General features: G+C 63.8%; 50 protein-coding genes (1 of these 50 running past the window's edge). 27 read left to right on the top strand and 23 right to left on the bottom strand.

Annotated features, from left to right (window positions below):
* Positions 1–184, bottom strand: the start of a protein-coding gene (locus tag GGQ64_RS23380; protein ID WP_183807747.1) for a hypothetical protein. The gene continues 395 nt to the left of window position 1, outside the view; 184 of the gene's 579 nt are visible here — the first part of the coding sequence; its start codon is at positions 182–184; the stop codon falls past the left edge of the window.
* Between GGQ64_RS23380 and GGQ64_RS23375 the strand changes: the two genes are divergently transcribed.
* Both GGQ64_RS23375 and GGQ64_RS23370 read left to right on the top strand, forming a co-directional pair.
* The gene (locus GGQ64_RS23375) at positions 170–499 is read left to right on the top strand and encodes a hypothetical protein (protein ID WP_183807746.1); all 330 of its coding nucleotides are present in this window, start codon (positions 170–172) and stop codon (positions 497–499) included. The two genes, GGQ64_RS23380 and GGQ64_RS23375, sit on opposite strands and share 15 nt — an antisense overlap.
* A gap of 236 nt (positions 500–735) precedes the next feature.
* The gene (locus tag GGQ64_RS23370) at positions 736–924 is read left to right on the top strand and encodes a hypothetical protein (RefSeq protein ID WP_183807745.1); all 189 of its coding nucleotides are present in this window, start codon (positions 736–738) and stop codon (positions 922–924) included.
* Positions 925–1,167: 243 nt separating this feature from the next.
* Here GGQ64_RS23370 and GGQ64_RS23365 read toward each other — a convergent pair whose 3' ends face one another.
* The 6 genes from GGQ64_RS23365 to GGQ64_RS23340 all read right to left on the bottom strand — a co-directional run bounded on the left by GGQ64_RS23365 (position 1,168) and on the right by GGQ64_RS23340 (position 5,627).
* The gene (locus GGQ64_RS23365; RefSeq protein WP_183807744.1) at positions 1,168–1,356 is read right to left on the bottom strand and encodes a hypothetical protein; all 189 of its coding nucleotides are present in this window, start codon (positions 1,354–1,356) and stop codon (positions 1,168–1,170) included.
* A gap of 99 nt (positions 1,357–1,455) precedes the next feature.
* Positions 1,456–2,901, bottom strand: a complete 1,446-nt coding sequence (locus tag GGQ64_RS23360) for a mechanosensitive ion channel domain-containing protein (RefSeq protein ID WP_183807743.1) — start codon at positions 2,899–2,901, stop codon at positions 1,456–1,458.
* A gap of 148 nt (positions 2,902–3,049) precedes the next feature.
* Entirely contained in the window at positions 3,050–3,487 is a 438-nt protein-coding gene (locus GGQ64_RS23355; RefSeq protein WP_183807742.1) for a CBS domain-containing protein, read from the bottom strand.
* A 73-nt stretch (positions 3,488–3,560) separates the two neighbouring features.
* A complete protein-coding gene (locus GGQ64_RS23350) occupies positions 3,561–3,977 on the bottom strand; it encodes a cupin domain-containing protein (RefSeq protein WP_183807741.1) in 417 nt (138 codons plus the stop codon).
* A 74-nt stretch (positions 3,978–4,051) separates the two neighbouring features.
* Complete coding sequence (locus GGQ64_RS23345) at positions 4,052–4,813, bottom strand: SDR family oxidoreductase (protein WP_183807740.1); 762 nt, start codon at positions 4,811–4,813, stop codon at positions 4,052–4,054.
* A gap of 277 nt (positions 4,814–5,090) precedes the next feature.
* Complete coding sequence (locus GGQ64_RS23340) at positions 5,091–5,627, bottom strand: RrF2 family transcriptional regulator (protein WP_183807761.1); 537 nt, start codon at positions 5,625–5,627, stop codon at positions 5,091–5,093.
* A 576-nt stretch (positions 5,628–6,203) separates the two neighbouring features.
* On the opposite strand from GGQ64_RS23340, the gene GGQ64_RS23335 reads away from it, so the two are divergent.
* The 4 genes from GGQ64_RS23335 (at position 6,204) to GGQ64_RS23320 (ending at position 12,245) form a co-directional block, all read left to right on the top strand.
* On the top strand, positions 6,204–6,683 hold the full coding sequence (locus GGQ64_RS23335) for a carboxymuconolactone decarboxylase family protein (protein WP_183807739.1): 480 nt from the start codon (positions 6,204–6,206) through the stop codon (positions 6,681–6,683).
* A 103-nt stretch (positions 6,684–6,786) separates the two neighbouring features.
* Entirely contained in the window at positions 6,787–8,061 is a 1,275-nt protein-coding gene (locus tag GGQ64_RS23330) for a cytochrome b (protein WP_183807738.1), read from the top strand.
* Positions 8,062–8,207: 146 nt separating this feature from the next.
* Positions 8,208–11,807 carry a PAS domain-containing protein gene (locus tag GGQ64_RS23325; RefSeq protein ID WP_183807737.1) on the top strand — a complete coding sequence of 1,200 codons (3,600 nt, stop codon included), beginning with the start codon at positions 8,208–8,210 and terminating at the stop codon, positions 11,805–11,807.
* Between the two features lie 78 nt (positions 11,808–11,885).
* On the top strand, positions 11,886–12,245 hold the full coding sequence (locus GGQ64_RS23320; RefSeq protein WP_183807736.1) for a response regulator: 360 nt from the start codon (positions 11,886–11,888) through the stop codon (positions 12,243–12,245).
* 32 nt (positions 12,246–12,277) lie between these two features.
* Here the strand turns inward: GGQ64_RS23320 and GGQ64_RS23315 are convergent, their stop codons facing one another.
* Positions 12,278–13,186 carry a LysR family transcriptional regulator gene (locus tag GGQ64_RS23315; RefSeq protein WP_183807735.1) on the bottom strand — a complete coding sequence of 303 codons (909 nt, stop codon included), beginning with the start codon at positions 13,184–13,186 and terminating at the stop codon, positions 12,278–12,280.
* 95 nt (positions 13,187–13,281) lie between these two features.
* On the opposite strand from GGQ64_RS23315, the gene GGQ64_RS23310 reads away from it, so the two are divergent.
* Positions 13,282–14,031 carry an SDR family NAD(P)-dependent oxidoreductase gene (locus GGQ64_RS23310; protein WP_183807734.1) on the top strand — a complete coding sequence of 250 codons (750 nt, stop codon included), beginning with the start codon at positions 13,282–13,284 and terminating at the stop codon, positions 14,029–14,031.
* 127 nt (positions 14,032–14,158) lie between these two features.
* Here the strand turns inward: GGQ64_RS23310 and GGQ64_RS23305 are convergent, their stop codons facing one another.
* Complete coding sequence (locus GGQ64_RS23305; RefSeq protein WP_183807733.1) at positions 14,159–14,812, bottom strand: response regulator transcription factor; 654 nt, start codon at positions 14,810–14,812, stop codon at positions 14,159–14,161.
* A 548-nt stretch (positions 14,813–15,360) separates the two neighbouring features.
* Between GGQ64_RS23305 and GGQ64_RS23300 the strand changes: the two genes are divergently transcribed.
* The 4 genes from GGQ64_RS23300 (at position 15,361) to GGQ64_RS23285 (ending at position 19,522) form a co-directional block, all read left to right on the top strand.
* Positions 15,361–15,945: a glutathione S-transferase C-terminal domain-containing protein gene (locus tag GGQ64_RS23300; RefSeq protein ID WP_183807732.1), complete on the top strand. Its 585-nt coding sequence runs from the start codon at positions 15,361–15,363 to the stop codon at positions 15,943–15,945.
* A 369-nt stretch (positions 15,946–16,314) separates the two neighbouring features.
* Positions 16,315–17,340 (top strand): alpha/beta fold hydrolase, encoded by a 1,026-nt coding sequence (locus GGQ64_RS23295; RefSeq protein ID WP_210300395.1) that lies wholly within the window; start codon positions 16,315–16,317, stop codon positions 17,338–17,340.
* 40 nt (positions 17,341–17,380) lie between these two features.
* The gene (locus tag GGQ64_RS23290; protein ID WP_183807731.1) at positions 17,381–17,794 is read left to right on the top strand and encodes a cupin domain-containing protein; all 414 of its coding nucleotides are present in this window, start codon (positions 17,381–17,383) and stop codon (positions 17,792–17,794) included.
* A gap of 285 nt (positions 17,795–18,079) precedes the next feature.
* Positions 18,080–19,522, top strand: coding sequence for a DUF1254 domain-containing protein (locus GGQ64_RS23285; protein ID WP_183807730.1), 1,443 nt, complete (start codon positions 18,080–18,082; stop codon positions 19,520–19,522).
* 34 nt (positions 19,523–19,556) lie between these two features.
* On the opposite strand, the gene GGQ64_RS23280 is transcribed toward GGQ64_RS23285, so the two are convergent.
* The 3 genes from GGQ64_RS23280 to GGQ64_RS23270 all read right to left on the bottom strand — a co-directional run bounded on the left by GGQ64_RS23280 (position 19,557) and on the right by GGQ64_RS23270 (position 21,927).
* On the bottom strand, positions 19,557–19,985 hold the full coding sequence (locus tag GGQ64_RS23280) for a DUF1810 domain-containing protein (protein WP_183807729.1): 429 nt from the start codon (positions 19,983–19,985) through the stop codon (positions 19,557–19,559).
* A gap of 130 nt (positions 19,986–20,115) precedes the next feature.
* Complete coding sequence (locus tag GGQ64_RS23275) at positions 20,116–20,397, bottom strand: GNAT family N-acetyltransferase (protein ID WP_183807728.1); 282 nt, start codon at positions 20,395–20,397, stop codon at positions 20,116–20,118.
* A gap of 690 nt (positions 20,398–21,087) precedes the next feature.
* Complete coding sequence (locus GGQ64_RS23270; protein WP_183807727.1) at positions 21,088–21,927, bottom strand: fumarylacetoacetate hydrolase family protein; 840 nt, start codon at positions 21,925–21,927, stop codon at positions 21,088–21,090.
* A 143-nt stretch (positions 21,928–22,070) separates the two neighbouring features.
* Between GGQ64_RS23270 and GGQ64_RS23265 the strand changes: the two genes are divergently transcribed.
* Positions 22,071–22,754: a GntR family transcriptional regulator gene (locus GGQ64_RS23265; protein ID WP_183807726.1), complete on the top strand. Its 684-nt coding sequence runs from the start codon at positions 22,071–22,073 to the stop codon at positions 22,752–22,754.
* 105 nt (positions 22,755–22,859) lie between these two features.
* Here GGQ64_RS23265 and GGQ64_RS23260 read toward each other — a convergent pair whose 3' ends face one another.
* Positions 22,860–24,305: an efflux transporter outer membrane subunit gene (locus GGQ64_RS23260; protein WP_183807725.1), complete on the bottom strand. Its 1,446-nt coding sequence runs from the start codon at positions 24,303–24,305 to the stop codon at positions 22,860–22,862.
* A gap of 747 nt (positions 24,306–25,052) precedes the next feature.
* Between GGQ64_RS23260 and GGQ64_RS23255 the strand changes: the two genes are divergently transcribed.
* The 3 genes from GGQ64_RS23255 (at position 25,053) to GGQ64_RS23245 (ending at position 27,914) form a co-directional block, all read left to right on the top strand.
* Entirely contained in the window at positions 25,053–25,268 is a 216-nt protein-coding gene (locus GGQ64_RS23255) for a hypothetical protein (RefSeq protein WP_183807724.1), read from the top strand.
* A 132-nt stretch (positions 25,269–25,400) separates the two neighbouring features.
* A complete protein-coding gene (locus GGQ64_RS23250; protein WP_183807723.1) occupies positions 25,401–26,252 on the top strand; it encodes an SDR family NAD(P)-dependent oxidoreductase in 852 nt (283 codons plus the stop codon).
* A gap of 105 nt (positions 26,253–26,357) precedes the next feature.
* Positions 26,358–27,914: a VOC family protein gene (locus GGQ64_RS23245; RefSeq protein WP_183807722.1), complete on the top strand. Its 1,557-nt coding sequence runs from the start codon at positions 26,358–26,360 to the stop codon at positions 27,912–27,914.
* Between the two features lie 130 nt (positions 27,915–28,044).
* Here the strand turns inward: GGQ64_RS23245 and GGQ64_RS23240 are convergent, their stop codons facing one another.
* From GGQ64_RS23240 to GGQ64_RS23230, 3 genes are all read right to left on the bottom strand, one after another.
* Entirely contained in the window at positions 28,045–28,605 is a 561-nt protein-coding gene (locus GGQ64_RS23240) for an NADPH-dependent FMN reductase (RefSeq protein ID WP_183807721.1), read from the bottom strand.
* Positions 28,606–28,722: 117 nt separating this feature from the next.
* Positions 28,723–29,682 carry a ring-cleaving dioxygenase gene (locus GGQ64_RS23235; RefSeq protein WP_183807720.1) on the bottom strand — a complete coding sequence of 320 codons (960 nt, stop codon included), beginning with the start codon at positions 29,680–29,682 and terminating at the stop codon, positions 28,723–28,725.
* A 470-nt stretch (positions 29,683–30,152) separates the two neighbouring features.
* On the bottom strand, positions 30,153–30,953 hold the full coding sequence (locus GGQ64_RS23230; RefSeq protein WP_183807719.1) for a DeoR/GlpR family DNA-binding transcription regulator: 801 nt from the start codon (positions 30,951–30,953) through the stop codon (positions 30,153–30,155).
* A gap of 266 nt (positions 30,954–31,219) precedes the next feature.
* On the opposite strand from GGQ64_RS23230, the gene GGQ64_RS23225 reads away from it, so the two are divergent.
* The 5 genes from GGQ64_RS23225 to GGQ64_RS23205 all read left to right on the top strand — a co-directional run bounded on the left by GGQ64_RS23225 (position 31,220) and on the right by GGQ64_RS23205 (position 39,874).
* On the top strand, positions 31,220–32,104 hold the full coding sequence (locus GGQ64_RS23225; protein ID WP_183807718.1) for a choline/ethanolamine kinase family protein: 885 nt from the start codon (positions 31,220–31,222) through the stop codon (positions 32,102–32,104).
* Between the two features lie 13 nt (positions 32,105–32,117).
* Positions 32,118–34,565: a GcvT family protein gene (locus GGQ64_RS23220; protein ID WP_183807717.1), complete on the top strand. Its 2,448-nt coding sequence runs from the start codon at positions 32,118–32,120 to the stop codon at positions 34,563–34,565.
* Positions 34,566–34,909: 344 nt separating this feature from the next.
* Positions 34,910–36,124 carry a polysaccharide biosynthesis/export family protein gene (locus GGQ64_RS23215; protein WP_183807716.1) on the top strand — a complete coding sequence of 405 codons (1,215 nt, stop codon included), beginning with the start codon at positions 34,910–34,912 and terminating at the stop codon, positions 36,122–36,124.
* Between the two features lie 98 nt (positions 36,125–36,222).
* Positions 36,223–38,250, top strand: a complete 2,028-nt coding sequence (locus tag GGQ64_RS23210; RefSeq protein WP_183807715.1) for a capsular polysaccharide biosynthesis protein — start codon at positions 36,223–36,225, stop codon at positions 38,248–38,250.
* 181 nt (positions 38,251–38,431) lie between these two features.
* Complete coding sequence (locus GGQ64_RS23205; RefSeq protein WP_183807714.1) at positions 38,432–39,874, top strand: capsular polysaccharide export protein, LipB/KpsS family; 1,443 nt, start codon at positions 38,432–38,434, stop codon at positions 39,872–39,874.
* 35 nt (positions 39,875–39,909) lie between these two features.
* On the opposite strand, the gene GGQ64_RS23200 is transcribed toward GGQ64_RS23205, so the two are convergent.
* The 7 genes from GGQ64_RS23200 to cysD form a co-directional block, all read right to left on the bottom strand.
* Positions 39,910–40,947 carry a DUF2793 domain-containing protein gene (locus GGQ64_RS23200; RefSeq protein WP_183807713.1) on the bottom strand — a complete coding sequence of 346 codons (1,038 nt, stop codon included), beginning with the start codon at positions 40,945–40,947 and terminating at the stop codon, positions 39,910–39,912.
* 291 nt (positions 40,948–41,238) lie between these two features.
* On the bottom strand, positions 41,239–41,907 hold the full coding sequence (locus tag GGQ64_RS23195) for an ABC transporter ATP-binding protein (RefSeq protein ID WP_183807712.1): 669 nt from the start codon (positions 41,905–41,907) through the stop codon (positions 41,239–41,241).
* Positions 41,904–42,698, bottom strand: a complete 795-nt coding sequence (locus tag GGQ64_RS23190; protein ID WP_183807711.1) for an ABC transporter permease — start codon at positions 42,696–42,698, stop codon at positions 41,904–41,906. Before GGQ64_RS23190 ends, GGQ64_RS23195 begins: the two co-directional genes overlap by 4 nt.
* A gap of 35 nt (positions 42,699–42,733) precedes the next feature.
* On the bottom strand, positions 42,734–44,140 hold the full coding sequence (locus tag GGQ64_RS23185) for a KpsE/RkpR family capsule polysaccharide export protein (RefSeq protein ID WP_183807710.1): 1,407 nt from the start codon (positions 44,138–44,140) through the stop codon (positions 42,734–42,736).
* A gap of 233 nt (positions 44,141–44,373) precedes the next feature.
* Positions 44,374–45,171, bottom strand: a complete 798-nt coding sequence (gene cysQ / locus GGQ64_RS23180; RefSeq protein ID WP_183807709.1) for a 3'(2'),5'-bisphosphate nucleotidase CysQ — start codon at positions 45,169–45,171, stop codon at positions 44,374–44,376.
* Between the two features lie 214 nt (positions 45,172–45,385).
* Positions 45,386–47,278: a sulfate adenylyltransferase subunit CysN gene (cysN, locus tag GGQ64_RS23175; protein WP_183807708.1), complete on the bottom strand. Its 1,893-nt coding sequence runs from the start codon at positions 47,276–47,278 to the stop codon at positions 45,386–45,388.
* Complete coding sequence (gene cysD / locus GGQ64_RS23170; protein ID WP_246422871.1) at positions 47,278–48,177, bottom strand: sulfate adenylyltransferase subunit CysD; 900 nt, start codon at positions 48,175–48,177, stop codon at positions 47,278–47,280. The genes cysN and cysD overlap by 1 nt, the downstream gene beginning before the upstream one ends.
* A gap of 413 nt (positions 48,178–48,590) precedes the next feature.
* Between cysD and GGQ64_RS23165 the strand changes: the two genes are divergently transcribed.
* From GGQ64_RS23165 to GGQ64_RS23135, 7 genes are all read left to right on the top strand, one after another.
* A complete protein-coding gene (locus GGQ64_RS23165; protein ID WP_183807707.1) occupies positions 48,591–51,017 on the top strand; it encodes a GcvT family protein in 2,427 nt (808 codons plus the stop codon).
* A gap of 292 nt (positions 51,018–51,309) precedes the next feature.
* Entirely contained in the window at positions 51,310–52,212 is a 903-nt protein-coding gene (locus GGQ64_RS23160; protein WP_183807706.1) for a branched-chain amino acid ABC transporter permease, read from the top strand.
* A 4-nt stretch (positions 52,213–52,216) separates the two neighbouring features.
* Complete coding sequence (gene livM, locus GGQ64_RS23155) at positions 52,217–53,608, top strand: high-affinity branched-chain amino acid ABC transporter permease LivM (RefSeq protein ID WP_183807705.1); 1,392 nt, start codon at positions 52,217–52,219, stop codon at positions 53,606–53,608.
* Positions 53,608–54,504 (top strand): ABC transporter ATP-binding protein, encoded by an 897-nt coding sequence (locus GGQ64_RS23150; RefSeq protein WP_281380584.1) that lies wholly within the window; start codon positions 53,608–53,610, stop codon positions 54,502–54,504. Before livM ends, GGQ64_RS23150 begins: the two co-directional genes overlap by 1 nt.
* Entirely contained in the window at positions 54,504–55,229 is a 726-nt protein-coding gene (locus GGQ64_RS23145; protein WP_183807703.1) for an ABC transporter ATP-binding protein, read from the top strand. Before GGQ64_RS23150 ends, GGQ64_RS23145 begins: the two co-directional genes overlap by 1 nt.
* A gap of 105 nt (positions 55,230–55,334) precedes the next feature.
* Positions 55,335–55,679 carry a DUF6867 family protein gene (locus tag GGQ64_RS23140; RefSeq protein ID WP_183807702.1) on the top strand — a complete coding sequence of 115 codons (345 nt, stop codon included), beginning with the start codon at positions 55,335–55,337 and terminating at the stop codon, positions 55,677–55,679.
* A gap of 119 nt (positions 55,680–55,798) precedes the next feature.
* Positions 55,799–56,917, top strand: a complete 1,119-nt coding sequence (locus tag GGQ64_RS23135; RefSeq protein WP_183807701.1) for a branched-chain amino acid ABC transporter substrate-binding protein — start codon at positions 55,799–55,801, stop codon at positions 56,915–56,917.
* Positions 56,918–57,025 lie beyond the last annotated feature (108 nt).

The raw sequence follows: 57,025 nt of genomic DNA, 5'->3' as shown, positions 1-57,025 counted from the left end.
ACCAGCCGGCGCCCGTGAACGACCAGTTGGAAGCGTCGGCAAAATCGCCATTGGCGATGCCGGTCTCGCGGGTCACGTCTCCCAGCGGGATCGAATAGGACCGTGACGGCCGCACCGGGGTCGGGTCGCCGACCGCGTCCGTCGCACGGTTCAGCGTCGGTGAAACGGAATGGTAGACCTGCACCTGTTTGGTCGCGGCATCGTCGGAGGTGACGAACTGGACGACGGCGCCGCCCAGGAGCGCGCCGATCTCGACGTCGCTCGAAACGAGCGCACCCGGGATCGGCGCGTCTTCGCCGCCGACCGTGATCGTGACGGTGACAGTCGGGGCGCTCGGTGTCCCGATGCTCGACAGCGCGATCGCCTGGAGCTCGACGCTGTTGCCGGTCGCATATCGGAAAGCGCGGGACGGTTCATAAAGGTTGACGGTGCCTTCGAAATGAAGATGCGAGATTGTCAGACGTTGAGAAAAATTTTTCCAACAGTGCGTGCCTTCTGAGGATTGGTAGATTTTTTTTCCAATCCCATGCGCTTTTCCGTTGAGCGCGCCCCGGAAAAATAGTACATAAATATTATGGATTATCGAGTCGCAACCGAAGGAGGCAGGCGGATGGAGAGTTCCGGTTTGATGCCCGGTGCGGGCCGATCGTGTTGTTGCGCGTTGCTTTGTATCGAGTTTCCTTTTTAGCCGTCCTTCGAGGGCGGGTTCAGCAAAGCGTTTTGAAGAGCAACGTCATGAACAAGCAAGTCATCGAATATGCGGGCGTGCCCGTCGGCATCGCGATCCCCGAAGAGGGCGCGGTGCGTTTCGTCGCCGTCAAGTTCCATGTCTTCGATCTGGACCAGCGTCGGTTCTCGACCCTCGGCCAGCTCCAGGGTGCGGTTCATTCCCATATGTCCTCCACTGAACGGCTCGCCGCCTGAGGCAAGGGTGGCGTGGACGCAATAGCCGCATATATTCCGGTCCCTGCACGGAGATGCGCTGCTGCTCTCCCTGTTCGTCCCGCGGGGCAGCTGGGACCGACCCGATGCTTGCGACTTGGAGCGGGAGGCGGGGCATGCGCCGGCGCTTGCGGCCGCGTGCAATCTCGTCGTCTACCTCAGGCGTGCCGGAGCGCAGACACGCTGATGACGGTATCTCGGCGATGACTTCCGGTCCTGTTACCCCTATCGGGTCGGGCGCTTCGGTCGGATGATGTTGATCTGCAGTTCGTGGCTCGAGGCGTAGCGGCCGAGCACCTTCAGCAGACGTCTTTCCTCGGCTTCATCGATGCCCGTCTGCCTGCAATAGGCCACGATGTCCCAAACGGGCTCCTCCTGCCGCCGGTCGAAATCACTGTCGTCGCTCTCGGTCACCTTGGTGTCTCTTTCCGGCTGTTTGCGCAGATTGCCGTATTCCCGCGCCCCGCGCTCGAATGCCGCGGCGGGACTTGTCCGTGCAATTTTCTGCCTCTCCTATCGTCGGCGAAACCGGTGTTGTATTGTCCGAAGGAATGCGGACGGGCTCTTGGCGCCGTGCTCCGGACGGCTTTCCATCTTCATCGGATGCGGCACGCCTGTGAGATGGTGCGAGAGTTCGGTGCGAAGGGCGGGAAGATCGCGAAAAGCGGTTTCCAGAGCCTGCCCATCGATCTCGAAAACCTCCAGGCCGGTCAGTGCCTTGAAGGTGAGCGCTTCGTCCGCATCGCCGAGGTTTCCCACGAGATCACCCGAACCCAGCCGCAACTCCTCGGTCTCCCCCTGCAGCCCGACGGCCGCGCCCGACCGGATGATCATCAGCGTGGGCGACCCGTCAGGCGGAAGAAGGTCGTCTGCCTCGAAGCATCGAAGGTTCGCTCCGCGTGCGATCTTCTCGATCCCGGTCTTTTCGAGGTGCTCGAACACCGGACTGGATTGCAGCAGGTCCTCGACCGTCTGGGGCGCAGGCGGACCGGCCGCGGCGCCATCCAGGAGAACGGTCGCCGTATCCGGCAGGGCTAGGGCGATCCCGATCGCCTTGCACTGACGATACACCAGATCGGCGATCTCGTTCCTTGCGGCGGTGCGCTCGGAGTGGCTTGCAACATGAAAGAGAAGCTCGATATCCAGCGCCAGTGCGTCCATGCGCTTCAAGGCCACGACCGGGGGGTGACCGTGATGGGCCCGGTTGGATGCGATCATCGCCTTGCGAACGGCTTCGAGGACGAAACGGGGGCTGTGCGTCGGCCGTATGCGCAGCGGCAGCATCACCTGATGCGCCTCGTCGGGACGGCTCACATTGGTCAGCCCGATCTTCGCCAGATAGCTGTTCGGCAAGACCACGATGTTGTTGGTCGACGTCAGTATGTGCGTGGAACGCCAGGTGTTTTCCATGACCCGGCCTTCGGTGCCATCGGACAGCAAGATCCAGTCGCCAATTCCGTAAGGTCGCCCCAGCGTCAGGGCCAGGCCGGAGAAGAGGTCGTTCAACGTGCTCTGGAGGGCCAGCCCCAGAATGATGGCAATGATGCCCGAGGTTGCCACCAGCGTGCCGATGGCGATGCCGAAGACATAGGCGAGAGCCGAAAGCGCGACGCCGAGATAGACGGCGGCCACGATCAGGTCCTGCAGCATCCGCGCCTCGCGCGGCCGGCCGTCGAGGACGACGTAGATGCGCACGAAGCCGATCGTCGCCCAGGCGAGATGGACCCACCAGAGCAGCTTGGCCGTGACGAGCAGGTAACCCTCGACGCTCCTGATCGGCTCGTACTGCGTCGGCGCGATGTCGTTCACGACCAGGATCGCCGTCATGGCGGAGAAGAATGCGATCTGTGTCACCAGCCGCGCGGTCGCGCGATTGCGCCCTTGCAGGTGCCAGGCGATGATGCCGGCAATCCCCAGAAGCACGACCTGCACGAGAGGGGAGAGAAAAAGATCGCGCATGGCCAGCGGTACTTTCCAAGCCTGATGAAGACGACAGGCACGAGGCCCCGCACCAAGCGGGCAATTCGTGCGCAGGGTATGTCGATCGAACAGTTGCCTTGCCGGCTTCGGCCGCAAATCTACCCGGACATCGCGTGATGCAGGACGGTCACCGGTAGCCGATCCCGGCGATGTAGCCGATGAGTATCTGTTCCTCCAACGCCTCCTGCTCGTAGAGAGCCTTCGTCGCATCGTCGAAGGCCAGCACGCCGAGCGGCTCGGATAGCGTGCCGAGAACCGGCATGTTCTGGAGGCTGTTTTTCGCCATCGTGTGCCAGACGGCCTGGACGTCGTCGTTCGGCTGGCAGGCGATCATCTCCCGGCACATGAGATCCGCGGCGGAAACGCTCGCGGGACGCTCCATGCCGATGTGGCGAATGATATCCGATTTGCTCAGCACGCCGACGGCACTTCCATGCGCATCGGAAACGATCGCCAGGCCCATTCTCGGCGCAGAAAGCGCGCGGGCGGCGGCCTGCAGCGTCGAATGCAAATCGATGACCATCAGGCGGTCCGCCGTCATTGAATTCAGGTCTTCGATACGCATCTCTTGCCTCCAGCCAACCCGCGAAAACTCATAGTCGGTGCCCGAACGGATCGGGCACCGATGTCGTGCGGGATCAATCTTCGTATGTCGCCAGTTCGGTTTCGCTCGTGTCGAGGACGAATACCGCCAGCAAGCGCGCCGGTTCGGTGGCGCTTGCGTTTTCACTGACGCTGTGCTGGTCGCCCGGAAACTCGGACCAGCTCTCGCCGGGCTTGTAGGTCTTCACCGGTCCGCCGTTGACGCCGCTTCGAATGGACCCTTCCAGGACCGTTGCATAGATGAACGCCGATTGCGGATGGGTGTGCGCCGGCGACGATCCGCCGGGGGCATATTCGACGATCACGCTGCGCATGCTTTTCCCCGATACGTTCGGAAGCGCCTGATCGTAAACGAGGGTCACCTTCGCCTTGTCGCCCGCGGCGTCGTGGGCCACGGCCCCGGTAGCGAGCGTGAGTGTAAACGCTATCGTCCAGCTTGCTTTCCTGAGCATCTTAAATTCTCCAGAGAGGTAATAAAATCGTGTCTCGCCCGGGAGGCCCGAACGGCCTCCGCGGGCGGGATGGTTCAGGCATTCGCCAGTTGCAGGCTCAGCCAGTCCTCGAAGCGGACCCGCCCGATCCTTGCGGGCTTGCCGTCGCTCGGTACCAGCGAAGCATCGTTCAGTTCCACGCCGAAATAGGTGGCGTGGGGGTCGGCCACCACCGGGTGGGTGTCCTTGGTCGCCTTCAGGTAGCGCGCGACGATCTCGTTGAGGCGCACCTTGTCCGGACCGGCGATTTCGATCGTTCCATTGACCGGTTGGCCAAGCGCCACGTCGGCCATGACGTCGGCAACGTCGTCGGAGGCGATCGGCTGCACGAAGGCGGGAGACAGGTGAACGCTGTCGCCGACCATGCCCGATTTCGCGATCGCGCCCATGAATTCCATGAACTGGGTGGAGTGCACGATCGTGTAGGGAATGCCCGACTTCCTGATGAGGTCTTCCTGGGCCAACTTGGCGCGGAAATAGCCGCTGCCCTGGAGCCGTTCCGTGCCCACAACCGACAATGCGATGTGATGCTGCACACCCGCCTCGGCCCCGGCCTTGAGCAGGTTGCGCCCGGCCGTCTGGAAGAAATCCATCACGGCCTGGTCTTCGAACGACGGGGAATTTGCGAGATCGACAACAACCCGGGCGCCTGCCAGCGCCTCGGCCACCCCCTTGCCGGTGAGGGTGTCGACCCCCGAATTGGGCGAGGCCGCGATGACCTCGTGGCCCTTGTCCCTAAGCCTGCTCACGGTCTTCGATCCGATCAGGCCCGTGCCTCCGATAACGACGATTTTCATCCCGGTTTCCTTTCCTCTGCTTGGATTTGGCGTTGTGCTTTCATCGGGGCTGTCCATCGTGCCGCATCGGCTTTTCCGGTGGGCCCCGCTGTGATCCATGGACCAGAGAATGCGCCTGATGACGGCTGCGAACTATTCTACCGGGGTGTCTGTCGTCCTATGCGAACGCATGGGGTCGGGTGTGCCGAGCGATCGGTATGGCTGGCCGATTTACGAGGATTGGGGTGTCTCGATGCGTCGGGAGCGCCGAGAATGCGTCCCGGCCGCGCCGGGTCGTTCAGGCGTCCCGGGCGGGCGGGTCTGTCCTGCGGGCACGCGCTGCGTCCCGGACATCCAGCCAATCACCGATCTGCTCCGAAAAGTCGGGCGGGGCCTTGCGCTCGACCGTGCCCGCGATATCGCCAAGCGACTGGCTCGCCAGCGCGTCCCGCATCGCCTTTTCCGCGCGCAACATGACGGCATGCACTGCGCATGCGCCTGCCGTCGCCCAGGATGGCGGCGGATTGCCGAACAGGGCGCAGCGGCCGCGGATCTCCCGGCAATCGAACAGCGGTTTCCTGCCTTCGATGGCGTCGACGATTTCCAGGACGCTGATATCGCCCGGCGATTTCGCCAGGACGTATCCGCCGCGCACGCCTTCCGAAGCGCGCACGATTCCGGCCTTCTCGAGCTTCGGGAATATCTTGGCGACGAAACTGGCGGAAATTCCCTGCAGGTCCGCCAGGTCGCGGCTGCTGACGGGCGCCCGGTCCGGGCCGGTCAACCATAGAAGGCAGTGGATCCCGTATTCCACACTCACAGTCAGATGCGCCATGGCGCGACTATAACAGCCCGCATGGACGCGGACAACGGTAACGCCGACAGCTCTTGTCTGTGTTTGGCCATCCTTCCCTCCGTCGATTGCCGGTGGAATGGAGCGGAGCCGGACAGGTGGGACGCTCGACTGCCATTTCGTTGGCCACAGGGTGAAACCGAAAAAACCCCTGTGTTCATCATCCCTGTCGCGTTCGGTTGACACGGCTCACGGTCGTATCCGTTCCCACGAAAATCGCCCCTTCGCACAGCCGAGCCATGGAACAGGTCGCGTTGGCCAAAGGGTGGGAATTTGGCCGGCCCGGTGTCGGGCCCCGAAAAGTACTCTGCCTGCCGCCGGGGCGATCCATACGAAAGGATCGGCGAACTGCACCTTGTGGTCAGCCGGGCCACCATCGCGACAGCGCGACCTGTTGCCCGGAGGAGCTCTCCACGGAAATTCCTGGGCCTTGGCGCTCCAGACCGAGCCGGCGGATTAGAGCGTTCCATCCCAGGCCCGATGGAAGGGCTTTGCCCGGGCCGCCATTGTCGCACCCGATCCCGGAGGATCAATTCTTTCAACTGTGAAGGTGAGACCATGACCCAGCGCGTCAACTATGCACAGCAGTCGCCCGAGCTTCTCAAGAAGTTCACGGAATTCCTTGCCGCTACCCGCGAAAGCGCGATCGAAGAACCGATCCGTGACCTCGTCGCGGTGCGCGCAGCGCAATTGAACGGCTGCACCTTCTGCCTGGACATGCACGTCAAGCAGGCGAAGATCCATGGCGAGCGCGAGCTGCGGCTCTACCATCTCGCGTCCTGGCGCGATTCGACCCTCTTCGTTCCCCGCGAGCGCGCCGCACTCGCCTGGACGGAAATTCTCACCAAGCTGCCCGAACAGGGCGTTCCGGACGATATCTATGAACGCGTCCGCACCCAGCTTTCCGAAAAGGAAATCTCCGACCTCAGCTTCATCGTCATGGTCGTCAACGCCTGGAACCGCCTGAATATCGGCTTCAAGACCGAGCCGGGTTCCGTCGACAGCAAGTTCGGCCTCGAGAAGGCCGGGTTGAACTGATCGCGGCGGCAGCGCCTGCGGAACCGGCGGTGATCGCCGGTTCCAGCCCAGCGCGGGTTACGGCCTTGTCTTCGGCGACAGGGCAGGACAAGGATTTACGACCATGAAGATCGAGAGCAAGTACCAACCGAAGTCCCGTATCGAGCGTTGGCTGGAAGCACGGCTGCCGATCGTTCGCTTCGCGCATGACACCGCGGTATCCTATCCCGTTCCCCGAAATCTCAATTACTTCTGGACGTTTGGCGGCGTTCTGACCTTCATGCTGGCCTCCCAGATCGTCACCGGCATCACGCTGGCCATGCATTATGTGCCGAGCGGTTCGCTCGCCTTTGTCTCCGTCGAGAAAATCATGCGGGATGTGAACTCCGGCTGGCTGATCCGGTACCTGCACGCCAACGGTGCGTCGATGTTCTTCATCGCCGTCTACATCCATATCTTTCGCGGGCTCTACTACGGATCCTACAAGGCGCCGAGGGAGCTGCTGTGGATCCTTGGCATGATCAACTTTCTGCTGCTGATGGCGATCGCCTTCATGGGCTATGTCCTGCCCTGGGGGCAGATGTCCTTCTGGGGCACGACGGTGATCACGAACCTCTTTTCGGTCGTGCCCTACGTCGGCGACTGGCTCGTCGAGCTTCTGTGGGGCGGCTATGCCGTCGGGGACCCGACGCTCAACCGCTTCTTTTCCCTGCACTATCTGCTGCCGTTTATGCTGGTCGGTGTTGTGGTGCTTCACATATGGGCGCTTCATCACGTCGGGCAGAACAATCCCACCGGCGTCGAGGTCCAGGACATCGAGACGGAGACCGTGCCGTTTACGCCGGATGCGACCGTCAAGGATCTGTTCGGCCTGAGCTGCTTCCTGATTTTCTTCGCCTGTTTCGTGTTCTACATCCCGAATTTCCTGGGCCATACGGACAACTATATTCCGGCCGATCCGGGCTCTACCCCGCATCATATCGTGCCGGAATGGTACTTCCTGCCGTTCTACGCCATCCTGCGGGCGATCCCGCACAAGCTGGGAGGAGCGCTGGCCATGGGCTCCGCCGTGCTGGCGCTTGCCTTCCTGCCCTGGATAGACACGTCCCGCGTCCGTTCGATGCGGTACCGGCCGGTGGGCAGGCTGATCTTCTGGATGTTTGCGGTTTCCTGCGTCTCGCTCGGCTATCTGGGCGCCCAGCCCGCAGAAGGGGGCTACATCATAGCAGCGCGGATTTTTACCGCGCTCTACTTCCTCTATTTTCCCGGCCTGTTCCTCGCCGGCCTCTTTGAGACCCCATTGCCGCGGCCGGCGTCGATTGCCCAATCGGTCCTGGAGGCGAAATCGAAAATGCAAGCGACGGCCGGGCGCCACAACCACCCGCCGCAGACCGGATGAAGGCTCTACCTATCCCTTGGAACAGATGTTTTTTGGCTAAGCTCCAGATACCCTGGAAAAAAATGCGGCCAGAGGGGTAGGCCAGGGGGTAGGAATATCGAATGCCGGGCAAGTCTCAGACTTTCCTCAGCCGGTTGGAGCAGCTGATGACAACTCACTTGCAAAACCGCCCTTACGCCTTGCATCTGGGGCTTTTCATCGTGGCCTACGTGTTGGCCAGCGGTTTTGCGCACCTGCTCGCGATCGTCCCCGGAACAGGCATTTCCATCTGGCCCGCAAGCGGGCTTTTCATGGCTGTGCTGATCCTTGCCCCGACATACAGCTGGCCGTGGTGGGTGCTGGCGGGCCTTCTGGCAGAACTGCTCGGCAACGCGTTCTGGTTTGGCAATCCCCTGCCTGTCGCCGTCCTGATCAACATCGGCAACGCGCTCGAGGCCATGGTCGGCGCATGGCTGGTGAAGCGGGCCTGCGGCCGGTCGGTCCGGCTGGAAACGGTGCGGGAGGTGCTGGCGCTGACCGTGCTCGGCGCCGGACTTGCGCCGATCATCAGCGCCACGGTGGGCAGCGCCACGCTTGCGTGGTTCGGCATACAGCCCTTTGCGACAGCCTGGCCCATCTGGTGGATCGGCGATGCCACCGGGGTCCTGATCGTGGCGCCACTGGCGTTGGTCGTGTTCCAGAACTGGCGCGGCAGTGCACAGTTCTCGACCGCCCGCTGGGTGGAAGCCGGCATCCTGTCGCTGATCTTCCTGGGCGTCGCCGCCCTTTGCATGAGCGGCTACCTCCCCTTTGCCTACATCATCATGCCGCCGCTTCTGTGGGCGGCGGTGCGCTTCGAGTTCAAGGGCGCGGTCGTCACGCTCGCTTTCCTCGCGCTCATTGCAGGGATCTTCACGGTTTCCGGTACGAGCCAGTTTGCGGGAGATGCCGAGTCCCAGAAGCACAATCAAATCATGCTGCAGCTTTTTCTGGCGATCTCGGCCTTCTCCGCGCTGATCGTGGCCGCCTTGTCCCGGCAGCAGCATCTGGCGGCGCTCACATTGCGCAAGAGCGAGCACTCGCTGCGGGAACTCATCGAGACGGTTCCAGCGCTTCTCTGGAGACTGGCTCCGGACGGCAAGCCGACCTTCTTCAACAAGCGTATGGTCGAGTTCCTGGGCTTCGATGTGACGGAAATCGACAAGACCGGCGTGAGCCGGCTGGAAGCGATCGGACAGATTGCCCATCCGGACGATGCGGCGCAACTGACTGAGGGGCTGCGAGAGAGCCTCGCGACCGGCCACGGCTTTTCCATGCGGCACCGTTTGCGCCGCGCCGACGGAACCTACCGCTGGATGTCGAGCCGCGCGGAGCCGATGCGGGACGAGGAGGGCAAGATCGTCCAGTGGTACGGTCTGTGCCACGATATCGAGGATCAGGTGTCAGCCGAAGAGGCGCTGCGGCGCAGCGAGCGCCAGCTCCAGCAGATGATCGACGCCGTGCCTGCGCTGATATGGTGCACGACGCCGGAAGGAACGCCATCCTACATCAACAAGCGGCTGGCAGGTTCGGTCGGGATCACGCTGGAGGAATTGACGGCGTCCGACGCTTCGCGATCCCTGGTCGACGTCCATGTGGACGACCAGCCGGCCGTGGAACAGGCGCTCGCGCATTCGTTCAAGACCGGCACGCCCTTCGCAAAGGTCTATCGCCAGCGCCGGGCCGACGGATCCTATCGATGGATCGAGGGCCGCGCCGAGCCGTTGCGGGACCCGGACGGGCGGATCGTGCAATGGTACGGAGTCTGCCTTGACATCGACGAACTCGTGACCGCGCAGGAGGCCTTGCGGCAGAGGGAGCGGGAGTTCTCGCAGATCGTCAACATGGTTCCGGTCCATATCCGGCGCCTGACGCCGGAAGGCGAGCCGACCTTCTTCAACAAGCGGCTGATGGACTTCTTCGGGCTCGAGGCCGTATCGGAGCTGGACAAGCCGGGCATGAGCCGGCTGGCGACCATCATCAGGACACTCGTCCACCCCGACGAGGCTGCGACCCTGCTGGAAAAGGTCCGCCAGTCGATGACCACCGGCGTGCCGTACTCCATGAAGTATCGCATGCGTCGCGCCGACGGTGCCTATCGCTGGGTCGATGGTCGTGCGGAGCCGTTGCGGGACCAGAGCGGGGCAATCCTGCACTGGTACGCCATCTCCGTCGACATCGACGACGAGATGCGCGCGCAGGAAGCATTGCGCGACCGGGAGCGGGAGCTTTCGCAACTCGTGGACATGGTTCCAAGCCTGCTCTGGCGGTTGAGCCCGACGGGCGATCCGCTGTTCTTCAGCAAGCGCATGGTCGATTTCCTCGGGCTGGATATCGGCGATTACGAGACGCCGGAAATGACCGGACTTCCGGCGGCGATTGCGGCCGTCGCCCATCCCGATGATGCCGACCGGCTGGCGGCGGCGCTGAACCACTCCATCGCCACGGGCGAGAGCTTTTCGCTGACCTATCGCCTGCGCCGGAACGACGGTGTCTACCGGTGGATGTCGGGCCGCGGAGAGCCGCTGCGGGACGAGACCGGGCGCATCGTCCAGTGGTACGGCCTGTGCCACGACATCGACGATCAGCTGCGCGTGGAGGAGGCGGTGCGCGAGCGGGAGCGCGCGCTTTGGCAGCTGGTCGAAACGCTGCCGGCGATGATCGATTGCGCGGCACCGGATGGCGAGCCCATCTATCGAAGCCAGCAACTGCGCGAATTTCTCGGATACAATCTGGAAGAGTTGGACAAGTCCGGAAGGCCGCGGCTGGAGGGCACGCTCGATGCCGGCGTGCATCCGGACGACCTGCCGGGCGTCAAGGAGAAGTATGCCCACTCGCTGGCCACCGGCGAGCCCTATGCGCGCCGGCATCGCCTGCGGCGTCATGATGGCGAGTATCGCTGGGTCGAGACGCGCGCTGCCGCCATGCGCAATGCCGAAGGCGCGATCGTGCAGTGGAACGTCATCTGCCTGGACATTGACGGCGAGGTCCGCACGCAGGAGACGCTCCGCCTGGCACAGGACAGCCTCGCACGCGCCAGCCAGGCCGCCAGCCTCGCCGAACTCTCGGCGTCGATCGCCCACGAGGTCAACCAGCCGCTCACGGCGGTGGTGACCTATTCGAGCGCCCTCCAGCGCTGGCTCTCGGCCGAACCGCCGAACATCGAGCGGTCCCAGAGTACCGTGGAGCGGATCATTCGCAGTGCAAACTCCGCTGCCGATGTCGTAAGCCGCATCCGCGCCCTGTTCAGGCCGTCCGTGGCCGCGAAGGATTGCACGCCGCTCGGCAGCATCATCATGGAGGCGCGCGACCTGATGATCGAGGAGGCGGCACGGCGTCGCGTTCGCATTGACGTGGCGATCGAGAGCGACCTCCCGCCCGTCTCGCTGGATCGCGTGCAGATCCAGCAGGTTCTCGTCAATCTCATCCGCAACGCCGCGGAAGCCATGAGTTCCACGACCGGCGAAAGGGTCCTTGGAATCCGCGTGATCCGACTGATGGGCATCGTCCAGATCGAGATCAGCGATCGCGGACCGGGCGTCGACATTCCCGAGAGGATATTCGAGCCGTTCTTCACCACCAAGGAGCAGGGGATGGGCATGGGGCTGGCGATCTGCCGGTCGATCGTCGAGTCGCACGGCGGCCGCCTATGGGTGGAGGCGAACAAACCGCACGGTTCGACGTTCATCTTTACGTTGCCGATCGGAGAAGCAGCGGCAGCACAATGACGAGCGGCGATTTCGTACAGAATACGGTGCGATCGGGGCACATGGCCTTGATCCGTACCGAGCAGGAGGAAGCATAACGTGACCAATCAAAGGCCTGTCGTGGCTGTTGTCGATGACGATCCAAGGGTGCTTGAATCGCTGGAGGAGCTCCTGGAGGCGGCCGACTATTCGGTTCGCAGCTTCCTGTCCGCGGATCTGCTGCTGCGCGCCGGTCTTTCAGGCATCGACGTGCTCATCACGGACATCGGCATGCCGGGCATGGATGGGTTCGAACTTCGCGACGCCGTCAAGGCGGCGCGTCCGGACCTGCCGGTGTTCCTGATCACCGGCCGCCACGAAATCACCGACCAGGATCGCGCAAAGGGCATCGGCGGTCTGTTCCGAAAGCCCTTCGACGCGCAGATCCTGCTCGCCGCCATCGGTGACGTCCTGCGATAGCTTCCCTGGCAATACAGTCGTTCTCCTGTTCGTCACATCGCGGCGAGCACCTTTGCCTCGTTCGCCACGAAATCGCAGAACAGTCTCACCCGGAGCGGTGCCGTGCGCCCGAAGGCATGCAGGGCATTGAAGGGGAGCCTGGGAAGGGAAAGATGGGGTGCGAGATCGACAAGGGCACCGGTCTTCAGTTCCACGGCAACCAGGCACCGCAAGAGATAGGCCGCGCCCAGTCCGGCCATCGCCGCCTGGATCATGGCAAATCCCGAATCGCAATCGACGCGGCCGGAGGGGACAAAGCTTGTGCCGTCGGCCAGTCGCACCGGCGCTATCAAACCGTTCGACACGTACCGGGCAAAGGGCAGGCGGGCGAGGTCCTGCGCCGACACTTGTGCGGCCCTCTGGCTGCCCCAGGTCGTCACGAAAGGCTCCGATGCGACGACCACCATCGGCAGATCGGCCAACGGGCGCACCATGAGATCGCCTTGCGTCGGCTCGCCGGCGCGCAGCACGACATCGTAGTCCTCCCGCACCAGGTTCACGAACCTGTCCGTCAAGCCGACGTCGAGGTGCAGGTCCGGATAGGTCGCGGCAAAGCGCGTGAACAAGCCCGGCAGCAGCATGGGGGCGAACTCGACGGGCATGCTGACCCGCAGCCGGCCGGAGGGTGCGCTCCTGGAGGCGATCGCCTCGTCGCTCGAGTCGAGTTCGCGCAGCAGCGGCCCGACGCGTTCGAAGAACGCCTGGCCGTCCTGGGTGAGGGTCAAGGCCCGGGTCGTTCGCAGGAAGAGCCGGGTGCCGATCTTCTTTTCCAGCCGGGACACGCTCTTGGAGACTGCCGAGGGCGTCGTGTCGAGATCGCGGGCGGCGGCACTGAACGAGCCGGCTTCCACGGTGCGAACGAATGCCATCAGGCCCGATGTCTCACCCAGCAGATTTGGCATTTGCACCTCCGGGGCACAATTCATGTGCCCGACGTCCCTCTAACGGCAGGCAGGGCCTGCATTTATCTCTGTCCCGAACGAACTGGAGACAAGCAATGCAACAGTTGAAACACAAGGTCGCCGTCATCACCGGCGGCAACAGCGGCATCGGCAAGGCGGCGGCAGTCCTGTTCGCCAAGGAAGGCGCACAGGTGGTCATCACCGGCAGGCGGCAGGACGTCGTCGACCAGGCAGTAAGCGAGATCGGCCACGGCGCCGTCGGTATCGTCGGTGACGTCGCCGACCTTGCGCACCACCGGGCGCTGGCCGAGGCGGTCAGCGATCGCTTCGGCGGGCTGGACGTCTACATGGCCAATGCCGGGATCATCAACCTGACGCCTTCGAACAACGTTACGCCTGAAGAGTACGACCGGCACTTCGCCACCAACACGCGGGGCGTGTTCTTTGGCGTCCAGACGATCGCCCCGCTCATTCGCACTGGCGGCAACATCATCGTCACCAGTTCGCTCGCGGCGACCAAGGTCTTGCCGGACCATGCCGTCTATGCCGGATCGAAGGCCGCCGTCGCCGCATTCGCCAGGAACTGGGCGATCGAATTCAAGCCGAGACGCATCCGCGTCAACATCCTCAGCCCGGGACCGGTCGATACTGCCATCCTCGGCAAGCTCGGCGTTTCGGACGCCGATCGTCCGGCGTTCGAGGAGCAGATGGCCTCCCTCATCCCGGCAGGCCGGATGGGGCAGCCGGAGGAGCTGGCGCGCGCGGCGCTCTTTCTCGCCTCCGATGCCGGCAGTTTCGTCAATGGCATCGAGCTGCATGTCGACGGCGGCATGACCCTGGCATGAAAGTTCGGGATTTCCTGCCGTCGGGACATTCCTGACGGAGCAATCCCCCTGCAAGACCTGGAGGCGGCCTGCTCGAAAGAGGGGGCCGCTTCGGCGTTTGCCGCAAGCAGGAGGGCAATCGCTCAACCTAGTCGCCTGACGGATCGCGGATATTTGCGGGCAGCGCCTCCCACGCGCGGATCAGCTGGCCGATCGAACTCACCTGCATCTTCTTCATCACATTGCTGCGGTGGAGCTTGACGGTGATCTCGCTGATGCCGAGGTCGAAGGCGATCTGCTTGTTGAGCCGGCCCTGGGCAACTTCGCGCAGCACCTCCCGTTCGCGGGGGCTGAGCGTCTTCAGTCGCTCGAGATATTGCCTGACCGTGCGCGCTTCCAGCCGCTGGCTCTTGTCGCGCTCGATGCCGGCCATCACCGCGTCGAGCAGGGTCTGGTCCCTGAACGGCTTGGTGAGGAAGTCGACCGCGCCCGCCTTCATCGCCTGGACCGTCATGAGGATGTCGCCATGGCCGCTGAGGAAGACGATCGGCTTCGGATTGCCCTTTGAGAGAAGCTGCTGCTGCAGGTCCAGGCCGCTCGAGCCGGGCATGCGCACATCCAGCACCAGGCATCCGGGGCGGTCGGGAATGTCGGATTCCAGGAGTTCCCGCGGCGAAGCGAAACTGTTGACCTCGATGCCGACGGACAACATCAGCTCGCGCAGCGACGAGCGGACATCGTCGTCGTCATCGACGATGAGGACGATCGGTGCTTCTGCGGGGTCCTGCGTGGTCGCGCTCATAGACGTGGCTCCCCATTCGCGAGCCCGGTGGAAATTTCGGTTGCTCCATGCGTCATTGCCAAATCTCCTCATCCGGGGACGTGACCAAATTCCAGGTTGCCCGAAAGGGCCGGAACGCCACTTGCCGACTGCGCCTTGCTGAATATTACGGGGCCTCGCGGGACTGTGCCTCCAGCCGATCGCTGATGTCCGGCACAAACCCGGGAGCTGAAATTTGACGATCCCGGTTACCGATCCCTATCTGGCCTGCCAGTCAGAATAGGCCTCGGATGCGGTATCTGCCAATCAATGTATCTTAACGCGGACTATATCTATCCGAGTTATCAAGGGCAAGCGCAATGGCAGCGTCGCCCCGGCTGCCGTGTGGCGGGCTCCGCTAGTCCCCAGGGACTAGAGACCCCAGCAGTCGGCATAGTTTTCGCCGCCGCCGGTGGCGCCCATGGTGCGATCCGCGCCGGTGGCCAATGCGGCGCAATCCTCATTCATCGAGCCGACCCGGCGGGCTGCCGCCTGCCGCGTGCTCCCGGGCCGTCCAAAGGAAGCTGATCATGAAACTCTATTACAGTCCCCTGGCGTGCAGTCTCGCCGACCATATCGCCCTTCTCGAGGCCGGGGCACCCTTCGAGCGGGAGCGCGTCGACCTCAGGACCAAGCACATGGCCTCAGGCGGCGACCTGCGCGACATCACCACGAAGGGTTACGTGCCGGTGCTCGTGCTCGACAACGGTGAGGTGCTGACCGAGAACATCGCCATTCTCGACTGGTTGTCTTCGAAATATCCCGACCTAGGCGCCGGCGGTCCGCTCGGCCGGACGCGCGTGCTGGAGGCGCTCGCCTATATCTCGACCGAGCTGCACAGAAGCTTCAAGCCGATGTGGCATGCCGGCAGCAAGGCTGACAAGGAAAGGGCAGAGGCCGTCATTGCCGGGCATTTCGATTTCCTCACCGACGGTCTGGAGACGGACTATCTGTTCGGCGACGAGCCGACGGTGGCGGATTTCTATCTCTTCGTCATGCTGCTCTGGGCGGAGAGGTTCGATATCGGCGTGCCGACCGCGCTTGCGGGATTGCGAGCGCGCATGAAGGCTCGTCCCGCCGTCCGCACCGCCATGGTCAACGAAGGGCTGATCTAGCCGCCGGGCGGCCGGGCAGATCCAATCGGGACGACCTTCTTGTGGGTGGTTGCCTTTCCGGGCGACTGCCCACAATTGCTTCCACGCGGCCTGAGAGGCAGTGGCGGGCGCCGCCACGCGGCGGACGCCGTGGTGCAATGCCCGTCACACCTTCGACTACCTTTCCGGCCTCGCCGTCCACCGGCAGGCTGCTCGCCCGAGCGGTCGGAGCCTATATCCTTGCGATCGATGTGTCTCACCCAGCCCACGGGATGAAAGGACATATGCCTGTGGCGAATAGGCTGCGGCGCCCCCTCGCGGCATCCTTCCTTGCCTGCCAACCCCGCAGCCTGAAGGAGAAAATCAATGCCGCTTCCACCGGATCCCTCGATGCCCCGCACCCCGCAGCAGGCGACTGCCGACAATCGCCCTGCGCCCGATGCGGTCGGCAGCAAGGCCGGCCCCACGTCCTTCTTCGCACTGCGCCGCAACTTCCTCCTCGGAACCCTTTCCGCCTCGGTTGCCGCCGGCGTGCCGGGCGCGGCATCTGCCAGGCAACTTGCCACTCCTCCCACCGCTGAAGGAAACCGAACCATGAGCAACATCGTCACCAAGGACGGCACCACGATCTACTACAAGGACTGGGGAAAGGGGCCCGTCGTGACCTTCTCGCACGGCTGGCCGCTGAATTCCGACGCCTGGGACGGCCAGTTGCTGTTTCTCGCGCAGAACGGCTACCGGGTCATCGCCCATGACCGCCGCGGCCACGGCAGGTCCAGCCAGCCTGCGACCGGCAACGACATGGACGGCTATGCCGACGACCTCGCAGCGCTGATCGAAGCCCTCGACCTGAACGACATCACGATGGTCGGCCACTCCACCGGCGGCGGCGAAGTCGCCCGCTACATCGGCCGTCACGGCACCGGCCGCGTTGCAAAGGCCGTGCTGATCGGCGCCGTGCCGCCGATCATGCTGAAGACGGACAACAATCCCGAGGGGCTGCCGATCGATGTCTTCGACGGCCTGCGCACCAGCCTGGTGGCCGATCGCCCGGCGTTCTACCAGGACTTCGCCAAGGCCTTCTACGGCGCCAACCGGCCGGGCAACACGGTCTCGCAGGCCACGCTCGACCAGTTCTGGCTGTGGAGCATGCAGGCGGGCCTGCTCAACGCCTTCGAATGCATCAAGGCCTTTTCGGAGACCGATTTCACCGAAGATCTCAGGAAGTTCGACGTGCCGACGCTGCTGATGCACGGCGAAGACGACCAGATCGTGCCGATCGACGATTCGGCCCGGAAGGCCGTCAAGCTGATCCCCAACGCCAGGGAACTCTACTACCCGGCCGCGCCGCACGGCCTCACCACCACCCATCGCGACCAGGTCAATGCCGACCTTCTTTCTTTCATCAAGGGATGAGAGAGCCGGCACCGAACAACCAACCCAGAAGGTGAAACAGATGATCAAAGTGCTTTTCTTCGCGCTCGCGCTCGCCGGCGTTTCGACAATCGAAGCCTCCGCCGGGGAGGTCCACGGCGACAAGGTCACCGTCGTCTACGACCACCCGCTCCCCAATGTGCCCGGCAAGAGCATGAAGGGCGTGCTCGTCGAATACGCGCCGGGCGGCACGTCATCCGGCCATACCCATGCCAACTCGGCCTTCATCTATGCCACCGTGCTCGAGGGTGCCATCCGCAGCCAGGTCAATGGCGGACCTATCATCACCTATCGCGCCGGCGAGAACTTCTCGGAATATCCCGGCGACCGGCACGGCGTCAGCGAGAATGCCAGCAAGACGGAGCGTGCGCGCCTGCTTGCCGTCTTCGTCGTCGATACCACCGAGACCGAGCTGACCACGCCGTTCGAGGACTGAACCCTGTCGTGGCGCGCTGCCGCCGGCGCGCCGCGTAACCTTCCGAACGCCCCTTTCGACGAATGGGCGCCGCAGTCGATGATATCGCGCTGCGTGGGCGCCCGGCTCTGGTAAAGACTGTCCAGTCACCACAGCGGTGCAGCGAAACCGCGCGATAGGCTGCTCAGCGCACATATGTTAGTCGAATAGAATTTAGCGGAGTATCACATTGTCAACCATCGCAGCGACGCGTAACCTGCTACCTATGCGAGCTTGACCGCAAGCCGCGAAGCGGGGGGACGTTGCATGCTTACGAAACGCGAACTTCTTCACTCGGCTGCGATAGCCGTACTCGCCGCTACGACGGCGAAATCCACCCCGGTGGTGGCACAAAGCAAGGCCGAATGGCCTAGCCTGTTAGAAGCCAAGGACATCGCCGAAGAAGGCTTCATTTATGGCCTGCCGCTGGTGATGAACTATGCGGTGATGCAGGAGTATGCCGTCGACAAAAACTCCGGGCAGTTCAAGGCACCGTTCAACGAAATTTACAACATGCACCATGTCGCCACCCCGGCGGACACGGCAATCATCACGCCGAACAGTGACACTCCATACTCGATTCTCTGGCTGGATTTGCGCGCCGAACCGATGGTCATCTCGGTGCCGACGGTCGAAAAGGACCGCTACTACTCGGTCCAGCTGATTGACGGCAACACCTACAATTTCGGCTACATCGGCACGCGCGCCACGGGGACTGAGCCGGGCGACTATCTGGTGGTCGGTCCCGACTGGAAAGGGGAAACGCCTCCCGGAATCAAGCAGGTCTTCCGATCGACGACGCCGTTCACGTTCGCGGCTTTCCGTACCCAGCTCTTCCACCCCGACGACATGCCGAACGTCGAGAAAATTCAGGCCGGCTACAAGGCACAGCCGCTATCTGGTTTTCTTGGACAACCCGCCCGGCGCGCCGCGCCCAAGATCGACTTCCTTCCTGCCACCACGGCCGGGATCAAGGATAACTTCTTCCAGTATCTCGACGCGGCCCTGCAATTCGTCCCCGAGACGGCAAGGGACAAGGCGGTTCGCGCGAAACTTGCGAAGATCGGCATCGGCCCCGGCAAGACCTTCGAATTCAAGGATCTGTCGCTCGAACACAAGGCCGAAATCCTGCTGGCGATGAAGCAGGGTGACGACAAGGTCGACAAATGGCTGGCCGGAGGAAACAAGGATATCAACGGCTGGAACATCGGCTCGTTCTTTGGAGACGAGGCCTTCTACAACGGCGATTGGTTGATGCGGGCCGGAGCTGCCAAGGGCGGTCTCTATGGCAACGATGCCGTGGAAGCCATGTACCCGTATACCCGAACGGACGCGACCGGTGAGCCGCTCGACGGCAGCAAGCACAAGTACACGATCACCTTCGCACCCGGCCAGTTGCCGCCAGTGAATGCGTTCTGGTCCGTTACGATGTATGACGGCAAGAGCCAGTTCCTGGTCAAGAACCCGATCAATCGCTACCTCATCAACTCGCCGATGTTGTCGGGTATGAAAAAGGACGAGGACGGCTCGCTGACGCTGTACATTCAAAAAGACAGCCCCGGCGCGGACAAGGAAGCCAATTGGCTGCCTGCGCCCAATGACACGATCTATCTGGTCATGCGCTTGTATTGGCCCAAGAGCGAAGCGCCTTCAATCCTGCCGGCCGGCGAAGGCAGCTGGCAGCCACCCGGTGTGAAACGGGTCTCATAGTGCCGGTACGAAGCGCTTCCGGCAGGTGCCGTCTTTAATAGGTCCTGCCGAGACCTTTCATCGTATCCGGCTCGAGCAGGCTGTCGAACCAGGCTTCAAGCACTGTTTCCAGCAGGAACTCGTCGCCGGCTTCGCAGAAGAGGGTCATCGAGGCGTGCAACTTCCTGGCGTCGATATCGCCGAACACCGTATTTGCGCTGAGCCCCGGCAGGTGTTGGAGCGCCCTCAGGCATTCCCGGTAGCGCCCGCCCAGAACCGGCAGTGCCAGATAGGCGCTGGCCTCGTCGATCGAACCGACGGCGAAACGTTCCGTTGCCGGATCCGCCGTCGACGTCCGCAGCCTCGGGAAGATGAAATCCATGTAAGGACTGCACATCATGCCGCGCCGGAGAATGGCGATCGCATCGTCGTAGACCGCGTTCTGCGCCTCGACGAAGCGTTGAAGATTGTATTCGTTGTTCATGGGGGCCTCGCTTTTCAAGCCGGTTGTCCACCTCGATGCTCGATGATACCCGACGCCCTCCCGGACCTTTGCCCGGAAGACCCGGTATGACCAGGCGGTGTACATGCCGACCGCCGTCCCGGCGCCGTGGTCAGTCGGCCAGCACGTCGCGCTGCTCGGGATGCCTGGCGACGAAGTTCGCCATGAACGCGCATCGCACGCTGGCCCTGCGGCCGCTCTGCCGGATCGCCTCGAACACGCCGAGCGCCAGCCTCGTCCCGATGCCGTTGCCGGATAGTTCGAACGGAACCTCCGTATGGATGAGGACGACCACGCCGTCGTCGAGCCGGTAGTAGGCAGCCGCAATAGCGCCGTCGGCGATCGGCATTTCGTAGCGATGCTCGGCGGGGTTATCCCGGACCTGCTGGCTCATGGCCTGTCTCCCGCGGCTTGTCTCTTACGCGACTGGCGAACCATTGCGCACATCCCGCCGCCGAGGCTCCCCGGATGGCTGCGATCGCTGGTGGCTGCTTGTGCCGACGATTATGGCAGAGACCGGGAAAATGCGTATTGGACGCTGGGATAGCCGGCCGGTACCGGTTTGCTGGGACACCCCAACCTCGGTATGGGGTGCTTGAACCGAAAGGGGAGGAGTGCTCGCCGTGCGCAAAGCGACGGCGGACCGCCGAAAGCATGGTCGAGATGTCAACGGCTCAGGGTAGCTTCCGCCGCGAGGTCGCTCACCGGAACGCTTCGGAGGCGGTGTCCTGTGCACAATCCGTCGCGGCCGGACGGACGGGCGGGCGGCAGGGTCATGCGACCGTTGCTTCCTATACCGGCAGAAGCAGCAGGCATGTCAGGATGACGCTGGCGAGGGCGGATAGTTCCACGAAGCCGTCATGCATCGTTGTGGCCTCCAGCGGGAGTTACCGCGTCAATGCGCGCCCCCCGGTGTCGGTTCCATGGCGTGCGACCTGAAGATGCGTTTTCCGGCGATGCGCGCCTGCGAGCCGAGAGATTCGCGCTCGCCGGATGAAAGAAGCCGCGGCCGGGATGAACCGGGCGCGGCTTTCGATCTTGCTGATTCCGGGCGATGCGACGCGCGGGGCGCCAGCGCTGCGTATCAGCCCTGGGCGACCGTCTGGCGCTGGAGGCCGAGGCCCGCGATGGTGACTTCCATGCGGTCGCCGGCCTTCAGGTAGCGTGGCGGCTTCATACCCATGCCGACGCCCGGGGGCGTGCCGGTCGTGATCACGTCGCCCGGTTCGAGGATCATGAACTGGGAGATGTAGTGGACGAGGAAGGGCACCTTGTAGACCATCGTGGCCGTGGAGCCGTCCTGCACCGTCTCGCCGTTGACGCTGAGCTTCATGGAGAGGTCGGCGGTGTCGACCTCGTCGGTGGTGACGAGCCAGGGGCCGATCGGGCCGAAGGTCGGGCAGCCCTTGCCCTTCATCCACTGGCCGCTGCGCTCGATCTGGTAGGCGCGTTCGGAGATGTCGTTGCAGATGCAGTAGCCGGCAACGTAGTCGAGGGCTTCGGCCTCCGAGACGTAGGACGCGCGCTCGCCGATGACGATGGCGAGCTCGACCTCCCAGTCCGTCTTCTCCGAGCCGCGGGGAATGAGGATCGTGTCGTCGGGACCGACGACGCAGGAGGGGGCCTTGTTGAACAGCACGGGCTCGGGCGGGACCGCCATGCCGCTTTCGGCGGCGTGGTCGGCATAGTTCAGGCCGACGGCGATGAAGTTGCCGACGCGGCCGACGCAGGCGCCGAAGCGCTCGCCTGTGGGGGCGAGCGGGAGGCTCGCCGGATCCAGCGACCGCAACCGCTTCAGGCTTTCGCGGCCCAGCACCTCGCCGGCGATATCGGGGACGACGGCCGAGAGATCGCGAACCTTGCCCTCGGCGTCGAGAAGACCCGGCTTCTCCGCCCCCGGCTTTCCGTAGCGAACAAGTTTCATGCGATAACCTCCCTGGGATGCGGCGCACCTACGAAGGGCGCGCGGTTCGAATTTCTGTTGCGCTCCAACTTCCATGAGTTTTACAAGGTGTCAACGATTTTCGAAAATCCATGCCATTTGGCAAAATATAGAGGATGACGGCGATGGCCGCAGACAGGCCGACGGGAAAGACCCTTGCCGGCGGTGCCTACGAGCGCATCCGCGGGGCGATCCAGGACGGTCGTCTGCGCCCAGGCGACAGGCTGCGCTTTGCCGACCTGCAAGCGCTTTGCGCCATGAGCGTGACGCCGGTGCGCGAGGCGCTGGCGCGGCTGACGGCTGAGGGGTTCACGGTGCTGGACGATCACCGCGGCTTCAGCGTCGCGCCGCTGTCTCTGTCCGAACTGCGGGACATTACCGCCAACCGCAAGCTCTGCGAGGGCGAGGCGCTGCGGCTTTCGATCGAGAAGGGGGACGGACAATGGGAGGCGCGCCTCGTTGCCGCGCATCACCTGCTGGCACGGGTGCCGCAGGGCCGTGACGACATGCCGTCGGTCATCCGCGACGACTGGGACGAGCGACATGCCGCGTTCCACCAGGCGCTGATCTCCGCCTGCGGCTCGCCGATCCTGCTCGACACCTGCCTGCGCCTCTTCGGCCATGCCGGCCGATATCGCCGGGTGTCGGTCAGCCTGTCGGGCATGCGGCGCGACGCGGAAGCCGAGCACAGGCAATTGGTGGAGCTTGCGCTGGCGCGCGACGGGGCAGGGGCGGTTGCCGCCCTGCATGCGCACTACCAGGGCACGGCCGACGCACTGGAGGCCTTCTTCGACGGCAGGGATGCCTGAGGCCGGGCCGCCGGGGGCATTGCGACCGTGCCTGTGCGCCAGAACGAAAATGCCCCGGTAACCGCGTGGGTTCCGGGGCATTCGGGTTTGGTGGCCTGGCGCTCTTTACTGCGTGGCTGCGACCTTGCGGCCGGGGGCCGGCGTCGGCACGGGCGTTTCGATCGCCGAACCGCCCCCGACCGCGACGTTGAGCGCGACGTAGTCGTTGGCGAGCGAACGAATGGTCGCAGCCAGGGTCAGGCGGCTGTTTGCGACGTTGCGCTCGGCGTCGAGGACGTCGAGGATCGTGCTGGCGCCGCCGCGATAGCTTTCGCGCGCAAGAGACAGGGCTTCCTCGTTCGAGGCCACGAGCCTGCGGACTGCGGCAACGGTCTGATAGTCGCGGATGAGTCCGGTCTGCGCGTTCTCCACCTCTTCGATCGCGTTGAGCACGGTCTGCTTCCAGGCGAAATACTGCTGCTTGGCGACCGAGTCGGCGATATCGACCTGGGCGCGCAGGGCGCCGCCGTTGAAGATCGGCACGGTCAGCGTCGGGCCGAACGACCACGAGGTGAGGTTGCCCGTCATCGCACTGATCGTGCGCGCGGCGCCGATGGTGCCGTCGAGCGTCAGGCTCGGATAGAGCTGGGATTCGGCCACGCCGATCTGGGCGGTCGCCGCGGCCAGGTTCCGTTCGGCCGAGCGGATGTCCGGGCGGTTGCGGATGAGGTCGGCGGGGATGCCGACGCGGGTCGAGTGGCGCGGCGTCGGCTGCGGGCCGGCCTTGATGAGCAGTGGCGTGATGGTCGCCGCCGGCACGCCGAGCAGCGTCGCTGCGCGGTTGGCGGACTGGTAGAAGCCTGTCTCCAGCGGCGGGAGTTCCGCCAGCGTTTGGTTGACGAGGCCCTCGGCCTGCACGACGTCGAGGCTGGAGGCGGCGCCCGCGGCGCGGATGTCCTGCGTCAGCTTCAGCGTTTCCCTGCGCGACTGCAGGTTCAGCCGGTTCAGGGCCAGCGCCTCCTGGAAGAAGCGGGCGCTGATATAGGTGGTCGTCAGCTCGTTGAGGTAGGCGAGCCGGGCGACGTTGACGTTGTCGTAAGCCGCATCGAGCGAAGCGTTGGCGGATTCGCGTGCGCGCCGGTATTGCCCGAAGAAGTCGAGCAGCCACGAGGAGCCGACGCTGCCGGCCAGGTTCTTCGTCGACTGCACCGAGCCGCCCTGCCTTTGGACCAGCGAACCGTCCTCTCCCGAAATTGTGGCGTTGCCGCCGCCGTTGATCTGCGGCAGGCCGCCTGCGCCGGCGAGGATCACGTTCGCCTGGGATTCCGAGATGCGCTCGAGCGATTGCAGAACGTCGAGGTTTTCGTTCATGCCGCGGGCGACCAGTTCGTTGAGGCGCTTGTCGCGGAAATTTTCCCACCATGGGTTCAGCGTGGTGTCGCCAGCCGATTTTCCGGCGGCTTCCGAGAACTTGCCCGGCAGAGCGGTATCAGGTGCCTGGTAGTCCGGCCCCACGACGCATCCGCTGAGCAGCAACATCGTCAGTGGAAGTAGGGATTTTACAATCTTCATGTTTTTCCCCGAACCGCTCAACACCGCGGCTCATAATCTCGAGTCCAATTGGCGATTCGCGCATCATCCACGTGTTATGGTTAACGCACTTTCAACGGGGCGGCGCCATGGCCGACTCCGCCCAGAATCATCGAGCACAACATAACTACGCTAAAAACCTTGCCAATGGGTTTTCGTCCGTTGTTCATCCGGAATCGCGAGTAATTCATGCCCTATGTTGCGTTTTGGTCCCGGTTTCAGTGTCACCGATACGCCTTAGGTTCGATCTGAAACTGTGGCGAATACGTCTTTTGCGTGAATTTTTTGCGACGTACGGATGGTGGTTTCGCCCAGAAAAAGAGCGAATGCTCGAAAATTGTGGATTGCAAGCTCATTTCGCATCTGTGCTGCATGTGCGAACATTTTTCCGTCAAACGAATTGTCATACGAATTCGGCGCAAAAATTTCCCAAAAAATGGGGGGTCGAGTTGACAAGGCGGGCTGTTTCACCTATCTCATCGAACGTAGCCGAGGGGCTATGTATGAATAGCTGTCCAACCTCTCCGCACCGCCACCATGGCGTGTGCTCCAACCAGGGAGTGTGAATATGCATCGCAATGCCAACACCGCTTCCGCTGGTGATGTTTTCTCCTGTCGCGGAACGAAATTCGGAATGAAACTTTCGGCCCTCCGCCGAATGTAACGTTCTCTACTTCGGACGATACGCAAAAAAGATATTCGCTGTGCTTGCGCATGGCAGGAGTTACTATGGAAAAGCAAGTTATCGAAATCGGCGGGGAAGCCGTCGGGGTCGTCGTTCCGGATCAGGACAGGTTGAAGTTCGTCGCCGTCAAGTATCATGTGTGGGATCTGGATTCGAAGCGGTTCAATTCCGCAGACGAAGTCCGTGCCGCGATCCGCAAGCTGATGAGCGACCCGGCCGCTGCCGGCCCCCGCGCCGCCGGCGACCTCACCGCCGCCTGACACATCCCAAATGAAAGCGGCGACCTGGCGTGGACATCGCCAGCGTCGCACCTACATCCGTCCTATCGGTCGCCGCCCGTTCAGAATAGGGTGGCGTTCTCTTTCAACAGACCCGACGGACGGATATCTGCCATGCCACATCCCGCCTTCACACCATCGAATGTCGCCGTCGTCACCGGTGCCGCATCCGGCATCGGGCTGGCGGCGGCGAAACTGTTTGCGGAACTCGGCATGCGTGTCGTGCTTGCCGACCTCGGAGGGCCGCGCCTCGATGCGGCTGCCGCCATCGTCACCCGCAGCGCTGCCGGCGGGGAGAAGGACGTGCTGGCCGTGGCCACGGACGTTTCCGATCCCGCCTCGGTGGAGGGGCTGCAGGAGACCGCGCGGGCGCGCTTCGGCCGTGTTCACGTCCTGATGAACAATGCCGGCATCCAGCCCGGCAGCACGATCCTGGGGCCGCGCGAGAACTGGGAAAAGGTGCTGGCGGTCAATCTCTGGGGCGTGATCAACGGCTGCCAGGTGTTCGTGCCCGGCATGCTGGAGCACGGCGATGCCTCGCTCGTCATCAATACCGGCTCCAAGCAGGGGATCACCACCCCACCCGGCGACCCCGCCTACAACGTCTCCAAGGCGGGCGTGAAGGTCTTTACCGAGGCGCTGCAGCATGATCTGAGAAACCGCGAGGACTGCAACGTCAGCGCCCATCTCTTCATTCCCGGCTTCGTCTTTTCCGGAATGACGTCGAGCGGCAGGGCGGACAAGCCCGAAGGCGCCTGGACGCCCGAGCAGACGGTCGAGTTCCTGATGGAGAGCCTGGCCCGCGGCGATTTCTACGTCCTCTGCCCGGACAACGACGTGGCCCGGCAGACAGACGAGAAACGCATCCTCTGGGCCGCCGGCGACATCGTCGAGAACCGGCCGCCGCTGTCGCGCTGGCATCCGGATTTCGGCCAGGCCTTCAAGGCATGGCTCGAGAAGAAGTGACGAGGAGACGGTTTTCGTTCTCAAATAGTGAACGGTGCTGTCACCGGCACCGGGCTATTGCGTCGGCGTGAAACCTGTTTGTCTATGGCTGAACGGAGAACGGCCATGACCAGCGGCATACATCACATCACTGCGATCACGCGAAAGATCCAGGCGAACGTCGACTTCTATGTCGGCTTCCTCGGGCTGCGGCTCGTCAAGCGGACGGCCGGATTCGAGGATGCGGACCAGTTGCATCTTATCTATGGCGGCGCCACCGGCGTGCCCGGCACGTTGCTGACGTTCCTTTCCTGGGAGGACGGCTCGCCCGGTCGCGTCGGCACCGGGCAGGCGGCGGAGATCGCGCTTTCCATCGCTCCCGAATCGATCGGCTTCTGGCTGACGCGGGCGCTGACCCACAATATCCAGACGACCGGTCCGGCGCAGGAGTTCGGCGAGCCGGTGCTGCGGCTGAAGGATCCGGACGGCACCATCGTCAAGCTCGTCGGCGAGACGGGCGTTCAGCCGGCCGATCCCTGGCCAGCGTCCGGCATTGCGGCGGCAGACGCGGTCCTGCGCATCCGGGGCGCCACGATCTTCAGCGAAAAGCCGGAGGATACGGCGGCGTTCCTCGCCCGCCACTTCGGTTTCCGGCCGATCGCGGTGGCCAATGGCATCCGGCGGCTGGCGGGCGACGCCGCCGACATCATCGACATTCGCGACGCTTCCGGCTTCTGGACCTCGGCGCCGGGCACCGGCACGATCGACCACATCGCCTTTCGGGCGGTCGACCGGGCCGCCGTCGAGCGTGCCGGGGCGGTGCTGCAGGCCGAAGGCGCCGGCGACATCAACATGCATGACCGCACCTACTTCTATTCGCTCTATGTGCGCGAACCCGGCGGGACGCTGATCGAATATGCCTCGGACGGACCGGGCATGCTCATCGACGAACCGCCGGAAACACTCGGCACCAGGCTGTTCGTGCCCGCGCATCTTCAAGCCGATCCGGCCGACGTCCGGGCCCGGCTGCCCCAGTTTTCCCTTCCAGGAGAAGAAAGAATGACCGAACGAGACCTGCCTTTCATCCATCGCGTCCATCGCCCCGACAATGCCGACGGCAGCGCGCTGGTGCTGCTGCACGGCACCGGCGGCAACGAGACCACGCTCCTTCCCTTCGGCGCGCGGGTCGCCCCGAATTCGACGCTCGTCAGCCTGCGCGGGCGCAGCAACGACGAGGGCTACCCGCGGTTCTTCCGGCGGCTGACCATGACGACGTTCGACCAGGCGGAGATCGTCTCCGAGGCCGAGGCGCTTGTCGCCTTCATCACCGAGGCGAATGCGGCCTACGGGCTGGATCCGGCCCGCACCGTATTCCTCGGCTATTCCAACGGCGCCAACATGCTCGGGGCGACCATGCAGCTTCATCCCGGCGTGATCCGCAACGCGGTGCTGCTGCGCGGCATGAACGCGCTGGAAGCCCCGCAGGAGGTGGATCTGACGGGAACGAACGTGCTGATGGTGACGGGGCAGTCCGATCCCTACGGTCCCCACGCCGCGGAGATTGAGAAGCGCCTGTCGGGCGCCGGCGCCAACGTCGAGAACCGCACCCTGCCCGCGGGGCACGACATCGGCCTGCCCGACGTCGATCTGGCGCGGGCGTTCATGGAGAAGGTGGTGAAGTAGCCCACGCCTCCAGCAGGCATGCGAATGGCGACACCCTCTTTCCTTGCCGGGAAGAGGGTGTTTCCGTCTGAGGGGGAGGGTGCCCGGCGAGGCCTGGGCAGGCGGCCGACCGGCGGCCCGGGCCGCTGGCTTATTTCCGGCTCTCCTGCACGAAGGAAGCAAAGCCCTCGACGAAGGTGCGAAGGCGTTTTTCGGTCGCCTCGTCCACGATCTTTCCGTGCTCGTCGAAGACCGACCCGGCCTTGGATACCATCAGTTTCGTTCCGAACCAGGGGCGGGTGCCGAGCGTGCGCATGATCGGCAGCCAGGCTTCCTGGGACAGAAGTGTCCCGAAATTGCCGGGCGAGGCGCCGGTGATGGCGAAGGGTTTGCCGGAAAAGATGCGGGGGATATCGGCCGAGGGCCGTGTCATCCAGTCCAGCGCGTTCTTGAAGACGCCGGGGATGGCGTTGTTGTATTCGGGCGTGAACAGCATGACGCCGTCCGCCTCCGCCACCAGTTCCTTCAGTGTCGCCGCGGCGGCCGGGATGCCGTGGGCCTTCTCCTCGTCGCCGTCGTAGAGCGGGATGCCGCGGATCGTGCCTTCGACGATCGTCACCCCGTCCGGCGCCATCGCGATCGCGGCGCGCATCAGGGCGGTGTTGTAGGACGCCTTGCGCAGGCTGCCCGAGATCGCCACGAGCTTGGTCATCTTCTCTCTCCTTGCAAACGGGTGGTCGCCCGCCGATCAAACGAAAACCCCGGCAGGAAGGCAATGTTCCTGCCGGGGTTTTCCCATGTTCGGTGCCGGCCGATCGCCGTGGTTTATCTAGGCTATGACGAGCGGCTTCAGGCGGGCCTCGATCTGTTCGCGGCGCGGCTCCAAGAAGGGCGGCAGCGAGAGGCTTTCGCCGAGCGTCTCCAGCGGTTCGTCGACGGCGAAGCCCGGCCCGTCGGTGGCGAGTTCGAACAGCACGCCGTTCGGCTCACGGAAATAGAGCGAGCGGAAGTAGTAGCGCTCGACCTCGCCGCTGGAGGGCACGCGGAAGCCGCGGACCCGCTCGGTCCAGGCATGCAGCGCCTCGACGTCGGGGACGCGGAAGGCGACGTGATGGACGGCGCCCGCGCCCTGGTGGGCCGCCGGCAGGTCCGGTTCGACGGCGACGTGCAGTTCGGCCGCCGGCCCGCCTTCGCCCATGGAGAAGACATGAACGTCGCCGGTGCCGTCCGGCGAGGGATAGGTCGAGGTCTCGGTCATGTTCATCACCTGTACGAGCACGGTCTCGGTGTTGCGGATATCCGGCACGCTGATCGTGATCGGGCCGAGGCCCTTGATCTGGTGCTCGGCGGGAACCGGGCTCCGGTCCCAGGGATGCGAGGGCGCGCCGCTGTCGTCGACGGTGAGGCGGAAGCGCTGGCCCTCCTGGTCCTCGAAGTCGAGCGTCTGGCGGCCGGCGACGTCGCGGATCTCGCCGGACTTCACCTTCAATTCATCGAACCGCGCCTTCCACCAGCGCAGGCTCTCAGTGCTGCCGACGCGCAGGCCGGTGCGGCTGATGCTGTGGGTACCGCGGCGTTCACGCCCGACCGGCCAATCGAAGAAGGTCAGGTCGGTGCCCGGCGATGCCAGACCGTCGGCATAGAAGAGATGGTAGGCGCTGGTGTCGTCCTGGTTGACGGTCTTCTTCACCAGGCGCAGGCCGAGCGTCTGCGTATAGAAGCGCAGGTTTTCGGGCGCATTCGCGGTGATCGCGGTCAGGTGATGGATGCCGGTCAGTTGCATGGTCATGGGGTGCTCCTGCCATTGAGGGAAGGCTGCTCTTTCCAAGAGCGGCGGTGAGCTCAATATCGCCCCGGTCGGCGTTTACTTGAAGACGACGTACGGAGAACGCTCCGTTCTCTATTGGTGAACGGAGTCGCATTCCGGCTTTGGTAAATCTTCCGTTGCGATGCGTCGTTTTTGTGCAACGCAAAAACCAGCGCGCGCAGCTATGCCGTGAAAATGGGCGTGGTCTTGTGCAATCTGTGCGTCAGAGCCTGGTTTGCATGCCCGGATGCCGCTCAAATCGCCTTTGGCACGAATCCTGCTTTCACTATGGCAGGTCCAGAGGGGACCGCCGAAGAGAAGCGTCCGAGAAGACTGCTCCGGGAATGCCGTCGTTCAGCGCCGAGAGAGCCAGAAAGGCTCCCGCCCTGACGACGGCATTTTTGTCTCTGCCGTCGTCCCCTGCCGCGATCCGGTTGCGAGGCCCAGCAGGGTCACTCGTCGCGGCTGCCCGCCAGGACCAGCCTGACGTTGTTCTGGTCGAGCATGCGGCGGATGTCTGACGGCGGTTCCTCGTCGGTCACCAGCACGTCATAGGTATCCGCTGGCGCGATGGTGATCGGGGCCGAACGGCCGAACTTCTGCGCATCGGCGACGATGATCCGGTTCTGCGCCTGGCGTGCGGCGATGCGGGAGACGTCGGCCTCCTGCATGTCCTGCAGCATGAAGCCGGAGCGGGCGTTGATCGCGGTGACCGACAGGATGGCGTGCTGCAGGTTGAAGCGCTCGATATAGCCCAGCGCCTCGACGCCGAAGGTGCCCGCATCGTGGGCGCGCAATTCGCCGCCGGCGAAATAGACCCGGTTGTTGTTTCGGGTGGCGAGCGTATGGGCGACCGATAGAGAATTGGTCACGATGAAGAGATCGTGGTGCTTCTGCAGGGCGACGGCGATGAAGGCGGTCGTCGAACCGATGTCGAGAAACAGGCTGTCGCCGTTCTTGACCATCGTCGCGACCTTCGCCGCGATCAGGCGCTTGGGCTCGGGGTTCACGTTCATGCGGAAGTGCAGCGGCTGTTCGGTCGCGCTGTCGGTGACGTGCACGCCGCCATGCACCTTGGTCACGAGGCCGTTTGCCTCGAGCGTGCGGATATTCCGGCGGATGGTTTCTTCGGACACGCCCAGGCGGTCGGCCAGGAACTGGATGCGGCTGGAACCGCCGGCAAGGCGCAGTTCGTCCAGGATCTCGCGCTCGCGATGATTGGAAAGGGTCGGGGTGGCGGTCGTCGTGTCCATGCTTTTCCTTGTCCCGGCATCTCGCCGGAGACCATGCCTCCGCGGATCCAGTGAACCATGATAAATGTGGATGTCGCTGGCAGTCTGGCATTTCGGGCAGAAAGCCCAAAGAATCCACGCGACATTGGCAATCTTGGATCATATTTTACGACAAAAAGCCATGACGGTGTTCGTTTTTGTGGAAATTTCTTGACAGTTTTCCGTGAGTGCGGGAACGTCTGCGGAAAAGACAGGCGTACCGAAGGGGCGCCGGGGAACGATGGCAGATGGACCCAGCCGCGCAGGAGACGATCCGTTCGCTGCCTTTGTGGAACGGGCAGCCGGAAATTGCCGTTCTCAAGGGCGGCATCACCAACACGAACTACAAGGTCGTCGACGGCAGCCGCGCCTATGTCGTGCGGCTCGGCGACGACGTCCCCGTCCACCAGATCAGCCGGCAGAACGAGGTTTCTGCCAGCCGGGCGGCGCATGCGGCGGGCGTTTCTCCGGCGGTCATCCACCATCAGCCCGGCGTCCTCGTGCTCGACTATGTCGCCGCCAGGACGCTCGATCCCGAAGATGTCCGCTCGGAGGCCTATCTGGAGCGGATCGTGCGGCTCGTGCGGCGCTGCCACCGCGAGACCGGGCGGTACTATCGCGGGCCGGCGATGATCTTCTGGGCCTTCCACATCATCGAGGACTATGCCGCCACACTCGCCGGCGCCGGAAGCCCACATGCCGCGAGGCTTGAGGAACTGCTGGCGATGTCACGTCTGCTGGAGGCGAGCGCCGGGCCCTATGATATCGTCTTCGGCCACAACGACCTGCTTGCGTCAAACTTCCTCGACGACGGCGAGAGGCTCTGGCTGATCGACTGGGACTACGCCGGCTACAACACGCCGCTGTTCGACCTGGGCGGCCTCGCCTCCAACAACGACCTGACCGAAGGGCAGGAGAAGTGGCTGCTGGAGACCTATTTCGAGCAGCCGCTCACCGACGATCTCTGGGTGCGCTACCAGGCGATGAAGTGCGCCTCGCTGCTGCGCGAGACGCTGTGGAGCATGGTGTCGGAGCTGCATTCGACCATCGATTTCGACTATGCCGCTTACAGCATGGATAACCTCGACCGGTTCTTCCGGGCGTTCGCGTTCTTCAAGAAGACAAAACCGTAGGGAGCGGGAGACAATGAAGGAGCTCCCGGGGAGCGCACGGGCCGTCGTCATCGGCGGCGGTATCGTCGGATGTTCGACAGCCTACCATCTGGCAAAGCTCGGCTGGACCGATACCGTTCTCCTGGAACGTCACAAGCTGACCTCGGGCACCACCTTCCATGCCGCGGGCCTGGTGGGCCAGTTGCGCACGAGCGCGAACATCACCCAGTTGCTCGGATACTCGGTGGAACTCTACCGCAGCCTCGAGGCCGAGACCGGACTGGCGACCGGCTGGAAGATGAACGGCGGGCTGCGGCTCGCCTGCAACGAGGAGCGCTGGGCGGAGGTGCGGCGCCAGGCGACGACGGCGCGGTCCTTCGGCCTGGAGATGCAGTTGCTGACGCCGAAGGAGGCGCAGGCGCTCTGGCCGCTGATGACGGTCGACGACCTGGTCGGCGCCGCCTTCCTGCCGACGGACGGGCAGGCCAACCCCACGGACATCACCCAGGCGCTGGCGCGGGGCGCCACCATGGCGGGCGCGTCGATCTTCGAGGATACGGAGGTCACGGATCTCGAGATCGACGGCGGGCGGATCCGTGCGGTCGTCACCGCTCGCGGACGGATCGAATGCGAGCGGGTGGTCGTCTGCGCGGGGCAGTGGACGCGCGCCTTCGCCGCGCGTTTCGGCGTCAACGTGCCGCTGGTGCCGATGGAGCACCAGTACCTCGTCACCGAAGCCTTCGGCGTTCCCTCCAACCTGCCGACGCTGCGCGATCCCGACCGGTTGACCTACTATAAGGAAGAGGTCGGCGGGCTTGTGATGGGCGGCTACGAGCCCAATCCCGCCCCCTGGGCGGTGAACGGCATTCCGGAGGGCTTTCATTTCAGCCTGCTCAACCCGGATATCGAGCGGTTCGAGCAGATCATGGAACTGGCGCTCGGACGCGTTCCCGCCCTTGAAACGGCTGGCGTGAAGCAGTTGCTGAACGGGCCCGAGAGCTTCACGCCGGACGGAAACTTCATCCTCGGGGAGGCGCCGGCCTTGCGCAATTTCTTCGTCGGCGCCGGGTTCAACGCCTTCGGCATCGCATCGGGCGGCGGAGCGGGCATGGCGCTTGCGCAATGGGTGGTCAAGGGCGAGCCGCCCTTCGATCTCTGGCCCGTCGATATCCGGCGCTTCGGCCGGCCGCATTTCGACGGCGACTGGATCCGGCGGCGCACGGTCGAGGCCTATGGCAAGCACTACACCATGGCCTGGCCATCGGAGGAGCATTCCAGCGCGCGGCCCTTTCGCACCTCGCCGCTTTACGAGCGGCTCAAGGCACAGGGCGCCTGCTTCGGCGAGAAGCTCGGATGGGAGCGGCCGAACTGGTTTGCCGACCTGAAGGCCGGCGAGGAGCCGCGCGACGTCTATACCTATGGGCGGCCGAACTGGTTCTCCGCCGTCGCGCGCGAGCATCGCGCCGTGCGGGAGGCTGCCGCCATCTTCGACCAGACCTCGTTTGCCAAGTTTTCGCTGAGGGGAAGGGATGCCGAGCGGGCGCTGTCCTGGATCGCGTCCAACGATGCGGCAAAGGCGCCCGGCTCCGTCGCCTACACCCAGATGCTCAACGACCATGGCGGTATCGAATGCGACCTGACGGTCGCGAGGCTCGCCGAGGATGAGTACTACATCGTAACGGGCACGGGCTTTGCCACGCACGATTTCGACTGGATCGCCCGCAACATTCCCGCCGGCCTCGATGCGAGGCTGGAGGATGTGACGGAGGCCCTCTCGGCGCTGGTCCTGACGGGGCCGGCGTCGCGCGCCGTCCTGCAGAAGGTCTGCGACGACGACCTTTCCAACGCGGCCTTTCCTTTTTCCACCGTGCGGTCGATCACGGTGGTCGGCCGCACGATGTGCGCCATCCGGGTCAGCTATACCGGCGAACTCGGCTTTGAACTGCACCTGCCGGTGGCGGACGCGCCGGCCGTCTACGACGCGCTGATGGCGGCCGGCCGGCGGGATGGCCTCGCAAACGCCGGCTACCGGGCGCTGGAGACCTGCCGGCTGGAAAAGGGATACCGATACTGGGGCGTTGATGTCGGGCCCGATCATACGCCGATCGAGGCCGGCCTCGGCTTTGCGGTGAGACGGGGCGGGGCTGCCGATTTCCGCGGCCGGGCGGTGATCGAGCGGCAAAGGCGGGAGGGTGTCAGGAAGATGCTCGTCTGCTTCGTCCCGGAGGATCCCGCCGTCATCCTGCTCGGCCGCGAGACGATCTACCGCAACGGTGAAAGGGCCGGTTGGCTGACGAGTGGCGGCTTCGGTCACACGATCGGCCGCCCGATCGGCCTCGGCTACGTCCGCAATCCCGACGGCGTCGACAGGGCCTATGCGCTCTCGGGACGCTACGAACTGGACGTCGGCGGTGAGCGCGTTGCCTGCACGCCGCACCTGGAGCCCCTGCACGACCCGGAGGGCAAGCGGCTGCGCAGCTAAGGCGGCGGCGCCTCGCCTTGCGCCTGCGATTCCGCAAATTTTGCGGCGTAACGGCGGCGCCAAGGGGGCCTCACGATCGCTAGAATGTTACCTTTTTTCCTCACTCCTTTGGAAAACCTTCTGGAAAAGCCGTCATTTAGCCGGTCGCCGAGAAATCGACTTTTCTTGGCGTAACGAATGTGCAAGGGATTTGCTCCAAGGTGACGCAGAGGCCCATGGACGGTCTCTGGGACAGATCATGGTGGGACATTGATTATTTCCATCGTTGTATTTGATGGAGCGGACCTCAGTCCGGTTTCTGCGTCGTGCCTCGTCGGGGCGCGGCCGAAGGGAATTGCAGTGTGATGAGCAAGAATGAAGGTATCGGCACCCCGGGGGCAAGGGTTGCACGGTCTTTTGCGCGCCTTCTGGCAGGCGCGGCGTTGGTGACGCTTTCCGGTTGCATCGTCCCGAGCGACGGGCCGTTGACGCGGGAAGTGATCGAGTCGGGGGCGGCCGGCGGCAGTTCCTACAAGATCCCGCAGAGCAAGATGGTCTTCGACGTGGTCGAAATCGACCAGCGCGTGGCCAACAGCGTGACCACGCTCGGAACGCCGAGCCTGGCGCGGACGTTCGGATTCGGTGGCGCCGGCGGCGTGCCCGTGATCGGCGTCGGCGACAAGCTGGACGTCACCATCTTCGAGGCGGGCCCCGACGGCCTGTTCTCCACGACCGAGCGCAAATCCACGACCATTCCCGTCGTCGTGCAGCCGGACGGCCGCGGCCAGATCCCCTATGTCGGTTCGGTGCGCTTTGCCGGCATGACCATCGATACCGCCCGCTCGACGATCGTCGACGCGCTCAAGGCGAAGGCGGTGGAGCCGGATGTGCTGGTGTCGATCGCCGGAAACGAATCGCGGGCCGTGTCCGTCCAGGGCGACGTCAGCGACGCCGCGATGATTCCGCTGGGCCTCAATGCAGAGCACCTGAGCGAGGTGCTCGCGCGGGCGGGCGGCGCCACCAAGGCGCCCTACGACACCTACGTGACGCTGAAGCGCGGCGGGCGCACCGGAACCGTGCTGCTCCAGACCATCGTCGACAATCCGAAGGAAGACATCATCGTCCGCCCCGAGGACCGGATCTACGTCACCTACGATCCGCAGACCTTCTCGACGCTCGGACAGACGGAGAAATCCGGCAAGGTGCCGTTTAATGCCAGCAGCCTGAGCCTCATCGAGGCGGCGGCGCTCGCCGGCGGCGGCAACATGACGACGGCCGATCCGAAGGGCTACTTCGTCTTCCGCTACGAGAACGAGAGCGTCTACCGCAACGTCGTCGGCGACGACCGCTTCCGCGACCTGCTCGCAAAGGGCATGACCTCGGACGGGCAGGGCCGCTATCCGATCATCTATCGCCTCGACCTGGGCGAGCCGCAGAGCTACATCGTCGCCCAGTCGTTCCCGGTGCGCAATCGCGACGTAATCTACCTGTCGCGCCATCCGGCCACCGACTTCGGACGGTTCGTCCAGATGATCACGGGAACCGTGTCGGCGGTGAATACCACCAACCGGACTTTCTGATCGCCGCGCGGCGGTATAAGTTGATCGTTTGAACAGGGCGTCGGCCTGGCCGGCGCCCTTTGTGGTTTGCAGGGCGGACCAGCGGGAACGAAAGCGTCGTGGCTGACCGAAAGCGCAAGACCTATGCCGTCACCTCCGCCGGCCTGTGGCGGATCCGGACCGACATCTCCCGCCTGCTGGACGCGGAGATCGTTTCCTGGCCGCTGGGCCGGGCCGGTCGGATAGACGGTTTCGTCGGCTGGGGCTGGCGCCCGTCCGGTCTCAAGGCCAAGGCCTTGGCCGCGCGCTCCGGCAAGCCCTGCCTCATTCTCGAGGATGGTTTCATCAAGGGCTATGCGCCGGGCGCGGAAGAGCCAGCGCATTCGTTCGTCATCGATGACGAAGGCATCTATTTCGACGCGGGCGGACCGTCGCGGCTGCAGCGGTTCCTCGACGCACCGGCGACGGACGCCCCGGCGCTCGATCGCGCCCGTGAGCTGATCGGCTCCATCCGGCGGGCGCAGCTTTCGAAATACAACAACGGCCCGATGATCGGCCTGCGCGAGGCGGGCGTGCCCTACGGCCGTCCCTATGTGTTGCTGGTGGACCAGGTCGCAGGCGACGCGTCGATTGCCGGGGCGCTGGCGGGGGACGACGCCTTTGCGCGCATGATGGAGCACGCGGTCGCCCATCATCCCGGCCAGACGATCGTGGTGCGCACGCATCCGGCGGCAGGCGGCAGGAGCCTGCTGCGGCAGGCGGCGCAACGCATCGGGCTCGACATCGTCGTGCCTGCGCCGATGAACCCGTGGCCGCTGCTGGAAGAGGCCGAAGCTGTCTACACCGTCTCCAGCCAGTTGGGCTTCGAGGCGCTGATGGCGGAGAAGCCTGTCCATTGCTTCGGCGTCGCCTTCTTCTCGGGGCGTGGGATGACGGCGGATCATCTTCCGGTGCCGATGCCGCGCAAGCCAGCGTCCGTCGAACAGGTGTTCGAAGCCGCCTACATCCGCTATTCGCGCTACCTCGATCTTCACGACCGCTCCGACTGCACGATCGAGCGGGCGATCGAGCAGGCGACCGCGGTGCGCGACCAGCGGGCGCGCCTGCCGAAGCGGATCGTGACCGCTGGAATGTCGCCGTGGAAGCGGAGGGCGCTCGCGCCGTTCCTGAAGGGCCGGGCCGGACCGGTTCTTCACGCGCGCGGGATGGAGGTCGCGGTCCGCCGGGCCGGCGAGGTCGGCGGCAGCGTGGCCGTCTGGGGATCCGACCGGCCGCTGCCGGATGGGATCGAGGCCATCAGGATCGAGGACGGCTTCATCCGGTCCAGGGGGCTGGGCGTCTCGCTGGTGATGCCCTCGTCGATCGCGCTTGACGGAGACACGGTCTATTACGACGCCCGGCAACCGAGCGGCCTGGAGCGGCTGATCGCCACTTCCGCTTTCGCGCCGGAACTCCTCGCCCGCGCGAAGGCCCTGCGCAGCCTGCTGCTTGCACGCGGCATCTCGAAATACAACGTCGGCACCGCGGCGGCCCTGCCCACGGTCGAGCCGGGGCGCCTGAAGATCCTGGTTCCCGGACAGGTGGAAAAGGATGCCTCGATCCGGTTCGGCTCGCCGGTGGTCCGCTCGAACGCGGATCTCGTCTCGGCCGTTCGGCGTCTCTATCCCGATGCCTATATCGCCTACAAGGAGCATCCGGACGTCGTGTCGCGCATGCGCTCCGGCGGGCGCGAGCCGGGCGCCGCGAACCGGATCGTCAAGGACGGCGACATCATGCACTGGATCGGTTGGGCCGACAGGGTCGAGACGATGACCTCGCTTGCCGGTTTCGAGGCGCTCATTCGCGACAAGCCGGTCGGCGTCCACGGCATGCCCTTCTATGCGGGTTGGGGACTGACAGACGACCGCCATCCGATCGCGCGCCGGACCCGGCGGATCGACCTCGACATGCTGGTGGCGGCGACGCTTATCCTCTATCCCTTCTACGTCCATCCGCTGAGCGGGATGCCTTGCCGGCCGGAGGATCTGATCCGGGAAATCGCCGAAGGAAAGGCCGCTGACGCCACGATCGCCGATCGCGCAATCGCAGGCGTTGCACGCGCCGCAAACAGGATCGCGGTGCGGTTGAGAGACCGGCGGCTGGGGTGACGTCCGACCGCCTCGACCGGCGGGTCTCCCGGCGAGGCGCATGTCTCCCCCCGCAATGAAGGCCGCTGGCGAAAAATGTCAGGGCAGTAAGAATAATTGACCTTGCTTCCGTTGATAAATCCAGCCTTCTATGCAATGACCAAGCAACTATTGCGCATACCCTATGTAAAGCCGGAGCGTCATGCCAAGCGAGCGCGATTCGAGAGATCGGACGGACAAGAGCGGCGTGCGCGACCAGGGCGCGGCAGGTCGTGGCTCGTCGCGGCTCGTCTACCTCAATCTGCGCCGCCGGCCATCGAACCCGTTCCCCTCCAAGAGCGTTCCGCGGGTGCTTCTTCTTCAGGGGCCCGTCGGTCCGTTCTTCCGCAAGGCGCAGACCCTCCTGAACGAGAGCGGCTTCGACGCGTGGCGCGTTTGTTTCAATATCGGCGACCGGCTGTTTGCCAAGCGCGAAAAGACGCTGAACTTCACCGGTAGCGCGGATGCCTGGAATGTCTGGCTCTCCGAGATGCTCAGCGCGCACGGATTTGACTTCGTCGTGCTGTTCGGCTGCGAGCGGGAGATCCACAGAGTTGCGATTGCCTGCTGCGAGAAGCTCGGCATTCCGGTGATCTGCCTGGAGGAAGGCTACCTGCGCCCCGGCAACATCACGCTCGAGTTCGGTGGAAACAACTGGCGGTCGCCGATTGCCGGAAGGCTGCCGCCCGAAGACTATGCGGGACGATATTCGGACCGGCGCAAGGGCGTGTCCTATGCGTCGTCCTTCGGCGCGATGGCGTCCTATGCGTTCCTCTATTTCTCGCTGCGAAACCTGTTTTCCACCGCCCACGAACGCAAGCTGTTTCACAAGCAGAAGCGCATGCTGGCGTCTGAGGCCTTCTACTGGTTCAAGAACTATTATCGGAAGTTCCGCAATCTCAGCGCGAACTATCGCTGCGTCGAGCGGCTGCTGGAGTACTACGATCACAAGTACTACCTGATCCCGCTGCAGGTCCATGACGACAGCCAACTCGGGCGCGCTGCCGGGAGCTGGAACAATCAGAAGCTGATCCTGAAGTCCATCGTTTCCTTCGCCCGCAATGCGCCGGCGTCGCACCAACTGGTGTTCAAGATCCATCCGATGGAGCGAGGGCACAGCCGTGACCGGCAATTCATCCGGCAGGTCAGCCAGTTGAACGACGTCGCCGACCGCGTGCACATCATCGATGGCGGCTCGCTTGGGCTTCTGACGCGCCATGCGGCCGGGATGATCACGATCAACAGCACCTCCGGTCTCTTCGCGATCCATCACGGGATCCCGCTTGCGGTCATGGGGCAGGCGATCTACCGGCACGCCGATCTCGCCTTCTGCGTCAACAAGGGCATCGATCTCGACGGCTTCTGGACCTGGAACAAGGTGGCGCCCGGCGAGATGCGCACGCGTTATCTTTCATGGCTGCATGAGCAATGTCTGCAGCCGGGCGACTTCTATGCCTATGAGGGCGTGGAGGTGGCGATCCATGCCTTGCGTGACAGGCTCGTGACGGCGGTTGCCGAGGGGACCCGCGCCACAGGCGAGGGCAGGCTGAGCGAAGTGGTGACCGCGCACTTCGGAGGCAAGCTGCCGGACGCGGCACAGGGCTGAAAGTTCAGGCAGGCCGTCAGGCGCGGACCTTACGCCTATGTCAACGCAACGATCGAAAGCTCCGTGCTGTTGAACCCGAACTCCAGTGTGGCGCTCCCCTGATGCTGAAGGGCGATCCATTCGTCCCGGGCGATCGAGACAATCCCGCATGCACAGATCTTGCGTCCGATCGGCGCGCCCGATTGCAGACCGGTGCCGAGCACGGGTGTGGTGCCGTTGACCGCGACCTGGACCTGGAACGGGTTTTGCGACGTGGGGACGACTGAAAGGCACATCAGGTAGAGAGCGGAGGCGGGGGCGACGAGACGGTTGCCGCTGTCGCCCGGCACGGGGGCACCGAGCATGAAACCGCCGGTGGAAAATTCGGTGTCGGTGAATCCCGTAAGGCTGCCGGTTGCGGGTGCCATCGTGGGACTGGACAGCCAGGCGCGAGCCGCCGGCCGGTGAGGCGTTGCCACATGGCCCGAGGGCTCGATGCCGAGCGCCGTGCGCCAGCCGCCCGAACCGTCGGCGACCTTGATTGCGAAGCTGTCGTTCCCCGCAAGGCCCATTTCGGCAAGACCGTTCCAGGCGCTCTGAAAGATCAGGCTTGCGGTGTCGCCCGGCCCGGCCTTGTTGATCTTCAGCCTATGATCGGAGCCCTGGTGCGAAAAGAGGCTGGCCGGCGCCGACAGCGACAGCCTGTTCGTCTCGTCCGGTGCGGCGTTGATGCCGAGGGCCGGCAGGTTGCCTATCTGGGTGAAGGGCTGCCAGCCGATGCCGTCATGGACGTGGAGGCGCTGTTGAAGGACGCACCAGGCAAGCCAGCCTGCCTTCGGCTGCAGAAAATGCCAGCCACCATCACGCCACTGGGCGACCCGACCGGCCATCCCGCCCCAGCCGGCGGTGGGCGCCGTAGCGACCCCGTAGCAGGCGCCGTCCGCCGGGGCAGGAGGCGGAGCGTCGCCGACGTCCTCGAGCACCAGCTGGACCATCATGTCCAGCGCGTCCAGCCCTTCGTTGTGGGACACATGCTTCTGTGCCTGTGACGGCAGAATGTAGGGAAGGCCGAGCCGCGCTGTCTGTTCCTGCATACTCTCTCTCCTGTATCGCGGCTGGCGAGCCGAGGCTCCGATCGCCGTTGCGTGACATCGAGAGTAGTCCGCATGCGGCAGGCGAGGACGCCGGTCGGTGGAGGAGAGGGTCTTGCCGTGGCGGCAGGATACGTCGGATGGAGAGCGGGCGGGGGGCGGGGATCGGCTCCAACCCCTTGGGGTGAAAGGCAATTTATCCGGATCGACTGTCACCGATCGTGGTCATCGAGACATATGCCCGGTCGAGCGCGATGCTCGTCGCGCACGCCACGAACGTCCCCGGCAAGGGGATCATCTTCCCCGCGCGAGATTGTCCTCGTGAACGGCGATCGCATCTTCGATATCGTCGTAGAAGGTGATCTTGCCATCCTTCATGACGCCTCCGATGTGACAGAAGGCACGAAGCAGGGACGATGAGTGGGAAACGAGAAGCAAGGTCGCGTGCTCGCGACGCTCGTCGAACACCTTCTTGCTCTTCCTCTTGAAGGTAGAATCGCCGACGGCAATGACTTCGTCGATCAGATAGTATTCGAACTCGATCGCCATGCAGATGCCGAAGGCAAGACGCGCCCGCATGCCCGCGGAGTATGTCCTCACCGGCATGTCGAGATAGGATCCGAGTTCGGAGAAGTCCTTGACGAACTCCAGGACTTCCTGGCGATCCTTGCCATAGATGTCGGCGATGAAACGGGTGTTCTGGGCGCCAGTCAGGCGGCCATGCACGCCGCCCTTGAACCCGAGCGGCCAGGATATCTTTCCCTCTCGATAGATCCGGCCGCCGGTCGGCGTATCGATACCGGAGATGAGGTTCATCAACGTCGACTTGCCGGCACCGTTCCGGCCGAGAATGCCGATATTGAAGCCGGGGCGGAAGGTCGCGGTGAAATTCTCCAGCACGACCTTCCTGCCGCCACCGCGCGGGTTCTTGAAAACCTTGCTGACGTTGTCGAAGACGATCATTCGCTGCTTATGATCCTGTTTCGGTAGATGCGCTCGAGTGCAAGGCCGGTCACGAGGAAGCAGGTCGCAACGGACAGCAGGTAGGTCTTGCTCAGCACTGTGACATAGTCGAGATAGGTCGCAGAGCGGAACCATTCAACGCAGTGCAGGAACGGATTCCACCAGATTATCGCCAGCACGGACGGGGGCAGTGTCGACGGCACGAACAATACGCCGGAAGACAGCATGAGGATCATGTTGCTGAAGCCCAGGATCTTGGCCCAGAGTGGCACCAGGGTCCCGAAAGTCGCGTTGAAGACCGCAAAGGAGAAGGCAAAATAGCCGATCGCCAGGATCGCGCTGGCGAACTCCAGCGGATAGACGATGATGTAGCGGTCCAGCACCGCAAACATGAAGAAGATGAAGAGCGAGCAGATGATCATCCAGATGATCGACTCCAGCAGGAACGCCGCCACGATGGTGTCCAGCGGCTTCACCAGAGGATAGCCCAGCATCGGCTGATTGTGGGACAGCCCGTTGGCCGCCTTGCGCGCAATTAGGTTCGTCATTCGAAACCCGATGACGCCCGTCAGGAAGAACAGCATGGCGCTGTCGCCGAACGGTAGGGACGTCCGCACGAAGCTGTGCATGAACAGGAACATGCCGACATAGACCGAGGGTTCGGCGAGCGTCCAGAGATAGCCGATGCGGCTTTCACCGAAGCGCGTGACGCCACTGCGCACGACAAGCGCACCGATGACGCGCGCATTTTCCTTCAGCGCATAGCGGAAACCTTTTTCCGTCAGATACATGGCGGTGCGCCCCTATGCGCCGCTCTGGCCGTGGGTCAAATCGCGTGATCCTTGACCGATTTGTAGACGAAGAAGCCGATCAGCCACGCCGCGAAGAAGACGAGGAAACCGAGCATCGTGTTCAGGACGCGCTTCGGATAGATGGCGATTTCCGGTGTCCGCGGCGCGACATAGGTGGCGAAGAAACGCTCCTGCTTCTGTGCCTCGACCATCGCGGTCTCGAGACCGGCAAGCGATGTCGAGTAGGCCTTTACCGCAAACTCCTCATCGAGCGAAAGCTGCGTGAACGTGTCCATCACGTCGGAGAGCGTGCCGTTGTCGGCTTCCGGATTGCGGCCTGTCTTCTGGACTGTGCCGGATCCGACGCGTGCCTTCTGTTCGGCCAGTTGGGCCTCGAGTGCGACAATACGTCGCTCCATGACCTTGGCGGATGGAGCTTCCCTGCTCGCAGCCGTGACCAATGCCTTGTAGCGGGCCCGGACAGAGGCGAGTTCCTGCTCGATCGAGCCGATGATCGACGATTCCATCGACGCCAGTGCCTTCGGGTCGAGCGCCTGCTGCGTCTGGCGCAAGTCCGACAATTGCCGGCGAACGGCGCTCAGCCGCTGTTCCGCACGGTCGACCTGCTTGTTGACGACCTCGGTGTACTGGATGCGCGACTCTTCGGACAGTCTGTTCACAAGGTTTTCCGAGACGAGGAGAATGGCGTCCGTGATCTTCTTGGCGTCTTCAGGAGCAAAGGCGTAGACCTGCAATGTGACGTTGCCGGTCGTCGAATTGAAGCTCACATTCACCATGTTGCGCCAGTAGCTGACGAACTCGTCCAGCGGTGCGGCGGGGTCGGTCTTGTAGACGAAGTCGATAATGTCGTGCGCGTAGAGCGTGCGCACGTCCAGGCCTGCCTGATCCTTGATGTCCTGCAGGACCTGCTGCGAATGGATGTAGTCGGCGACGATGTAGGAATCGCCCGCTTCCGCCGTGGCTCCCATCAGGCTGCCGAGGCCCAGCGCATTGAGCGAGCCTTGGCTCGAGCCGCGCACGGCGAACTGCGTTTCCACCTCGTATTGCGGGCTGGCCGTGAAGGCAAAGTAGAGACCGGTCAGAATCGTCGGCAGGATCACCGCCAGGGCGAAGGAAATGCCGGTCCACTGGACCTTGCGCCGCCTCTTGGGCAGCACCGGCATCTCGAAGATCGACTTGGTGGAGAACTTCTTGTCGCGATCCGTCTTGGCGGGTGCGAGATCCTCGTCGTCGTCGTCAAAGGGATCGCGTTTGACCTTTCCGCCGGCGCCGACCGAAGCTTCCCGGATCAGGCGGCGCTTCTGCCGCTCTGCGCGCCGCACGATTCGAGCCTTCGCCATGTCCAGAAGATTGCTGGCCTGCGGCTGATCTCGGGTCTCTGCTTCCAGTTCCGGCGCTGCGGGCGCAGTATCTTTCTTCACGTCAATACTCTCGTCTCTGACTTGCAAATATTTACTAACTGCCTGAGGAAGCGGCAGTTTATTCGATCTGCAGCCGTGTTACAAGATGAGCGCTCCCCATATTGTCGGCAGGGAAGATGCTTTCGCTTCGGACCGGCCCGGAAGCGTTGATCCAGGATAGGGTCACGTTTCGTACGCCAATTCGGTATTTTTATGACATCGCACCTGCAGGTCCCGGGCACGCCGGTCGGATTTCAGGCGGCGCGACCCCAGCCGATGAAGGCCGGATTGGCGAAATCCGAATCGGTCTGCTGGTTCGTCTTTCCGTACAGGAAGGGGCTCCCGTCGGGCCGCGTCACGCGTCCGCCGGCTGCGCGCAAGACTGCGTCGCCCGCCGCCGTATCCCATTCCATCGTCCGGCCGAATCGCGGATAGACATCGGCCAGGCCCTCGGCCAGCAGGCAGAATTTCAGCGACGACCCGACCGTGGTGTGGTCGCAGATGCCCGTCTTGAGAAGGAACGCGTCCGTCTCCGGGTCGCCGTGCGTCCGGCTCACCACCGCCGTCAGGCTGGTGCCCCTGGAGCGGCAGCCGATCGGACGGCGATTGACGATGGTGAAATCGTCGGCGACCTCGAACTTTTCCGCAAGGCCCTCGGCGCCCCAGTAGGCGACCTTCAGCGCCGGCGCGTAGACGATGCCCGCGACGGGTACCCCGGCCTCGATCAGGGCGATGTTGACGGTGAACTCGTCACGACGGTTGATGAATTCGCGGGTGCCGTCCAGCGGATCGACGAGAAAGAAACGCCGGCCGCCGACCTCGGGGATGTTCCCCGCCGAGACGGCTTCTTCGGCCACGACCGGAACATCGGGGAAAGCCTCCGAAAGCTGAGCCAGAATGATGGCTTCGGCGCGCTGGTCGGCCTCGGTCACCGGGGTGCAATCGCTCTTCATCGATACGGTGGGTCCCGCCCTGTAGATGGCAAGGATTTCCCGGCCGGCATCGATGGCGGCCTTTGACAGAATTGCTGCGAGGTTTGCCGGTAGTGTCATCGATGGTCCTGCTGTGGTTCTCGTAGGTGCTCGTCTCGAGCCGCGAACGGCACGGAACGGATAGACGGTCCTGACGCCGCAAACCGCTGGCGCACTTTTGCGCGACATGCTCTAGAGCGCCGTGCGTTCATTCGAACGCACAAAGGCCGATCTAGTCTTTTGATTCTAGAGCATTTTATCCGCTTCAGGCGATTTCACCTGAAGGCGGAATGCTCTAGTGCTTGCCGAGGTATTCGGCGATCTGCGTGGCCAGTTCGCCCGGTTCGCGTCCGGCCGTCTTCAGATGGATCTCCGGCGCCTCGGGCTGCTCGTAGGGCGAACTGATCCCGGTGAAGTTTTCCAGATCACCCGCCAGCGCCTTCTTGTAAAGGCCCTTAGGATCGCGCCTTGCGCATTCTTCCAGCGACGTGTCGACGAAGACCTCGATGAATTCGCCATCGAGGAACAGGTCGCGGGCCATGCGCCGCTCCGAGCGGAACGGCGAGATCGCCGACACGATCACGATCAGTCCGGCCTGTGTCATCAGGCGCGCAACCTCGGCGATCCGGCGAATGTTCTCCACCCGGTCCTCCGGCGTGAAGCCGAGGTCGCGGTTCAGCCCATGGCGCACGTTGTCGCCGTCGAGCATATAGGTGTGGCGACCGCTCGCATGCAGCAGCTTTTCCAGCATGTTGGCGATCGTGGACTTGCCTGCACCGGAGTAACCCGTCAGCCAGAGCACGGCGGGCTTCTGGTGCTTCATCGCGGCCCGCGCATTCCGGTCGATATCCAGTGCCTGCCACTGAACGTTGGTGGCTCGGCGCAGCGGATGGTCGATCATGCCGGCGCCGACGGTGGCGTTGGTCAGGCGATCGATTAGCACGAAGTTGCCGGTCGTGCGGTTGGCCTTGTAACTGTCGAAGGCAACCGGCGACTGCGTGGCGATGTTGCAGACGCCGATCTCGTTCATGTGCAGCGACTTGGCCGCCTCGTGCGAGAAGCTGTTGATGTCGATCTGGTACTTGAGCGCCGTGACGGTGGCGCTCATGCTGTCGGTCTCGGTGCGCAGGATGTAGCTGCGCCCCGGCATCATCGGTTCGGCGGAGAACCACACCAGATGCGCCATGAACTGGTCCGCAAGCTGCGGGCGATCGCGCGGGGTGGCCAGCACGTCGCCGCGGGATATGTCGATCTCGTCTTCCAGCACGATCGTGACGGCGTGGCCTTCGGACGCGGCCGGCAGGTCGCCGTCCGCCGTGACGATCGCCTTGACCCTGGACGTCCGGCCGGACTTGGCCACGATGATGTCGTCGCCGACGGCGATGCGGCCGGAGGCGACCTGGCCGGCAAAGCCGCGAAAATCCTGGTCGGGGCGGGTGACGAGCTGGACCGGCAGCCGGAACGGCCTGCCGAGGTCCTGGCCGGCGAGCGGAACGGTTTCCAGATGACCCAGCAGTGTCTCGCCGGTGTACCACGGCATATGCGCCGAATTCGCCGTGACGTTGTCGCCATGGCGCGCGGACATCGGAATGGGTGCGATGGTGGCAAAACCCAGCCCGCCTGCGAAAGCGCGAAACTCCTTGGCGATCTCGGCGAAGACGGCCTCGTCATAGCCGACGAGATCGATCTTGTTGACCGCAAGCACGATGTGGCGGATGCCGAGCAGCGAGGCGATGAAGGCATGGCGGCGCGTCTGCCGCAGGATGCCCTGACGCGCATCGACGAGCACCACCGCGAGGTCGGCGGTGGAGGCGCCGGTGGCCATGTTGCGCGTATATTCCTCATGGCCGGGAGAGTCGGCGACGATGAAGCGGCGCTCGGCGGTGGCAAAATAACGGTAGGCCACGTCGATCGTGATGCCCTGTTCGCGCTCGGCCTCGAGCCCGTCCAGCAGCAAAGCGAAATCGATCGCTTCCCCCGCCGTGCCGTGCCGTGCGCTGTCGCGCTCCAGCGTTGCCAACTGGTCGTCGAAGATCAGCTTGGTGTCGTAGAGCAGGCGGCCGATCAGCGTCGACTTGCCGTCGTCGACCGAGCCGCAGGTGATGAAGCGCAGGAGCGGCTTTTCTTCCTGCTCCGCAAGATAGTCCTGCAGCGTGTCCGTTGCGATGGACGAGGCCAGTACCGCCATCAGAAATAACCCTCGCGCTTCTTCTTTTCCATCGAGCCGGCTTCATCCTTGTCGATCAGGCGCCCCTGCCGCTCGGACGTCCGCGCGGTCAGCATTTCGCGGACGATATCGGGAACGGTGGCGGCGCTCGATTCGATCGCGGCGGTCAGAGGATAGCATCCGAGCGTGCGGAAGCGCACGAGGCGGTCCTCGACCTTTTCTCCCTCCGCAATCTGCATGCGCTCGTCGTCGACCATGATCATCATGCCGTCGCGCTCGACGATCGGCCGCTTGTCGGCGAAGTAGAGCGGCACGATCGGGATGTCCTCCTTCAGGATGTATTGCCAGATATCCAGTTCCGTCCAGTTCGACAGGGGGAATATGCGGATCGATTCTCCGGGGGCGACGCGGGTGTTGTAGGTCTTCCACATCTCCGGGCGCTGGTTCTTCGGGTCCCACGCATGCTGGGCATTGCGGAAGGAGAAGATGCGCTCCTTGGCGCGCGACTTTTCCTCGTCGCGCCGGGCGCCGCCGAATGCCGCGTCGAAGCCGTACTTGTCGAGCGCCTGCCGCAGCCCGAGCGTCTTCATCACGTGCGTGTGGATGCTGGAGCCGTGGGTGAAGGGCCCGATGTTCTGCTCCAGCCCGTCCAGGTTGACGTGAACGATCAATTCCAGCCCGAGGTCCGACACCGTCTGGTCGCGGAAGGCAATCATCTCGCGAAACTTCCAGGTCGTGTCGACGTGCAGGAGTGGGAAGGGCGGCTTGGCCGGGTAGAATGCCTTTCGCGCCAGATGCAGCATGACCGACGAATCCTTGCCGATCGAATAGAGCATCACGGGCCGGGACGAGGTCGCGGCGACCTCGCGAAAGATGTGGATGGCCTCGGCCTCGAGGCGCTGAAGATGTGTAAGCGACATGTTCCGTGTTCCGCTTGCCGTCTCAATAGACCGACGGCAATGGCCTGTTTGCCAGTGCTTGCAGTGCAGAGACTGACGGCTGTTCGTTACAGCCATGTACCCGGCTTTGCGCCAAGGCCGCAATGCTGTCGGGCGAATTCGCACACCATTCTCCGGAAAAGCGCGGCTGCGTGCTTCCAAAGCAACTAAAAAGCGGCATTCGCATGGCGGCGACGGCACCTCGTCATGGCCGCGCGATGGCGGAAATCGGCCAGCGCTGTTCGCTCCGGCGGCTTTGACAGGCCCAACTTTGCCACTACGATCCGTTCCGGCCGACTGCAGCCTGTCGTTGCAGCGGGCAGAGCGACGTTCGACCTCAGCCGCGACGCCTGTCGATCGCGGGCGGGTCCGTGAACCGGGAGTGGAGATCGCCCATGAAAAGTCATGCCAGGGTCGTCGTCATCGGGGGCGGGGTCGTCGGATGCTCGGTGCTGTATCACCTGACGAAGTTCGGCTGGAGTGACGCCGTCCTGGTCGAGCGGTCCGAACTCACCTCGGGCTCGACCTGGCATGCGGCCGGCGGCATGCACACGATCAACGGCGATCCCAACGTCGCCAAGCTGCAGAAGTACACCGTCGAGCTCTACAAGGAGATCGAGGCCTATTCCGGCCAGGACATCGGCCTGCACATGACCTCCGGCATGATGCTGGCGGCCACGAAGGACCGGTTCGACTGGATGAAGTCGATCCTGGCAAAGGGGCGCTACATGGGCCTGGAGGCGGAGCTCCTGACGCCGAAGGAAGCGCACGCGCTGATGCCGCTGCTCGATCCCGACCAGTTCGTCGGTGCGGTCTATGATCCCGTCGAGGGGCACCTCGATCCCTACGGCACCACGCATGCCTATGCGAAGTCGGCAAAGAAGAACGGTGCCGAGATCTACCTGCACACCAAGGTGGAGGACCTCGTGCAGTTGCCCGACGGCACCTGGCGGGTGATCACCAACAAGGGCGAGATCGCCGCGGAACACGTCGTCAACTGCGGCGGGCTGTGGGCGCGCGAGATCGGCCGCATGGTCGGGCTGGAACTGCCCGTGCTCGCCATGGAGCACATGTATCTCATCACGGAGGACATGCCGGAGGTCATCGAGTTCAACAGCACGCAGGGCAAGGAACTGATGCACTGCGTCGATTTCGACGGCGAGATCTATATCCGCCAGGAACGCAACGGCATGCTGATGGGTACCTACGAAAAGGCCTGCCGGCCGTGGTCGCCGCTGTCGACGCCCTGGGACTTCGGCCACGAGCTGCTAGCGGAGGATCTCGAACGCATCACGCCCGAGCTGGAGGTTGGCTTCCGCCACTTCCCGGCCTTCAACAGGGTCGGCATCCGCAAGATCATCAACGGGCCCTTTACCTTCTCGCCGGACGGCAATCCGCTTGTCGGCCCGGTCCGCGGCATGACCAATTTCTGGTCGGCATGCGCGGTCATGGCCGGCTTCAGCCAGGGCGGCGGCGTTGGACTGGCACTCGCCAACTGGATGATCCACGGCGATCCGGGCTTCGACGTCTTCGCCATGGACGTGTCGCGCTACGGCGACTACGCGACGCTCGGCTACACCAATGCGAGGGTTCGCGAAAACTATTCGCGCCGCTTCTCGATCCGCTACCCGAACGAGGAGCTGCCGGCGGCCCGGCCGCTGCTGGCGACGCCGATCTATGACAGGCTGAAAGAGGCCGGCGCCGTCTTCGGGGCGTCGTACGGGCTGGAGCAGCCGCTGTGGTTTGCACCGGAAGGCGCAGAGGACAGCTTTTCCTGGCGCAGGTCCACCGATTTCGACACCGTCGGCGCAGAGGCGAAGGCGGTGCGGGCCAGCGTCGGGCTGATGGAGACCTCCGGCTTTGCCAAGTACGCGATCAGGGGCAGCGGGGCCGAGGCGTGGCTCGACCGGATGCTGACGCCGCGCATGCCGGCGGCCGGGCGCATGACGCTGGCGCCGATGCTGAAGGAAGACGGCAAGCTGATCGGCGACTTCACCCTCGGCAAGCTCGGCGAAGGCAATTTCCTCCTGTTCGGCTCCGGCATCGCCGAGGGCTACCACATGCGCTGGTTCGAGCAGCACCTGCCGGACGACGGCTCCGTCGCGCTCACGGCACTCGGGCTGTCGCTGGCGGGGCTTGCGATCGCCGGCCCGAATGCGCGCGCGGTGATGCAGAAGCTCACCCATCTCGATTTCTCCGACGCGGCGTTCCCGTTCATGACCATCCGCCGCATGGATCTCGGCATGGCGCCTGCCATCGTCGGACGCGTAAGCTATACCGGCGACCTCGGCTACGAGATCTGGGTGAAGCCGGAATACCAGCGCTATCTCTTCGACCTCCTGATGGAGCAGGGCGCGGAATTCGGCATCCGGCTGTTCGGCCTGCGAGCGCTCAATGCGCTTCGCCTCGAGAAATCCTTCGGCAGCTGGGCGCGCGAATACCGGCCGCTCTACGGACCGGTCGAGGCCGGGCTCGGTCGCTTTGTCGCCGTCCGGAAGGAGGCAGCGTTCATCGGCAAGGCTGCGGCGCTGAAAGAGAAGGCGGAAGGCGGCAACCTGAGGCTCAGGACCTTCGTCATCGAGGCGAAGGACGCCGACGTGATCGGCGACGAGCCGATCTATCTTGACGGCGCCGTGCGCGGCTGGGTCACCTCGGGCGGCTATGCGCATGCCGCCGGCGTCTCCGTTGCGATCGGCTACGTCCCGAAGGAGATCGCGGACGTGGAAGAGGGGTGGTCGGTCGAGCTGCTCGGGACGCTGCTGCCGGCAAGGCTCCAGCCCGAACCCCTCTACGACGCGGACGGTTCGCGCATGCGGGGCTGATAATCGCTAGTTTTGCGTGTGGAGCGGCGGTGAGGAGAATACACCGCTGTGGCCGCAAAACCGTGGATTCCTCGGTGTTGCTGCCTTTTTCCCCATCTGAGCGGCTGTATTTTGAGTTTTCCTGCCCGTTTTGTCGTCAAACTCACCAAAGACCCGACGAATTGCGAGGCATGGCCATTTTACGCTTCCCTTTTGGATGGAAAGCAGTATGGAATCCCCCTATTCATGAGCTTGCCTAGGGGGCTCAATAACAAGAGATGCAACCATCAGGATTGCATCCAGGGGATAGGCAATGGAATATTTTGTCCAGCAGCTCATCAACGGGCTGACTCTCGGCTCGATCTATGGGCTGATTGCCATCGGTTACACGATGGTCTACGGCATCATCGGCATGATCAACTTCGCCCATGGCGATATTTTCATGCTCGGCGGCTTCGCCGCCCTGATCGTCTTTCTCATCCTTACCAGCGTGTTCGTCGGCCTGCCGGTCGTGGTCCTGCTGCTTGTGATGATGGCTGCGGCGATGCTCACGGCGTCGCTGTGGAACTGGACGATCGAGAAGGTCGCCTACCGGCCGCTGCGTGGTTCGTTCCGCCTGGCGCCGCTGATCACCGCGATCGGCATGTCGATCACGCTGTCCAATTTCGTCCAGGTCACGCAGGGCCCGCGCAACAAGCCGATCCCGCCGCTCGTCTCGTCGGTCTACAACGTCTTCGGCCTTTCGATCTCGCTGAAGCAGATCCTGATCATGATCCTGACGGTCTCGCTGCTGGCGACCTTCTGGTACATCGTCAACAAGACCGCGCTCGGCCGGGCCCAGCGCGCTACCGAGCAGGATCGCAAGATGGCGGCGTTGCTCGGCATTGACGTCGACCGGACGATCTCCATCACCTTCATCATGGGTGCCGCCCTCGCTGCCGTCGCCGGGACGATGTATCTCATGTATTATGGCGTGATCGTCTTCACCGACGGCTTCGTGCCGGGCGTCAAGGCGTTCACCGCGGCGGTCCTGGGCGGTATCGGCTCGCTTCCGGGGGCCGTGCTCGGCGGGCTCCTGATCGGCCTGATCGAATCGCTCTGGTCGGCCTATTTCACGATCGACTACAAGGACGTCGCGACGTTCTCGATCCTCGCCATCGTGCTGATCTTCAAGCCGTCCGGCATCCTCGGACGACCGGAAGTCGAGAAGGTATAACTCAATGGCAACGACTACCTACTCCACCGAGAACGCCGCCGGGAACCTGACGGCGCGGGCTCTGCGCGAGGGCTTCTATGCCGGTCTCGTCGCCTTCGGCCTGTTCTTCCTGTTCGTCGGCCTGGAGACCACCCAGAACATCCGCAACGAACTGGTTCTCAACCAGCGCTGGGGCCTGCTTGCGATCTTCGTCGCCGTGGCAGCCGTCGGTCGCTTCCTGGGTGTGCTGTATCTCCAGCCCTGGATCGCGTCCCGCAAGGCCGCCCGGGCGGCCGTCGTGGACAAGGCGGCGCCGGAAGGCTTTTTCGTCCGCAACTTCAGCAAGATCGCGATCGTCGCGCTCGTGTTGATGCCGCCCGTCGTCGTCTCGCTGGTCGGCGTGCAGGGCTCGCTGAAATGGGTCGACAACTTCGGCATCCAGATCCTCATCTATGTGATGCTGGCCTGGGGCCTGAATATCGTCGTCGGCCTCGCCGGCCTGCTCGATCTTGGCTATGTCGCCTTCTACGCAGTCGGTGCCTATTCCTACGCGCTGTTGTCGCAGCACTTCGGCTTCTCCTTCTGGGTTCTTCTCCCGCTCGCCGGCATCCTTGCCGCGTTCTGGGGCATGATCCTCGGCTTCCCTGTGCTGCGGCTTAAGGGCGACTACCTCGCGATCGTGACGCTGGCCTTCGGCGAGATCATCCGCCTCGTCCTGATCAACTGGACCGAGGTCACCAGGGGTACGTTCGGCATTTCCAGCATCCCGAAGGCGAGCGTCTTCGGCATCTGGTCGTTCGACGTGGGGGCTGCGAACAACTTCGCCAAGGTCTTCGGCCTACCGATGTCGTCGGCCTACTACAAGATCTTCCTGTTCTACGTGATCCTGGCGCTGGCGCTTCTGACCGCCTACGTGACCATCCGGCTGCGCCGCATGCCGATCGGCCGCGCCTGGGAAGCGCTGCGCGAGGACGAGATCGCCTGCCGTTCGCTCGGCATCAACACGGTCACGACCAAGCTCACCGCTTTTGCGACGGGCGCCATGTTCGGCGGCTTCGCCGGATCGTTCTTTGCCGTGCGGCAGGGCTTCGTCTCGCCGGAATCCTTCGTCTTCCTCGAATCGGCCATCATCCTTGCGATCGTCGTTCTCGGCGGCATGGGCTCGCTCGTCGGCATCGCCGTCGCTGCGACCGTCATGGTCGGGGGCACGGAGCTTCTGCGCGAAATGACCTTCCTCAAGGCGATCTTCGGGCCGGACTTCACGCCGGAACTCTACCGCATGTTGATCTTCGGCCTCGCCATGGTCATCGTCATGGTTTGGAAGCCGCGCGGGTTCGTCGGCAGCCGCGAGCCGACCGCCTTCCTGCATGAGCGCAAGGCCGTGTCCGGCAGCTTTACCAAGGAGGGACACGGTTGATGTCCGCCCTCGAGACGAACGCGATGAACCAAGATCCAATCCTCAAAGTAGAGCATCTGTCGATGCGCTTCGGCGGCCTGATGGCGATCAACGACCTGTCCTTCGAGGCACGGCGCGGCGACATCACGGCCCTGATCGGCCCGAACGGCGCCGGCAAGACGACCGTCTTCAACTGCGTCACCGGCTTCTACAAGCCGACCATGGGCATGATCTCGATGACCCAGCAGTCGGGCAAGAAGTTCCTGCTCGAGCGCATGCCGGATTTCGAGATCACCCGCGATGCAAAGGTTGCCCGCACCTTCCAGAACATCCGCATGTTCTCGGGCCTGACGGTGCTGGAAAACCTGCTGGTCGCGCAGCACAACATGCTGATGCGGGCATCCGGCTACACGATCCTCGGCCTCCTCGGCTTCGCCGGTTACCGTCGCGCGAAAGAGCAGTCGATCGAGATCGCCAAGCACTGGCTGGAAAAGGCGAACCTGCTCGAGCGTGCCGACGATCCCGCCGGCGACCTTCCCTATGGCGCGCAACGCCGTCTGGAAATCGCGCGCGCCATGTGCACAGGCCCGGAGTTCCTTTGCCTGGACGAACCGGCGGCCGGCCTCAACCCGCGCGAGTCGCTGGCGCTCAACGAGCTCCTGCGCTCGATCCGCAACGAGACCGGCACGTCGATCCTGCTCATCGAGCACGACATGTCGGTGGTCATGGAAATCTCAGACCACGTCATCGTGCTGGAATACGGCCAGAAGATTTCCGACGGGACGCCGGACGAGGTGAAGAACGATCCGAGGGTCATCGCGGCCTATCTGGGCGTCGAGGACGAAGAGGTCGAAGAGGTGATCGAGGAGATCCAGGAGATCCAGGAGAGCGATGGCGAGCAGGGGGGCAAGCACTGATGAGCGAGACCCTTCTCAAGGTCCACGCCGTGGAGACCTACTACGGCAACATCCGCGCGCTGGCAGGCGTCGACGTCGAGGTTAAGCGCGGCGAGATCGTCAGCCTCATCGGTGCCAACGGCGCCGGCAAGTCGACCCTGATGATGACCATCTGCGGCAGCCCGCAGGCCCGCACCGGTACCATCACCTTCGACGGCCAGGACATCACCCGGCTGCCGACGCACGAGATCGCGCGGCTGCGCGTGGCGCAGTCGCCGGAAGGCCGCCGCATCTTTCCGCGGATGACGGTCTACGAGAACCTCCAGATGGGGGCCAGCCTCGACAAGCTGAAACACTTCGACGAGGACGTGGAGAAGATCTACACGCTGTTCCCGCGCCTGAAGGAACGCCAGGCGCAGCGCGGCGGCACGCTTTCGGGCGGCGAACAGCAGATGCTGTCGATCGGGCGCGCGCTGATGGCGCGGCCGAAGCTTCTGCTTCTCGACGAGCCGTCGCTCGGCCTCGCACCGCTGATCGTCAAGCAGATCTTCGACGCCATCAAGGTGCTGAACAAGGAGCAGGGGCTGACCGTGTTCCTCGTCGAGCAGAACGCCTTTGCCGCCCTCAAGCTCTCCGACCGCGGCTACGTCATGGTCAACGGCCGGGTGACGATGAGCGGCTCGGGCAAGGAACTATTGGCCAATCCGGAAGTGCGCGCCGCCTATCTCGAAGGTGGACGGCATTGAGGGCGGCCCGCGCATGGACCCTTGGGACCATCCGCAGAACCAAAGCGTTACAGCGACCTTTGCGCGGATTGAACGACGCGCGGCGCTGTAGAGGGAGTATGTGACATGCAGGGAATTCTCTACGAGGAGCCGTCGTTTCTGCAGTTCCTTTTCGTCACCGTCATCATGGGCGGCTGGACCGCCTGGAGGACGGGCAAGAGCGTTGCGGAGAACTGGCAGACCTATCGGACGCTCGTCTTGTACGTGCTTTTGCTGGGGGTTGCGATCCGCTTCATCCACCATGCGTTGTTCCACGGTAGCATGCTGACTTTGCAGTACTATTTCGTGGACACCGTGGTTCTTTTGTTGTTTGCTACGGCCGGTTATCGCTTCTACCGCACGAAGCAGATGACCAACATCTACTATTGGCTCTACGAGAAGGCTTCGCCCTTCTCCTGGAAAGCCAAATAAGAGGGAACCCCAGGCCCGGCGTGCTGGCGCCGGTCTTGGAACAAAGACATCGGCGCAATGGTGGTGGGTATTGCGACCGGTTAAAAAACAGACCTGCCTTAAAATTTGGGAGTAACGAAATGAAGAAGTCTCTCTTGTCTGCTGTTGCGCTGGCTGCAATGGTCGCGTTCAGCGGCAATGCATGGGCCGACATCCTGATCGGCGTCGGCGGTCCGGTGACCGGTCCGAACGCTGCCTTTGGCGCGCAGTTGCAGAAGGGTGCCGAACAGGCCGCTGCCGATCTCAATGCAGCCGGTGGCATCAACGGCGAGCAGGTCAAGATCGTGCTCGGCGACGACGTTTCCGATCCGAAGCAGGGTGTTTCGGTTGCCAACAAGTTCGTCGCTGACGGCGTGAAGTTCGTTGTCGGTCACTTCAACTCGGGCGTCTCGATCCCGACCTCGGAAATCTACGCCGAAAACGGCATCCTGCAGATCTCCCCGGCCTCGACGAACCCGACCTACACCGAGCGCGGGCTCTGGAACACGTTCCGCACCTGCGGCCGCGACGACCAGCAGGGCACGGTAGCCGGCGCCTTCATCGCCGCCAACTTCAAGGATGCCAAGGTTGCCGTCATCCATGACAAGACCCCGTACGGTCAGGGCCTTGCCGACGAAACCAAGAAAGCCATGAACGAAGCCGGCGTCACCGAAGCCCTCTACGAAGGCATCAACACCGGCGACAAGGACTTCTCGGCTCTCATCGCCAAGATGAAGGAAGCCGGCGTCTCGGTCGTCTACTACGGCGGCCTGCACACCGAAGCCGGCCTCATCATGCGCCAGATGAAAGACCAGGGCCTTCAGGCTACGCTGATGTCGGGCGATGGTATCGTCTCGAACGAACTGGCCTCGATCGCCGGCGACGCCGTCGACGGCACGCTGATGACGTTCGCTCCGGACCCGCGCAAGAACGAGGCTGCAAAGGAACTCGTCGAGAAGTTCCGCGCTGCCGGTTTCGAACCGGAAGCCTACACGCTCTACGCCTATGCGGCCGTTCAGGTCATCGCTGAAGGCGCCAAGGCTGCCGGCGGCACCGATCCGCAGGCCGTTGCAGAAGCCATCAAGGCGAAGGGTCCGTTCAAGACCGCCATCGGCGAACTCGGCTTCGACGAAAAGGGCGACATCACCCGTCCGGACTACGTCATGTACACCTGGAAGAAGGGTGAGGACGGCAAGTACAGCTACTTCGAGAACGAATAATCGTTCCGGCGGAAAGGGCGGCGCCAAGACCGCCCCGAACCGGCTGAAAACTGGGTCCGGCGCTTGCGTCCGGGCTCTTTTCGTGTCTGCTGGGCAGCACATGGAACG

Origin of the sequence: Mycoplana azooxidifex (genome assembly GCF_014196765.1) — a bacterium.
GTDB lineage: Bacteria > Pseudomonadota > Alphaproteobacteria > Rhizobiales > Rhizobiaceae > Mycoplana > Mycoplana azooxidifex.
Note: the sequence above shows the minus strand (reverse complement) of the source record. Positions and strands in the feature narration are given on the sequence as shown.

Bases quoted from the DNA above. Each gene is read 5' to 3' on its own strand.
- GGQ64_RS23195 (WP_183807712.1), bottom strand. From the start codon at position 41,907: ATGATCGTCTTCGACAACGTCAGCAAGGTTTTCAAGAACCCGCGCGGT.
- GGQ64_RS23305 (WP_183807733.1), bottom strand. From the start codon at position 14,812: ATGAGCGCGACCACGCAGGACCCCGCAGAAGCACCGATCGTCCTCATC.
- GGQ64_RS23280 (WP_183807729.1), bottom strand. From the start codon at position 19,985: ATGAACAACGAATACAATCTTCAACGCTTCGTCGAGGCGCAGAACGCG.
- GGQ64_RS23270 (WP_183807727.1), bottom strand. From the start codon at position 21,927: ATGAAACTTGTTCGCTACGGAAAGCCGGGGGCGGAGAAGCCGGGTCTT.
- GGQ64_RS23135 (WP_183807701.1), top strand. From the start codon at position 55,799: ATGAAGAAGTCTCTCTTGTCTGCTGTTGCGCTGGCTGCAATGGTCGCG.
- GGQ64_RS23140 (WP_183807702.1), top strand. From the start codon at position 55,335: ATGCAGGGAATTCTCTACGAGGAGCCGTCGTTTCTGCAGTTCCTTTTC.
- GGQ64_RS23360 (WP_183807743.1), bottom strand. From the start codon at position 2,901: ATGCGCGATCTTTTTCTCTCCCCTCTCGTGCAGGTCGTGCTTCTGGGG.
- GGQ64_RS23335 (WP_183807739.1), top strand. From the start codon at position 6,204: ATGACCCAGCGCGTCAACTATGCACAGCAGTCGCCCGAGCTTCTCAAG.
- GGQ64_RS23310 (WP_183807734.1), top strand. From the start codon at position 13,282: ATGCAACAGTTGAAACACAAGGTCGCCGTCATCACCGGCGGCAACAGC.
- GGQ64_RS23220 (WP_183807717.1), top strand. From the start codon at position 32,118: ATGAAGGAGCTCCCGGGGAGCGCACGGGCCGTCGTCATCGGCGGCGGT.
- GGQ64_RS23240 (WP_183807721.1), bottom strand. From the start codon at position 28,605: ATGACCAAGCTCGTGGCGATCTCGGGCAGCCTGCGCAAGGCGTCCTAC.
- GGQ64_RS23215 (WP_183807716.1), top strand. From the start codon at position 34,910: ATGAGCAAGAATGAAGGTATCGGCACCCCGGGGGCAAGGGTTGCACGG.
- GGQ64_RS23350 (WP_183807741.1), bottom strand. From the start codon at position 3,977: ATGCTCAGGAAAGCAAGCTGGACGATAGCGTTTACACTCACGCTCGCT.
- GGQ64_RS23375 (WP_183807746.1), top strand. From the start codon at position 170: ATGGTAGACCTGCACCTGTTTGGTCGCGGCATCGTCGGAGGTGACGAA.
- GGQ64_RS23330 (WP_183807738.1), top strand. From the start codon at position 6,787: ATGAAGATCGAGAGCAAGTACCAACCGAAGTCCCGTATCGAGCGTTGG.
- GGQ64_RS23245 (WP_183807722.1), top strand. From the start codon at position 26,358: ATGACCAGCGGCATACATCACATCACTGCGATCACGCGAAAGATCCAG.
- GGQ64_RS23300 (WP_183807732.1), top strand. From the start codon at position 15,361: ATGAAACTCTATTACAGTCCCCTGGCGTGCAGTCTCGCCGACCATATC.
- GGQ64_RS23370 (WP_183807745.1), top strand. From the start codon at position 736: ATGAACAAGCAAGTCATCGAATATGCGGGCGTGCCCGTCGGCATCGCG.
- GGQ64_RS23325 (WP_183807737.1), top strand. From the start codon at position 8,208: ATGACAACTCACTTGCAAAACCGCCCTTACGCCTTGCATCTGGGGCTT.
- GGQ64_RS23225 (WP_183807718.1), top strand. From the start codon at position 31,220: ATGGACCCAGCCGCGCAGGAGACGATCCGTTCGCTGCCTTTGTGGAAC.
- cysD (WP_246422871.1), bottom strand. From the start codon at position 48,177: ATGTCGCTTACACATCTTCAGCGCCTCGAGGCCGAGGCCATCCACATC.
- GGQ64_RS23275 (WP_183807728.1), bottom strand. From the start codon at position 20,397: ATGAGCCAGCAGGTCCGGGATAACCCCGCCGAGCATCGCTACGAAATG.
- GGQ64_RS23255 (WP_183807724.1), top strand. From the start codon at position 25,053: ATGGAAAAGCAAGTTATCGAAATCGGCGGGGAAGCCGTCGGGGTCGTC.
- GGQ64_RS23200 (WP_183807713.1), bottom strand. From the start codon at position 40,947: ATGCAGGAACAGACAGCGCGGCTCGGCCTTCCCTACATTCTGCCGTCA.
- GGQ64_RS23235 (WP_183807720.1), bottom strand. From the start codon at position 29,682: ATGACCATGCAACTGACCGGCATCCATCACCTGACCGCGATCACCGCG.
- GGQ64_RS23315 (WP_183807735.1), bottom strand. From the start codon at position 13,186: ATGCCAAATCTGCTGGGTGAGACATCGGGCCTGATGGCATTCGTTCGC.
- GGQ64_RS23285 (WP_183807730.1), top strand. From the start codon at position 18,080: ATGCTTACGAAACGCGAACTTCTTCACTCGGCTGCGATAGCCGTACTC.
- cysQ (WP_183807709.1), bottom strand. From the start codon at position 45,171: ATGACACTACCGGCAAACCTCGCAGCAATTCTGTCAAAGGCCGCCATC.
- GGQ64_RS23265 (WP_183807726.1), top strand. From the start codon at position 22,071: ATGGCCGCAGACAGGCCGACGGGAAAGACCCTTGCCGGCGGTGCCTAC.
- GGQ64_RS23345 (WP_183807740.1), bottom strand. From the start codon at position 4,813: ATGAAAATCGTCGTTATCGGAGGCACGGGCCTGATCGGATCGAAGACC.
- GGQ64_RS23260 (WP_183807725.1), bottom strand. From the start codon at position 24,305: ATGAAGATTGTAAAATCCCTACTTCCACTGACGATGTTGCTGCTCAGC.
- cysN (WP_183807708.1), bottom strand. From the start codon at position 47,278: ATGGCGGTACTGGCCTCGTCCATCGCAACGGACACGCTGCAGGACTAT.
- GGQ64_RS23145 (WP_183807703.1), top strand. From the start codon at position 54,504: ATGAGCGAGACCCTTCTCAAGGTCCACGCCGTGGAGACCTACTACGGC.
- GGQ64_RS23190 (WP_183807711.1), bottom strand. From the start codon at position 42,698: ATGTATCTGACGGAAAAAGGTTTCCGCTATGCGCTGAAGGAAAATGCG.
- livM (WP_183807705.1), top strand. From the start codon at position 52,217: ATGGCAACGACTACCTACTCCACCGAGAACGCCGCCGGGAACCTGACG.
- GGQ64_RS23295 (WP_210300395.1), top strand. From the start codon at position 16,315: ATGCCCCGCACCCCGCAGCAGGCGACTGCCGACAATCGCCCTGCGCCC.
- GGQ64_RS23340 (WP_183807761.1), bottom strand. From the start codon at position 5,627: ATGGCGCATCTGACTGTGAGTGTGGAATACGGGATCCACTGCCTTCTA.
- GGQ64_RS23355 (WP_183807742.1), bottom strand. From the start codon at position 3,487: ATGCGTATCGAAGACCTGAATTCAATGACGGCGGACCGCCTGATGGTC.
- GGQ64_RS23150 (WP_281380584.1), top strand. From the start codon at position 53,608: ATGTCCGCCCTCGAGACGAACGCGATGAACCAAGATCCAATCCTCAAA.
- GGQ64_RS23160 (WP_183807706.1), top strand. From the start codon at position 51,310: ATGGAATATTTTGTCCAGCAGCTCATCAACGGGCTGACTCTCGGCTCG.
- GGQ64_RS23250 (WP_183807723.1), top strand. From the start codon at position 25,401: ATGCCACATCCCGCCTTCACACCATCGAATGTCGCCGTCGTCACCGGT.
- GGQ64_RS23205 (WP_183807714.1), top strand. From the start codon at position 38,432: ATGCCAAGCGAGCGCGATTCGAGAGATCGGACGGACAAGAGCGGCGTG.
- GGQ64_RS23230 (WP_183807719.1), bottom strand. From the start codon at position 30,953: ATGGACACGACGACCGCCACCCCGACCCTTTCCAATCATCGCGAGCGC.
- GGQ64_RS23165 (WP_183807707.1), top strand. From the start codon at position 48,591: ATGAAAAGTCATGCCAGGGTCGTCGTCATCGGGGGCGGGGTCGTCGGA.
- GGQ64_RS23290 (WP_183807731.1), top strand. From the start codon at position 17,381: ATGATCAAAGTGCTTTTCTTCGCGCTCGCGCTCGCCGGCGTTTCGACA.